At 58.3% G+C, this 57,671-nt stretch carries 48 protein-coding genes and 1 pseudogene (2 of these 49 running past the window's edge); 21 read left to right on the top strand and 28 right to left on the bottom strand.

What is annotated here, in order from left to right:
* Nucleotides 1-3,387: pseudogene (gene putA / locus VOM14_RS18795) on the top strand (trifunctional transcriptional regulator/proline dehydrogenase/L-glutamate gamma-semialdehyde dehydrogenase); its annotated part reaches 324 nt to the left of the window's first position; the annotation flags it as partial.
* A gap of 267 nt (nt 3,388-3,654) precedes the next feature.
* On the opposite strand, the gene VOM14_RS18790 reads toward putA, so the two are convergent.
* Genes VOM14_RS18790 through VOM14_RS18775 form a run of 4 tightly spaced genes read right to left on the bottom strand, consistent with a single transcriptional unit; the run spans nt 3,655 to nt 7,895 of the window.
* Nucleotides 3,655-4,788, bottom strand: a complete 1,134-nt coding sequence (locus VOM14_RS18790) for a mandelate racemase/muconate lactonizing enzyme family protein (protein WP_327630233.1) — start codon at nt 4,786-4,788, stop codon at nt 3,655-3,657.
* 49 nt (nt 4,789-4,837) lie between these two features.
* Complete coding sequence (locus VOM14_RS18785; RefSeq protein ID WP_327630232.1) at nt 4,838-5,566, bottom strand: amino acid ABC transporter ATP-binding protein; 729 nt, start codon at nt 5,564-5,566, stop codon at nt 4,838-4,840.
* A 16-nt stretch (nt 5,567-5,582) separates the two neighbouring features.
* Nucleotides 5,583-6,323 carry an amino acid ABC transporter permease gene (locus VOM14_RS18780; protein ID WP_327630231.1) on the bottom strand — a complete coding sequence of 247 codons (741 nt, stop codon included), beginning with the start codon at nt 6,321-6,323 and terminating at the stop codon, nt 5,583-5,585.
* Between the two features lie 3 nt (nt 6,324-6,326).
* Nucleotides 6,327-7,895 (bottom strand): ABC transporter substrate-binding protein/permease, encoded by a 1,569-nt coding sequence (locus VOM14_RS18775; protein ID WP_327630230.1) that lies wholly within the window; start codon nt 7,893-7,895, stop codon nt 6,327-6,329.
* 355 nt (nt 7,896-8,250) lie between these two features.
* On the opposite strand from VOM14_RS18775, the gene VOM14_RS18770 reads away from it, so the two are divergent.
* Together VOM14_RS18770 and lhpH are read left to right on the top strand one after the other, a co-directional pair.
* Entirely contained in the window at nt 8,251-9,372 is a 1,122-nt protein-coding gene (locus VOM14_RS18770; RefSeq protein ID WP_327630229.1) for a branched-chain amino acid ABC transporter substrate-binding protein, read from the top strand.
* Between the two features lie 27 nt (nt 9,373-9,399).
* Nucleotides 9,400-10,407 (top strand): trans-3-hydroxy-L-proline dehydratase, encoded by a 1,008-nt coding sequence (gene lhpH, locus VOM14_RS18765; protein WP_327630228.1) that lies wholly within the window; start codon nt 9,400-9,402, stop codon nt 10,405-10,407.
* Nucleotides 10,408-10,508: 101 nt separating this feature from the next.
* Here lhpH and VOM14_RS18760 read toward each other — a convergent pair whose 3' ends face one another.
* On the bottom strand, nt 10,509-11,414 hold the full coding sequence (locus VOM14_RS18760) for a LysR family transcriptional regulator (protein WP_327630227.1): 906 nt from the start codon (nt 11,412-11,414) through the stop codon (nt 10,509-10,511).
* A gap of 112 nt (nt 11,415-11,526) precedes the next feature.
* On the opposite strand from VOM14_RS18760, the gene VOM14_RS18755 reads away from it, so the two are divergent.
* From VOM14_RS18755 to VOM14_RS18735, 5 genes are all read left to right on the top strand, one after another.
* The gene (locus tag VOM14_RS18755) at nt 11,527-12,333 is read left to right on the top strand and encodes a substrate-binding periplasmic protein (RefSeq protein WP_327630226.1); all 807 of its coding nucleotides are present in this window, start codon (nt 11,527-11,529) and stop codon (nt 12,331-12,333) included.
* A 10-nt stretch (nt 12,334-12,343) separates the two neighbouring features.
* Entirely contained in the window at nt 12,344-13,168 is an 825-nt protein-coding gene (locus VOM14_RS18750; RefSeq protein WP_327630225.1) for an amino acid ABC transporter ATP-binding protein, read from the top strand.
* Nucleotides 13,169-13,170: 2 nt separating this feature from the next.
* Nucleotides 13,171-13,848 carry an amino acid ABC transporter permease gene (locus VOM14_RS18745; protein WP_327630224.1) on the top strand — a complete coding sequence of 226 codons (678 nt, stop codon included), beginning with the start codon at nt 13,171-13,173 and terminating at the stop codon, nt 13,846-13,848.
* 57 nt (nt 13,849-13,905) lie between these two features.
* Nucleotides 13,906-15,351, top strand: a complete 1,446-nt coding sequence (locus VOM14_RS18740) for an MmgE/PrpD family protein (RefSeq protein ID WP_327630223.1) — start codon at nt 13,906-13,908, stop codon at nt 15,349-15,351.
* A 102-nt stretch (nt 15,352-15,453) separates the two neighbouring features.
* Entirely contained in the window at nt 15,454-15,831 is a 378-nt protein-coding gene (locus VOM14_RS18735) for a RidA family protein (RefSeq protein ID WP_327630222.1), read from the top strand.
* A gap of 52 nt (nt 15,832-15,883) precedes the next feature.
* Here VOM14_RS18735 and VOM14_RS18730 read toward each other — a convergent pair whose 3' ends face one another.
* Complete coding sequence (locus VOM14_RS18730; RefSeq protein WP_327630308.1) at nt 15,884-16,174, bottom strand: 3'-5' exonuclease; 291 nt, start codon at nt 16,172-16,174, stop codon at nt 15,884-15,886.
* Between the two features lie 413 nt (nt 16,175-16,587).
* Here VOM14_RS18730 and VOM14_RS18725 point away from each other — a divergent pair, with 413 nt between their 5' ends.
* A complete protein-coding gene (locus tag VOM14_RS18725) occupies nt 16,588-18,033 on the top strand; it encodes a CHASE2 domain-containing protein (protein WP_327630221.1) in 1,446 nt (481 codons plus the stop codon).
* Between the two features lie 1,754 nt (nt 18,034-19,787).
* Nucleotides 19,788-20,579 carry an 8-oxoguanine DNA glycosylase gene (locus VOM14_RS18720; RefSeq protein WP_327630220.1) on the top strand — a complete coding sequence of 264 codons (792 nt, stop codon included), beginning with the start codon at nt 19,788-19,790 and terminating at the stop codon, nt 20,577-20,579.
* Nucleotides 20,580-20,589: 10 nt separating this feature from the next.
* Here the strand turns inward: VOM14_RS18720 and VOM14_RS18715 are convergent, their stop codons facing one another.
* From VOM14_RS18715 to VOM14_RS18705, 3 genes are read right to left on the bottom strand one after another with little or no spacing between them, the layout of a single operon-like run.
* Complete coding sequence (locus tag VOM14_RS18715) at nt 20,590-21,201, bottom strand: hypothetical protein (protein ID WP_327630219.1); 612 nt, start codon at nt 21,199-21,201, stop codon at nt 20,590-20,592.
* A gap of 40 nt (nt 21,202-21,241) precedes the next feature.
* Nucleotides 21,242-21,838: a 7-cyano-7-deazaguanine synthase gene (locus VOM14_RS18710; RefSeq protein WP_327630218.1), complete on the bottom strand. Its 597-nt coding sequence runs from the start codon at nt 21,836-21,838 to the stop codon at nt 21,242-21,244.
* Entirely contained in the window at nt 21,835-23,028 is a 1,194-nt protein-coding gene (locus VOM14_RS18705) for a PfkB family carbohydrate kinase (RefSeq protein WP_327630217.1), read from the bottom strand. Before VOM14_RS18705 ends, VOM14_RS18710 begins: the two co-directional genes overlap by 4 nt.
* Before the next feature lie 947 nt (nt 23,029-23,975).
* On the opposite strand from VOM14_RS18705, the gene VOM14_RS18700 reads away from it, so the two are divergent.
* On the top strand, nt 23,976-24,629 hold the full coding sequence (locus tag VOM14_RS18700) for a hypothetical protein (RefSeq protein ID WP_327630216.1): 654 nt from the start codon (nt 23,976-23,978) through the stop codon (nt 24,627-24,629).
* 599 nt (nt 24,630-25,228) lie between these two features.
* Here the strand turns inward: VOM14_RS18700 and VOM14_RS18695 are convergent.
* From VOM14_RS18695 to VOM14_RS18675, 5 genes are all read right to left on the bottom strand, one after another.
* Nucleotides 25,229-25,831, bottom strand: a complete 603-nt coding sequence (locus tag VOM14_RS18695) for a hypothetical protein (protein WP_327630215.1) — start codon at nt 25,829-25,831, stop codon at nt 25,229-25,231.
* Between the two features lie 106 nt (nt 25,832-25,937).
* Complete coding sequence (locus VOM14_RS18690) at nt 25,938-27,548, bottom strand: hypothetical protein (RefSeq protein ID WP_327630214.1); 1,611 nt, start codon at nt 27,546-27,548, stop codon at nt 25,938-25,940.
* Between the two features lie 301 nt (nt 27,549-27,849).
* Nucleotides 27,850-28,077, bottom strand: a complete 228-nt coding sequence (locus VOM14_RS18685) for a hypothetical protein (RefSeq protein WP_327630213.1) — start codon at nt 28,075-28,077, stop codon at nt 27,850-27,852.
* A 71-nt stretch (nt 28,078-28,148) separates the two neighbouring features.
* Nucleotides 28,149-28,448, bottom strand: coding sequence for a cyclic-phosphate processing receiver domain-containing protein (locus VOM14_RS18680; protein WP_327630212.1), 300 nt, complete (start codon nt 28,446-28,448; stop codon nt 28,149-28,151).
* Entirely contained in the window at nt 28,445-28,906 is a 462-nt protein-coding gene (locus VOM14_RS18675) for a hypothetical protein (RefSeq protein ID WP_327630211.1), read from the bottom strand. Before VOM14_RS18675 ends, VOM14_RS18680 begins: the two co-directional genes overlap by 4 nt.
* 140 nt (nt 28,907-29,046) lie before the next feature.
* Between VOM14_RS18675 and VOM14_RS18670 the strand changes: the two genes are divergently transcribed.
* Entirely contained in the window at nt 29,047-29,292 is a 246-nt protein-coding gene (locus VOM14_RS18670) for a hypothetical protein (RefSeq protein ID WP_327630210.1), read from the top strand.
* Nucleotides 29,293-29,360: 68 nt separating this feature from the next.
* Nucleotides 29,361-30,101 carry a hypothetical protein gene (locus VOM14_RS18665; RefSeq protein ID WP_327630209.1) on the top strand — a complete coding sequence of 247 codons (741 nt, stop codon included), beginning with the start codon at nt 29,361-29,363 and terminating at the stop codon, nt 30,099-30,101.
* A gap of 364 nt (nt 30,102-30,465) precedes the next feature.
* On the opposite strand, the gene VOM14_RS18660 is transcribed toward VOM14_RS18665, so the two are convergent.
* A complete protein-coding gene (locus tag VOM14_RS18660) occupies nt 30,466-32,250 on the bottom strand; it encodes a tetratricopeptide repeat protein (protein WP_327630208.1) in 1,785 nt (594 codons plus the stop codon).
* Nucleotides 32,250-32,918, bottom strand: a complete 669-nt coding sequence (locus tag VOM14_RS18655; protein WP_327630207.1) for a hypothetical protein — start codon at nt 32,916-32,918, stop codon at nt 32,250-32,252. Before VOM14_RS18655 ends, VOM14_RS18660 begins: the two co-directional genes overlap by 1 nt.
* Before the next feature lie 671 nt (nt 32,919-33,589).
* Between VOM14_RS18655 and VOM14_RS18650 the strand changes: the two genes are divergently transcribed.
* Nucleotides 33,590-34,459, top strand: a complete 870-nt coding sequence (locus tag VOM14_RS18650) for a hypothetical protein (RefSeq protein ID WP_327630206.1) — start codon at nt 33,590-33,592, stop codon at nt 34,457-34,459.
* Nucleotides 34,460-34,597: 138 nt separating this feature from the next.
* Here the strand turns inward: VOM14_RS18650 and VOM14_RS18645 are convergent, their stop codons facing one another.
* From VOM14_RS18645 to VOM14_RS18635, 3 genes are read right to left on the bottom strand one after another with little or no spacing between them, the layout of a single operon-like run.
* The gene (locus tag VOM14_RS18645; RefSeq protein WP_327630205.1) at nt 34,598-35,542 is read right to left on the bottom strand and encodes an SIR2 family protein; all 945 of its coding nucleotides are present in this window, start codon (nt 35,540-35,542) and stop codon (nt 34,598-34,600) included.
* Between the two features lies 1 nt (nt 35,543).
* Nucleotides 35,544-36,227: a hypothetical protein gene (locus VOM14_RS18640; RefSeq protein ID WP_327630204.1), complete on the bottom strand. Its 684-nt coding sequence runs from the start codon at nt 36,225-36,227 to the stop codon at nt 35,544-35,546.
* Complete coding sequence (locus tag VOM14_RS18635) at nt 36,224-38,110, bottom strand: hypothetical protein (protein ID WP_327630203.1); 1,887 nt, start codon at nt 38,108-38,110, stop codon at nt 36,224-36,226. The genes VOM14_RS18640 and VOM14_RS18635 overlap by 4 nt, the downstream gene beginning before the upstream one ends.
* Before the next feature lie 1,124 nt (nt 38,111-39,234).
* On the opposite strand from VOM14_RS18635, the gene VOM14_RS18630 reads away from it, so the two are divergent.
* The 5 genes from VOM14_RS18630 (at nt 39,235) to VOM14_RS18610 (ending at nt 45,868) form a co-directional block, all read left to right on the top strand.
* Nucleotides 39,235-40,878, top strand: coding sequence for an AAA family ATPase (locus VOM14_RS18630; RefSeq protein ID WP_327630202.1), 1,644 nt, complete (start codon nt 39,235-39,237; stop codon nt 40,876-40,878).
* 5 nt (nt 40,879-40,883) lie between these two features.
* A complete protein-coding gene (locus tag VOM14_RS18625; RefSeq protein ID WP_327630201.1) occupies nt 40,884-41,741 on the top strand; it encodes an HNH endonuclease signature motif containing protein in 858 nt (285 codons plus the stop codon).
* Nucleotides 41,742-41,927: 186 nt separating this feature from the next.
* A complete protein-coding gene (locus tag VOM14_RS18620) occupies nt 41,928-43,544 on the top strand; it encodes a hypothetical protein (protein WP_327630200.1) in 1,617 nt (538 codons plus the stop codon).
* Between the two features lie 214 nt (nt 43,545-43,758).
* Complete coding sequence (locus VOM14_RS18615) at nt 43,759-44,937, top strand: GIY-YIG nuclease family protein (protein ID WP_327630199.1); 1,179 nt, start codon at nt 43,759-43,761, stop codon at nt 44,935-44,937.
* 451 nt (nt 44,938-45,388) lie between these two features.
* Complete coding sequence (locus VOM14_RS18610) at nt 45,389-45,868, top strand: hypothetical protein (protein ID WP_327630198.1); 480 nt, start codon at nt 45,389-45,391, stop codon at nt 45,866-45,868.
* A 269-nt stretch (nt 45,869-46,137) separates the two neighbouring features.
* On the opposite strand, the gene glmS is transcribed toward VOM14_RS18610, so the two are convergent.
* The 5 genes from glmS to VOM14_RS18585 all read right to left on the bottom strand — a co-directional run bounded on the left by glmS (nt 46,138) and on the right by VOM14_RS18585 (nt 51,750).
* Nucleotides 46,138-47,955: a glutamine--fructose-6-phosphate transaminase (isomerizing) gene (glmS, locus tag VOM14_RS18605; RefSeq protein ID WP_327630197.1), complete on the bottom strand. Its 1,818-nt coding sequence runs from the start codon at nt 47,953-47,955 to the stop codon at nt 46,138-46,140.
* Between the two features lie 59 nt (nt 47,956-48,014).
* Complete coding sequence (gene glmU / locus VOM14_RS18600) at nt 48,015-49,376, bottom strand: bifunctional UDP-N-acetylglucosamine diphosphorylase/glucosamine-1-phosphate N-acetyltransferase GlmU (protein ID WP_327630196.1); 1,362 nt, start codon at nt 49,374-49,376, stop codon at nt 48,015-48,017.
* A gap of 128 nt (nt 49,377-49,504) precedes the next feature.
* On the bottom strand, nt 49,505-50,482 hold the full coding sequence (gene ttcA, locus VOM14_RS18595) for a tRNA 2-thiocytidine(32) synthetase TtcA (RefSeq protein ID WP_327630195.1): 978 nt from the start codon (nt 50,480-50,482) through the stop codon (nt 49,505-49,507).
* 2 nt (nt 50,483-50,484) lie between these two features.
* Nucleotides 50,485-50,880 (bottom strand): dihydroneopterin aldolase, encoded by a 396-nt coding sequence (locus VOM14_RS18590; protein ID WP_327630194.1) that lies wholly within the window; start codon nt 50,878-50,880, stop codon nt 50,485-50,487.
* A 54-nt stretch (nt 50,881-50,934) separates the two neighbouring features.
* Nucleotides 50,935-51,750, bottom strand: coding sequence for an SDR family oxidoreductase (locus VOM14_RS18585; protein WP_327630193.1), 816 nt, complete (start codon nt 51,748-51,750; stop codon nt 50,935-50,937).
* Between the two features lie 13 nt (nt 51,751-51,763).
* Between VOM14_RS18585 and VOM14_RS18580 the strand changes: the two genes are divergently transcribed.
* On the top strand, nt 51,764-52,957 hold the full coding sequence (locus VOM14_RS18580; RefSeq protein ID WP_327630192.1) for a class I SAM-dependent methyltransferase: 1,194 nt from the start codon (nt 51,764-51,766) through the stop codon (nt 52,955-52,957).
* A gap of 16 nt (nt 52,958-52,973) precedes the next feature.
* A complete protein-coding gene (locus tag VOM14_RS18575) occupies nt 52,974-53,168 on the top strand; it encodes a DUF2905 domain-containing protein (RefSeq protein WP_327630191.1) in 195 nt (64 codons plus the stop codon).
* 80 nt (nt 53,169-53,248) lie between these two features.
* Here VOM14_RS18575 and VOM14_RS18570 read toward each other — a convergent pair whose 3' ends face one another.
* From VOM14_RS18570 to VOM14_RS18555, 4 genes are all read right to left on the bottom strand, one after another.
* Entirely contained in the window at nt 53,249-54,481 is a 1,233-nt protein-coding gene (locus VOM14_RS18570) for a multifunctional CCA addition/repair protein (RefSeq protein WP_327630190.1), read from the bottom strand.
* Entirely contained in the window at nt 54,478-55,131 is a 654-nt protein-coding gene (locus VOM14_RS18565) for a glutathione S-transferase family protein (protein ID WP_327630189.1), read from the bottom strand. The genes VOM14_RS18570 and VOM14_RS18565 overlap by 4 nt, the downstream gene beginning before the upstream one ends.
* 33 nt (nt 55,132-55,164) lie before the next feature.
* Nucleotides 55,165-56,118, bottom strand: a complete 954-nt coding sequence (locus tag VOM14_RS18560; protein WP_327630188.1) for a complex I NDUFA9 subunit family protein — start codon at nt 56,116-56,118, stop codon at nt 55,165-55,167.
* Nucleotides 56,119-56,199: 81 nt separating this feature from the next.
* Nucleotides 56,200-57,671, bottom strand: the 3' portion of a protein-coding gene (locus VOM14_RS18555; RefSeq protein ID WP_327630187.1) for a lytic transglycosylase domain-containing protein. 496 nt of this gene lie beyond the right edge of the window; only the last 1,472 of its 1,968 coding nucleotides appear in the window; its start codon lies beyond the right edge, outside the window — the gene reads right to left on this strand; its stop codon occupies nt 56,200-56,202.

The raw sequence follows: 57,671 nt of genomic DNA, 5'->3' as shown, positions 1-57,671 counted from the left end.
GCCACGCGCGACGCGCTCATCCGCGACAAGATTAGCCGCGGCAATTGGCGCGCTCACCTTGGTCAAGCGCCCTCAATTTTCGTGAACGCGGCCACTTGGGGCCTGCTCATCACGGGCAAGCTGGTCGGCACCAACAGTGAGGCGACGCTGGCGTCGTCGCTGACGCGCATCATTGGTCGCGGCGGCGAGCCATTGATTCGCAAGGGCGTAGATATGGCGATGCGCCTCATGGGCGAACAGTTCGTCACTGGTGAAACTATAGAAAAGGCACTCGCGAACAGTCGGAAGTTGGAAGCACAGGGCTTCCGTTATTCCTACGACATGCTTGGAGAGGCTGCGACTACCGCCGAAGACGCGAAGCGCTATTACGATTCGTATGAGAGTGCAATTCACGCCATCGGGAAAGCGTCAGATGGACGCGGTATCTACGAAGGTCCTGGCATCTCTATCAAGCTTTCGGCGTTGCACCCCCGGTATTCGCGTGCCCAGCACCGTCGCATGGTGGAAGAGCTATTGCCACGTGTTCGCTCATTGGCACTGCTCGCGCGACGGTATGACATCGGGCTGAACATCGACGCGGAGGAAGCCGACCGGCTCGAAATCTCCCTCGACCTTCTCGAGGCGCTATGTTTCGACAAAGATTTACAGGGCTGGAACGGCATCGGATTCGTCATTCAGGCGTATCAGAAACGCTGTCCATTCGTTATCGACTTCGTTCTCGACCTGGCGCGCCGCAGCGGTCATCGAATCATGGTCCGCCTCGTCAAAGGCGCTTACTGGGATACCGAAATTAAGCGCGCGCAGCTAGATGGCCTCGACGGCTACCCGGTCTACACGCGCAAAATCTATACGGACATCTCCTATCTCGCCTGTGCGAAGAAACTGCTTGGAGCGGCCGATGCTGTCTATCCCCAGTTTGCTACGCACAACGCCTACACGCTGGCGGCAATTTACAACCTCGCGGGACCGAACTATTACCCGGGGCAATACGAGTTCCAGTGCCTCCACGGGATGGGCGAACCTCTATATCAAGAGGTCGTTGGCCGCGGTCAACTGAATAGACCGTGCCGCATCTACGCCCCGGTCGGTACGCACGAAACTCTGCTTGCGTACCTGGTGCGCCGACTTCTTGAGAACGGCGCGAACACTTCGTTTGTGAACCGCATTGCTGACAAGAGCGTCGCCGTCGCTGAATTGATTGCTGACCCTATTCGCGAAGCCGAACAGTTGTCGCCGCTTGGCGCTCCACACGCAAAAATCCCGCTGCCGCGAGACCTCTACGGAACGGAACGCCCGAACTCCGAAGGCATTGACCTCTCGAACGAACGCATCTTGCAAGCACTCGGAGAATCGCTGACATCCAGCGTACTGAGAACGTGGACGGCAACCCCGATGCTCGGAACTGAAACGGCGGTGCAGCGCACCGCAGCGCCGGTTTGTAACCCCGCACAACACGACGACATCGTCGGCATGGTTGCGGATGCGACGCCTGACGACGTGGAGCTTGCTCTTTCCAGCGCAACGAGCGCCTATCGCAACTGGGCCGAAACAAGCGTCGCGCGTCGCGCGGAGTGTCTGAATCGAGCCGCTGACCAGCTCGAGGCGGAAATGCCGACCCTTATGGGACTGGTCATCCGCGAGGCGGGTAAGTCGCTTCCCAATGCTATCTCGGAAATCCGCGAGGCCGTCGACTTCCTTCGTTACTACGCGGCCCGCATTGCTGAATTCGACGAGCAGTCTCAAGAGCCGCTGGGTCCCGTGGTGTGCATCAGCCCTTGGAACTTCCCATTGGCGATTTTCATGGGACAAGTGGTCGCGGCACTGGCTGCCGGCAACACCGTCATCGCAAAACCGGCTGAACAAACCCCGCTAATCGCCGCTCAAGCGGTCCGCATCCTCCGCGAGGCGGGCGTGCCGGCAGGCGTAGTGCAACTGCTCCCCGGCGACGGCGCGAAAGTTGGCGCCAAGCTGGTCGCCGATTCGCGTGTGCGCGCGGTCATGTTCACAGGCTCGACCGAAGTTGCCCACATCATCAATCAGACTCTTGCAGCACGCCTGGATGCGGCGGGTCGCCCCATCCCGCTGATTGCAGAAACTGGCGGTCAGAACGCGATGATTGTCGATTCTTCGGCGCTTGCAGAACAAGTTGTGGTGGATGTTCTCCAGTCGGCTTTCGATTCTGCCGGCCAGCGCTGTTCGGCTTTGCGAGTGCTATGCATCCAGGAAGAAGTCGCCGACCGCACGCTTGAGATGTTGCTCGGCGCAATGCACGAGCTCGTCGTCGGAAACCCTGACCGACTGTCGGTCGATGTTGGACCAGTGATTGACACCGAGGCACAGCAGGGGTTGGACGCGCATATTGCGTCGATGCGTGCGTCGGGCCACCGCGTTACTCAGCTGCCGCTTCCGGAAAGCTGCAAACAGGGTACGTTCGTTCCGCCGACGCTCATTGAAATCAACTCTCTCGACGAGCTCAAGCGCGAAGTGTTCGGACCCGTGTTGCACGTCCTGCGCTTTAAGCGCACCGAACTGCAAAAGCTGATGGGTGAAATCAAGAACACGGGCTACGGACTCACACTGGGCGTACACACTCGAATCGACGAGACCATCGGACTCGTCCTCGAGCACGCCCACGTCGGAAACGTGTACGTGAACCGCAACATCGTTGGCGCGGTAGTTGGGGTGCAGCCGTTTGGAGGCGAAGGCTTGTCTGGCACGGGGCCTAAGGCTGGCGGGGCGCTGTATCTGCGCCGCCTTTTGGGGAAGCGCCCGGCGAGTCTGCCGAAGTCGTTGACCTTCATGCCTACAGCAGCGGCTACCGCCGCCACGAATCCAACTAATGTTCTCGAGCAACTGCGGCAACACTTCAAGAGCGTGGGCGACGAGCATTCGGCACGGCGTTGCACGCAGTACATCCAGAATCCTGTCTTCGGCGTAACCGCCGCCTTGCCCGGACCAACCGGCGAGCGAAACACCTACTCGCTGGCACCGCGCGGGACCGTGCTGTGCGTCGCCAACTCGGTTGAAGGCGCGCACGCGCAACTTCTCGCAGCACTCGCCACGGGTAATTCCGTTGACCTTGCTGGCACGGTTGCAGAACAAGTCTATCAAGAGCTGCCGCAGACACTTCGACAACGCGTCGCCTTGGTTGACGCGGCGTCATCTCATCCCGACGCCGTGCTCTACGATGGTGATGAAGCAGGTCTGTTGACGCTAACGAAGTTGTTATCACAGCGCCGCGGCGCCATCGCTACGGTGCAAGCTCGTCCAAGTCAAGGGCGCACGGACGGGTTTGAGTACGCCGTCGACCAACTTCTTGTTGAACGGACCGTCAGTGTCAACACAACCGCCGCCGGCGGAAACGCTAACCTGATGACTCTCGTGTGACATCGCCTTCAGACGCGTGGTCAGATGGTTGACTCCGCCTCTGTACGACGTCACCAGCATGAAAAATGCGCAGGCTTGGATGGGCCTGCGCATTTTGCATTGATGCCTACATAGGAAACTATGTTTTTGCGGCGACCGAGCTTTCCGTGGCAGACCGCCGGCTTAAGACACTAATCAAACACGACCATGCGGTCAGAAAAAAAAAGCGCAGGCTCAGCTGAGCCTGCGCATATGTCTTTCGCCCGTCGCCCGAGAAACGGTTAGCCGTTATCGCAACTCGCGAACTGTGGAGATTCTGCTACCGTCCTGTTGGAGGCCGACTCTCGGCAGTTCGACTCCGAGACCGGGACCCCTTCCGGCGCATGCCATGCCGTTTCCGATGACGCCTGTGTCATTCCGATACAAGAAAGCCAGATGGTCATGAAAGCAGTGATATTCGGCTGAGGCGACGTTCGCGCGTGCGGCCGCAAAGTGCAGCGTTGCAGCTTGAGCAATCGCCGTCGAGAAGCACTGAGGCGTGGATGGCACGCCTGCGCGGGACGCCATCTCTTCGAGCGCAAGGGCGCCGCTAACGCCTCCACAAAGCGGTAGGCAAAATTGCATGTGCGAGATAGCCTTGGCATTCACGAGCCGCTGAAACTCGTCATGCCGATACTCAGCCTCGGCGGCTATCACGGGTAGGAACTCGCGATTGATGCGCTGCATTAGCTCGACGTCATCGAAAGCGACCGGAGACTGAATCGCCTCGGGCGTGAACTTCGCCAATTCGCTGAACCATTGTGCGCAGGAGACAGCCGTTAGCTGATTGACGGCGTCGACCCAGAGTCGGGCGCCACTGCCGATGGATGCGCGGACAGCGGCCACTCGTTCCATGTCTTCCGAGAGCGGTATCCCGGCGATTTTCATCTTGAACGAGGTGAATCCGCTGTCCACGTACCGCTGGAACTCAGACATGAGGGCCTGCGCGTCCTGCCCGTCGCGGTACAAGCCGCCGCTCGCATACACCGGCGCTGACGCATCGGCGCCCCCAAGCAACTTCCATAGCGGAAGATTGCCTCGCTTGGCGGCAGCATCCCACATGGCGATGTCCACGGCACTGATTGCAGCGGACATCGCCCACGCAGGCTGCGACGCTGGCGACATGCGCAAGAAATTGTACGCGCCACTCGGCGATTGAAAGGTCCGCCCAATGAGCGCTGGCCCGACTTCATCTGCGAGCAGGCTGAGGACCGACTGACAGTCTGTGTATTTTGACCATCCCTCGCCAATACCGACCACGCCGTCAGCAAACTCGATAGAAACGAGCGGCGCACGCCTCTCGCGCCACCGGAAGGCGGGGTTCCACACCGTCCCATCCAGTTCTCGGCTGAACTCGAGAACAGATACTTTCGTGATTTTCATTGCAGTTCAGCCGGTGCGTCGACTTTCGTTGTGAGCCTCGAACGTTGCGTCAAACGGTGGCAATCTCAGAGAGGAACGACTGCGCACGCGGGTGCTTTGGCGAGTTGAAGAATTCGTCAGGGGCGCCCGTTTCAAGGAGGGTGCCCTTATCCATGAACCAGATGGTGTCCGAGACATCCCGAGCGAACTTCATTTCGTGCGTGACGCACACCATCGTCATGCCCTCTTTCGCCAAAGACTTCATGACGGAAAGAACTTCACCAACCATCTCTGGGTCGAGCGCGCTCGTCGGCTCATCGAACAACATTACGGGTGGCTTCATGGCAAGGGCGCGAGCAATGGCCACGCGCTGCTGTTGTCCGCCGGACAGCTGGCCTGGGTAAGCCGTCGCCTTATGGCTGAGTCCAACCTTATTCAGTAGCTCGTGGGCAAGTAAGACGGCCTCGTCCTTCGGGAGTTTCGCGACCCGCGTCGGCGCTGCAATGATGTTATCGAGCACCGACAGGTGCGGAAAGAGGTTGAACTGCTGAAATACAAAACCCACGCGACTGCGGAACGCGTTGATGTCCAGGCCTTTCGCGTGAATATCCTGGCCGTCGACCTCGATGGCTCCGCCATTGATTTCCTCAAGTCGATTCACAGTTCGAATGAGCGTCGACTTACCGGAGCCGGACGGGCCGCAGACGACCACGACCTCACCCCGCTTGACGGTGGCGTTGACATCTTGGAGAGCGTGATAGCTTCCGTACCACTTCTCAACGTTCTTGAAAGTAATCATCTCACGGCTCCCGCGATTAAGAGGACACGACAGGCGTTACGCCTTCTGCTTCGAGCACGGCGTCTGTACGTGCCGCAGTACGTTTCTTCGACACTCGCGCCTCGAGGTGTCGCGCAAGCTGAGTGAATGTGAAGCAGATGACGAAGTACACAAGCGACAGCAGGAAAAACACCTCGAACGGCTTGGTGAGCGTGTTGTTGTTCACTTGGTTGGCGGCGTACGTCAGTTCCTGCACACCGATAACGTAGCCGAGCGACGTGTCTTTGATTGCCGTCACGAATTGCCCAACCATGCTCGGCAGCATGTTGTAGAGAGCCTGCGGAAGAATCACAACACGAACGCGCATCCAATAGCTCATGCCGAGTGCAGCTGCCGCTTCAGCCTGCCCCTTCGGCAATGCCTCGACTCCAGCTCTCACGATTTCTGCGAGATAGACCGCTTCGAAGATGACGAGCGTCCAGACCATCGTGGTGAAGCCCGTGACCTGGTGCCCGACCAACACCGGAATCACGAAGTAAGCACCGAAGATGAGCATCACCAGCGGAATGCTGCGAACGAGGTACTTTATGGCAATAGCGGGACGACGAATCCAGTCGAAGGGACTCAGCTGAGCGAGGGCGAGCAACAAGCTCAACGGAAAGGCGAGACCGATGCCGATTACCGACAAAATCAGCGTTGCCGCCACGCCACCTAAGGGGCCACTCGGATAAGAGCCAATGAGAATCAACAGCCAGTTGTCGCGAATAATGTCAAACATGGCTTACCTCGAAGGGATATGGAATCGGCGCGCAAGTGCGGCTCCCGCCCACATCAACGCCAAGGCAATACCGACATAAATAGCGGTGCTCAGCCCGTAGATGTCGAATGCTTTGAAAGTGCTGTTCGCAATTTCTTTGGTCGCGTATGTGAGCTCGACAGCTCCTACGACCATTGCGAGGCTCGTTGTTTTCATCAAAAGGACACTTCCACTCACCATCGGTGGGATAGCGTTTCTGAGAGCTTGCGGCATGATGATGTAACGCATCGCGCTCAGGTAGTTGAAGCCAACCGCGCGAGCCGCTTCATGCTGGCCGTATGAGACGCTGCGAAGACCACTTCGAATGTCCTCTGACACGTAAGCCGCGTAGTAGAGACCGATGGCTAGCGCTGCGAAATACATCTCCCCATGATGCGCGTTTGCTATTTGTTGCAAGCTGACGGGAAGCAGATTCGAGACGCCGAAGTACCACAGGAAGATGTGCACCAGCGGTGGCACGCATCGTTGATATTCAACGAATGCGACGACGAGCCATTCCAGAATACGGATTCTTGTCATCCGAACGACGGCAAGGAACGTTCCGAAGATGAAGGCAAGGAGCCAACTGCCAACGGAGAGAATGACCGTCGCAGCGATACCGCTCGCCAGCAGCTTGATGTTCTGCGGAGTAAGGATTGAGAGATGGCCCTTCCATCCGGCCGGCGGTGCAGCTTTTTGAGCAGCCTTGTTCGGGGTGACATTCGCAGTCCTTGGAATTGGCGAAATCTTGAACTCGCGCGTCATCTTGTAGAGCGTATTCGGCCCAAGCCATTTATCGAATATCTGCTGCGCCTCGCCCGAGCTCTCGATGTCCTGGAGCGCGCTGTTGACCGCCTTCAAAAACGGCTCCTCTCCCTTCCTGACGCCGAAGCCCCATATTTCGCTGCCGATAGGTGGCTCCAGAATCTTGAATTGCGCGGCTGCGGGACCGAGTTTGTTCACAAGCCGGCTCGCGACTTCCTCTGAAACGCTGATGGCATCGCTCTTTCCCTGCGCCATAGAAGTGAACGCCGTCGGTGTGTCTTCAAGACCCACCAAGATGGCGCCCGGCACCTCTTTCTTGACGTAATTTTCCGCGATGCCGCCTTTCGTGAAGGCAATTCGTCTGCCGTTGAGGTCGGACACCTTGTTGATGCCATGGTCGACGCGCACGGCGAGGATGTGCGGACTCACGTAGTAGCCGTCCGAGAAATCAACCTGCGTTGCACGCTGTGCCGTGTAGGCAAGGCCCGCTGCCATGATGTCAATACGGCCTGCCTGGAGCTCGGGAATTCGCGCCTCAATTGCCATCGGGCGGACTTCGGCCGTGACTCCGAGCCGTTTCGCAAGCGCGTTGCACATGTCGACGTCATAGCCCTGCAGCTCACGGCTCCTGCCGACATAGCCAAACGGCTCAAAGGAGCCAAGGACGCCGCAACTCATCGTGCCCTTCGCTTTGATGTCCGCGAGTTCGTCCGCGCTCGCGGACGTCGGGACAATGCTCGAAAGACCGAGGGCGACGACAGCGACGGCCAGTAAGTGTTTTCTCATCATGTCCTCGGGAAAACAGACGCGGAGACATTGAGCGCGCTCCACAGTGGCTGGTGGTGGACTATCGACCAATAGTCACGGTAGCACCCCGGTTGCACCCAGAATGTGGAACGAATCCTAGGCCAGAAAATATTTGGTTTCAAGCCATCAGTCTTTATTTGGTTATGGAAAGACCAGTTTTCGGGGAAAACCACTAGAGCGGCGCCCCTGCCCTGCCCTTGCACGAGGAATGGCGTCAGGAAACGCTTTATTGGTTTAGTCGGAACCAGATGCCGGTTTTTGCTTTTTGAAATAGGTTGAATTCGAACCAAAATGCGGTTAAGGTGGTAACTCATCGGTCCAATTCCTTGGAGTTTTCATGCGCCGCCTCGTAAGAACAATGACCGCCTTAACGGTCGCCGGCCTCTCGATTTCCGCCAATGCGCAAACCGTCGTCACCATTGGCCACTCGGCGCCCCTAACGGGCCCGCAAGCACCTAATGGCAAAGACAACGAGAATGGTGCGCGCCTTGCCATCGACGAACTAAACAAGGCTGGTCTTTCGGTTGGTGGTCAGAAGGTTACTTTTAAGCTGGACTCGGAAGACGACCAGGCGGACCCCAAAATCGGCGTGCAAGTCGCTCAAAAGATGGTCGATAGCGGCGTTGTCGCCGTGATGGGCCCGTACAACTCCGGCGTCGCGATTCCGGCATCGAAGGTGTACAACTCGGCCGGCATCCCGATGCTGCCGGTCGCGTCGAATCCGGCGCTGACGAAGCAAGGCTTCAAGACCATCTTCCGTATCGGCGCGAGCGACGAGCAGTTGGGTGGCACGATGGGCCAGTTTGCAGCCAAGACGCTGAAGGCCAAGACCGCTGCCGTTATCGATGACCGCACGGCTTACGGTCAGGGCGTGGCCGAGCAATTCGTGAAGGAAGCGAAGGCGAACGGCATTCAAATCGTCGACCAACAGTTCACAAACTCGTCGGCGACCGACTTCCTCGGCATTCTGACGAGCATCAAGTCGAAGAACCCGGACGTCATCTTCTTTGGTGGCTACGCGTCTCAGGGCGCACCGATGGCCAAGCAAATGAAGGGACGCGGCCTGCGCGCGAAGCTGCTCGGCGGCGACGGCATCTGCTCGGCAGACATGGGTAAGGTCGCAGGGGAAGCGGCGTCCATCGTCTACTGTGCGCAAGGTGGTGTCTCGCTGGAGAAGACCCCGGCTGGACGCGAGTTCCTTCAGAAGTACAAGGCTGCGTACAACACCGACACGCAGGTGTACGCGGTCAGCTACTACGACGGCGTGAAGCTTCTGGCCGACGCGATGGTCAAGGCCGGCACGGTCACCGACAAGGCGAAGATTACCGCGCAACTGGCGAAGACTGATTACAAGGGCGTTGCAGGAACGTACTCCTTCGATGCAGATGGCGACCTGAAGGGTGCGCCGACGACCGTCTATGTCATCAAGAATGGCCTGCCGGTTCCTTACGGTCAGTGAAGTCTTTAGCGTAACCACGAAGCACACATGAAAATCACTCGCACCATTTCGACTGTCGAGGTTCATACCGGCGGAGAAGCATTCCGAATCGTCACGAGCGGACTGCCTCGCCTGCCGGGTGACACTATCGTCAAGCGTCGCGCATGGCTGAAAGAAAACGCCGACGATATTCGTACGGCGCTGATGTTCGAGCCGCGCGGTCACGCAGATATGTATGGTGGCTACCTGACCGAACCGGTAAGCCCCAATGCGGACTTTGGAATCATCTTCCTCCACAACGAGGGCTACAGCGACCACTGCGGTCATGGCGTCATTGCACTGTCGACCGCGGCAGTGGAGCTGGGTTGGGTGCAGCGGCAGATTCCAGAAACGCGCGTGGGCATTGACGCGCCGTGCGGCTTTATCGAAGCGTTTGTGCAGTGGGATGGTGAGAATGCAGGCAATGTCCGCTTTGTGAACGTGCCCTCGTTCATCTGGAAGCGTGACGTTACCGTCGAGACGCCGTCGTTCGGTACGGTGAAGGGCGACATTGCGTTCGGTGGTGCCTTCTATTTCTACACGGACGGCGCACCGCATGACCTCGAAGTACGAGAATCTTCAGTCGAAGACCTCATCCGCTTCGGTGCCGAAGTGAAGCAGGCGGCAAACAAGGCGTTCCCGGTTGAACATCCGGATATCCCGGAAATCAACCATATCTACGGAACCATCATTGCCAATAAGCCACGACACGAAGGCTCCACTCAGGCTAATTGCTGCGTGTTTGCCGACCGGGAGGTTGACCGGTCTCCTACAGGCTCCGGCACGGGTGGTCGCGTCGCTCAACTCTACCTGCGCGGCGAGTTAGGGAAAGGCGAAACGCTGGTAAACGAGTCCATTATCGGCACCGTTTTCAAGGGCCGTGTGCTCAGTGAGACCAATGTGGGCGACTTCAAGGCAGTCATTCCGGAAGTTGAAGGCAATGCCTTCATCTGCGGGTTTGGACAATGGATTGTGGACGAGCGTGACCCGCTGACACACGGGTTCCTCGTTCGATAACCGGCTCCTAGTAGCACCAGTTGGCGCGGAAAGCTGAGACCCAGCATTCCGCGTTTTTTTTGCTCTTTTGAAATTGAAGCGGCAAGCCCGTTCTACGACCGCTAAGTCTGTGGTATCCGGGGACGCGATTCGCTTACGACTTCTTTAATAGTCTCAACAAACTTCATCGCCGCGCGCGTTCGAGAGTGTCGCTTGCCAACGACGGCGACCAGCGAAATCTTTATGGACGGCCTGAAGCGCCTGATTTCGATGCTTTCGAGTGGATGACCAATCAGCGCGAACTCGTCCACGAGTGTGAAGCCCAAGCCCTGACCAACCAGATTGACGGCCACCGTATAGCGGTTACTTTCGATGGATGACGACACTCGATTTCCAAAGCCCGGAATGCCGCCTGTCATCAAGTCAACGATGCGCCGGTCGGTCGTGATATGGATGAGTTGAAGCGACCTCACATCGTTCCATTGCACGATATCTGATTGTCCCAGCGGGTGATTGATAGGCAAAACGCAGATGAACTCGCCTCGGCTGACAATATGCATGTCTTCGGTCTCGTCGGCGGTAGGAATCACCAAGAGGCCGACATCGTATTCCTCATGCTCAACGCTTTGCGGAATTTCGTGGTTCAGCTGCATATCAAGCACGAGCCCGTAGTCTGGAAAGTTCGCCCGGAACCGCTTCGCGACCATCGGCAGCATCGCGATGGCGAGCGCGGGCGTAGCAGCGACCCGCACCTGACCCGCTCTGAAATCTCGAACGCTGCCGAGGAATCGCTCAAATCGCGCAACGTTCTCGTGCAATCGAAGCGCCTCGTCGAAGACCAACGAAGCCTCGGGAGTGGGCTCGAGCCTACCCTTGACTCGCTCGAACAGGGCAAACCCAAGTCTCCGCTCTGAAAGCGCGATGGTCTTGCTGACAGAAGGCTGGGATATCGAAAGAGCTTCCGCCGCTGCCGTCACGGACCCCAGCCTCATCACCGCGATGAAGATATCAATCTGGCGCTGGTCCACCATATTCTCCCAAGGCATGGACTTCGAAAAAATGAGCATTTGACGGAATAATATGGCGTTAATAACCTGAAGTCACGCTAACGCCACATTGACACGCGACGGAGGAGAGCAAGTGAAGAACGTTTTGAGGAAATTCGGATGTATGGCTGTTGTTGCGGGGCTGTTGCAACTTCAATCCATCGCGCCGGCATACGCGCAGGCGAAGACGGACCTCCAGAGCATCTTGGACTCCAAGACGGTTCGTGTCGGGGCTGTGGAAGCTACGCCCTGGTATTCGAAAGACCTGCTCACAAACAAGTGGGTAGGCATCGTCCCCGACATTATGGAGGCGATGTTCGAGAAGAAAGGCATCAAGGTCGAGTATGTCGACACGCAATGGGGAACGGCCGTGGCCGGCCTGCAGTCCGGACGATTCGACTTGCTCGGGGCGTACAACGAAACGCCTGAGCGCGCGAAGGCGATTGATTTTTCGAAGCCAATCGGCGCACTCCACATGGCCGTCCTCACTTTTGGCGACCCGAAGAACTATGCGACTTGGGACCAGGTGAACAACCCTTCGGTCAAACTTGGGGCAATCGACGGTGCCGGTGCCACCCGCCTGCTGCAACCAATCCTCACCAAAACGACCTGGGTCGTCAATTCGACGAGCGATGCGATGTTTCTCGGATTGGAAAGCAACCGAGCTGATGCAATCGTCACCAGCGACATCCAAATCTCGCAGTTCATTCAGAAACGTCACAAGGGAACGATGGTCATCCCTACGCCGCTCTACTCACAACCGACCAATATCGGCTTGCGCAAGAGCAGCGATGCTGCGCTAAAGCAATGGCTGGATAACTCCCTTGACCAGATGCGCAAGGATGGCAGTCTCGACCGTATTTGGTCGAAGTACGTGGTCGGCGCCGCTGGCAGCAAATAGGAGGAGACAAGTGAAGCAAAAATCAGGAGGTAAAGTGACCAATCTGCCCGGTGCGGAATCGCCACTTCTGGTCATTGACGAAGTTCGGAAGTCCTTCGGCAATCACGAAGTACTCAAGGGGATTTCATTTTCTGTGAAGCGGTCCCAGGTAATCGGACTGCTTGGCCGCAGCGGCTCGGGCAAGTCGACGCTGCTGAGATGCATGAATATGCTTGAGCGTCCGGACTCCGGAAAAATCGTCCTTGATGGAGAAGAAATCGGCTTCGAGGGACCCAACAGACGGCCCCGCTCTGCTCGCGAACTCGCTAGACAGCGTCGAGCGATGACGATGGTCTTTCAGCATTTTAATCTCTGGCCTCATCGCACGGTTCTTCAAAACGTCATCGAAGGACCAACGGTGGTGTTGGGTGAGCCGCGCGACGTTGTCGTCGAGCGCGCAATGGAATTGCTGAATCGTGTTGGACTGAAGGACAAGGCGGATGCGTATCCGATTCGCTTGTCTGGGGGCCAACAGCAACGTGTCTCTATCGCACGCGCTCTTGCGATGCAACCGAAGGTCATCCTGTTCGACGAGCCGACCTCAGCCCTTGACCCTGAGCTCGTAGGAGAAGTCCTCGGGGTCATGCTCGACCTGGCGCAAAGCGGTGCCACGATGATTGTCGTGACGCACGAGATGAATTTCGCTCGCGAGGCATGCGACGAAGTGATTCTCCTTGCCAACGGTGAAATCGTGGACCACGGCCCGCCTGATGAGGTGATGTCTCGCCCTGACCGTGGAGACACCCATAGGTTGTTCGAGTCCGCTCAAAGTCCGCTCATTCGTCGACAGGTCTAATCATGCAACAGTATCAATGGGATTTCTCAATTCTCTGGCAATACCGTTCGCTGCTTGAGAGCGCCGTGCTGATGACGGGCAAGATTCTCGCGTTGTCCGTTACGTTCGGGATTATTGTTGGGCTCATCCTCGCACCGCTGAGGATGTCGGATAAGAAAATACTCAGCCTGCCGGCCGCGGCAATCATCAACCTTATTCGTTCGATTCCGCCGTTGGTTCTCGTTGTGTGGGCGTACTACTGCCTCCCGATTCTTGCGGGCATTGCGCTCACATCGTATTGGACCTGTGTTATCGCCCTCGCCCTCTACACGGGAGTTTTTTACGCAGAAATCTTTCGTGCTGGCTTGCAGTCGGTTGACCATGGACTTATCGAAGCAGGACGCTCCGTGGGCATGACGCCGGGAGCCATTCTTCGTCGCATTACGGGTCCGTTGGCATTTCTTCGTATCCTCCCGCCGTTCACGAGCCAATGCATCATGGCCGTGAAGAACTCCGTGCTGGGTAGCTATGTGGCGGTCGGCGAAATCCTTTACGAGGGCCAACGCCTGAGTACCGCTACGTTTCGTCCTCTTGAAATTCTTACGTGCGTAGCGTTGCTCTTCGTTGTAACCATCATGCCGCTGACCTTCGCCACTGGATTGCTTGAGCGAAAAGTGCTCAATCGCTACTTCCGGCGATAACCAAAGAAATCATTTCAGCTGCTGCCAGCCGGCAGAGCAAAGCTCACGGAGAAAACAATGATTGTCGTCGGCAACTGCGACAGGGGCGAACTCGCGCCCTCGATTCGCTCGCTTACCGATACGGTTGCAGAATTCGCGGCAAATTTGCGCTATGAAGAAATTCCGGCAGAGGTCGTGAAGAAAGTAAAGCTGCACCTGCTCGACACCATCGCATGCGCTGTCGGCGGAGCCAATACCGACATCGCAGAAATCTCGCGAGTCGCGGGGCACGGGATGAGCGGTGACGGAACGTGCGCCGTTTATGGTAGCGACGCCTTGCTCACACCCGCGGTCGCCGCCTTCACTAACTCGAATATCGCGAACGCCCTCGATTTCGATGATGGGACAGAGATGAATGGTAAGGGCTTGGGACACCCTGGCGCGAGTCTTGTTCCAGCCGCGCTCGCTGGCCTTGCTGAGAACAGAATCGAAGGAAAACGCCTCGTCACCGCATTGGCGGCCGGATATGAAGTGAATAATCGGCTAATTGTGGCCGTCCAGCCAAGTGCCGAACGGTTCGAAGAAGTTTATGGCGTTGGTCAGCACCAATCCATCGGCGCCGCGGTAGCGTACGGCATACTACTCAAATTAAGCGGCGACGCCATGCACAACGCGATTGGCCTCGCAGGCACTTTGACGAGCGTGCCAAGTCTGCACAAGTACAACTGGAATGAACGACCAATTGTTTCGTTTAAGGACGGTGTTGCTCCAGCCGCAATGGCGGGTGTCAATGCAGGAAATCTGACGCTGGCCGGGTTCATCGGTTCGAAGAATCTCTTCGATGGAAATCAAGGCTTCTGGCGCATGTTGGGCTCTGACCGTTTTGACGGTGAGCGGCTAACAAGCGACCTCGGTCGAGACTGGGCAACGATGAACAGCAGCTTTAAAGTATATCCGGCATGTCGATGGTTAGCGCCAGCTTTGGAGGCTTTCGAGGCGCTCTTGAGCGAGGCGGCAATCCGACCATCTGATATTGCATCGATTGAGGTTCACACGTTCAGCAAGATTGAGGCAGACCTGATGGAGCGGCGTCCTAAGAACGCTATTGATGGGCAATTTTCACTTCCTTATCTTCTCGCCGTCCTTGCGCATCGAAAGCAGAAGGGAGCACCTTGGTTCGACACTCAGGTCTTTGGCGACCCCGAAATTCATCGAATTGCGGACAAGGTCGTCGCCCGGGTGGACGCAGGTATGGACGCCGCGATGCGCGGAGAAAACCGGCGGCCGAGCGCGACCGTTTTGGTGACTACACAAAACGGAAAGCAATTCAAACGTCATATCAATGCGCCACTAGGCAGTCGCATACGCCCAGTGGGTGATGACGTCGTGATAGCGAAGGCGCAGTCCAATCTGGAAATTGGCGGTATTGATGCCGAGCGCATGATTGCCTACATTGAGAGCTTGGGCAGCAACGAAGAGCGTGTGAGCCAGGACGCCCTCGTCCGCGGCGTCTTCCCCGGCTAAACACTGCCGGAAGTCGTCGAAGGTGGCGACCCTCCCGTAAACCTTGATGGTGTTCACTACCATGGCATGCACAGGTGGACGCCTTTCCCCTATGAGGACAGGATGAAGAGAATTGAGACCGCGCAGGCACCGGCAGCAATTGGCCCGTATTCACAAGCCATCGAGAAGAATGGATTTCTTTTCGTCTCTGGACAGATTCCATTAGACCCGGCGACCGGTGAGATTGTGGGCACCAATGCAGCCCAGCAGATTGAACGATGCTTGAAAAGTTTGGCTGCCGTCGCCGAGGCAGCCGGAACTTCCCTTAGTAAGACCGTGAAAACCACGCTATTGCTGACCGACCTTGCTGAATTTGCGACCGTAAACGACGTGTACACGCAGTTCTTCTCAGAGCCGTACCCCGCTCGCGCGTGCTACCAGGTCGTGGCGCTGCCGAAAGGAGTTCGCGTCGAGCTGGAAGCGATTATCGCCATGGACTGACCTGCTCATTTCTGCGCAATGGCCCCACGTTCGAGTAGGGGGCATCTCCGTCTTACGCAGACCATTGGAGAACCCCGCGTTTTTCAAGTTCTTTGACCACCTTCTTCGGCGTTGTATTCGGCACGCCGACAATGAGAAGGTCTTCTGCTCGCGTGGCTGCCACGTAACCGATGCGCCCGTCTTCTGTGTGCATGCCACCTAGCAGTTTATTGAGGTCTGCTGTCCGCGCTGCGAATAATACGGCTGGAATGCCTTCGCCCTTGGCTTGGTGCACGGTATCCACTCGTATCTTGGTGCCATCGCCCTGCGCGAGGTCTGTCTTCCAAAGCGGTTCGTCGCTCAGCTTCGCAACCGTGAGATTGTTGACCTAGGTGGCGGACCTTCGATAGGCCGTGCGAACCTCAATTTCAGCGAGCAGCGACGCAAGGCTATTCTTCAAAAGGGGCTGGCAGTTCCTCTTGCCGGACAATTGCGTGTCGGGAAGGCCGTTTATGAGGCTACGCACGAAGCCCCAGAGTAAGCGGCGAAAAATCTTTACTTCTCCTGCCGCGGACGCGTGAATGATGTCATGAAACAGATTGCTTTGCGGAGCATTGATTAGCCTGACAAGTCCGGATGCTGCATGCTCGAATGATGTTGCGATGTACCAGCTGGACGCGTCTCAGCCTTCGAATGCGCAATAGCAGGTTAAGATTTTGAGCGCGGTTACCGAAACGGCCGGATTGGTGTGCGATGGCCCTGCCCAGTGAGGTCCCAATGACCGACGAAGTTCAGCTGCCTTCGAACCAGCAGTCCCCTGCGTCGACCGGCGGCCCGCCGACTCCTCCACAACCGTCTCCTTTTCGTGACGGACACGCCGCTGAACCCGAGAAGAAACCCGGACAGTCCGTTGCGGTCAATCTCGCCTACGCCGTCGTCATTACGGCGCTCATCCTCTGCGCGAAGACATTTTTCGAATCGACGGCGCCCGGCCGTCTAGCTGAAATCGGAGCATTCGAATTTCTCGAACAGCGAATCTCCAACTTCACGGGTGCTCGCTTGCCCGTGGTCGTCCTTGATATTTCGAAACTCGCCGGAGGAGGCACCGACGCCGCCAACCCTGTACCAACGTCTCGTCCAGCCCTGCGGGAGATAATATCGGCTCTGGTCGACGCGCATGCCGCAGTGGTTGGTGTTGATATCGACTTTGCGCCAGGCCCCGCCGGATGGATAAGCCGCGCCGAAGACCCCGGGTTCTTCGACTATTGCCTGTCTGTGAATCAGACCACCCGCACCAAAATCAGGTTGGGGATATTTAGAACCAGACAAGCTAGTCCCGACGGCTGGCTTGGTCTGCCAAAGTATCAAACGCTCGCGGCCGACCTCGCCGGCACGCACCCGGAGGCGTTGAACAGCATGTATCGAGCAGTTCAGTGGGTGGTAAATCAGGAAGGGCACAACAAACTGCCCTCGTTGGGTTACGCCATGGCCGCGGACTATTTGCAGAATTCCGCGGTTCCAGACGCACCAAGGTGGCTCAGACCATGGTTGATTCAACAGGAGGCACCCAATGAGTCACGGTCGGAACCCTCGCCCGAGTCGCAGACCCAATCGAAATCAGAACACGACGAGGACGAGCCTCACGGACGACTCGTCAATTACAGCAAGCTTCAGCAGTTGCAAACCGAACGGCTGCGCACCCTCCACCGGGTCAGCGTGGTAGATGCGCAAGATGACTTCACGGGCAAGATTGTTATTCTGGGAGACGCGACGCAGCGTAACGGCGCAGACGTGTTCATTCCGCCCGGCGGGGATTTGACGCCCGGTGTGTTCTATCACGCGAGTGCAGCTTATACGTTCGCGTTTGAACCCCTTTACGAGTTTACTCCGTTCACTCGAAATCTGCTCGATATTGCGTTAGGTCTACCTTTTTTCGCCATAGCCGTTTTCAAGGGAAAGCAAACAAAACACGCCGGGGATGAGCATGCCGAAAAGCGATGGGAACGCATTGAGAAAGTCACCATTTACGCGTCGGCAGTGGCCGTAATCTTACTAGGATTGGCTTTCATGTTGCGCTGGCGCATTATGTGGCTCGACTTTATTCTGGTTATTGCGGCGCTGGCCGCGCACCCGTGGTTGTCCGGAAAGGCAGAGGCACTCGGGGACTATCTGGTCAAACGCAGAGCTAAAGCACGCAGCGTCGCTGAGGTCAGCCAGTCCTAATGCAGAGTGGCTTGGCTTACGCAAAGGGCGCACTGTATTTCGGGCTAATTCCCAAACTGCTCTCGTGGGAGGTAGAGAATGCGTTCTCTCATCAGTGGCTCGCGGCTGTGGCTAATGCTCGCGCTGGCAGTCCTCAACGGCTCAGCGCAAGCATCACCAGTTGCAGTGGTAGTCGATGCCGCGGGCGGGCATTGCAGCGTTAAAGAATCACCGCAGAAAGCCCCTCACGTACTGTCCGCCCACGAACAACTGGATGCCGAGAGTGAGGTGCGCTGCGAAAGCGGATATTCGGGAACTGCGAGGTACACGGCGACCGACGCGTCGTTCGTCATAGCTGGGGACTGGGCAATAGTTGGGAACCCTGCTCCTCCCGCGGCGGGTATGCAAGGAGCAAGCGGTCTTGTCCCGTTGGGCAGGCAAGCGACTTTGGAAGCTCCTGCATCGGCTCCAACCATGTTTGCCCGTGCGGCGGACCCCAAGAGTCAAAAGCCGCTCAAGCTGTATGTTGAGCCTTCATCCAAGTCCCAGATTTACGCGACTATTCCAGCCGCTCATGCTCCACTTCCCGTGACTGAAAGTAAGCATGGATTCTACGGTGTTGAGATTGACGGTCGGTTCGCATGGGTGGACGCGTTTGATGTCACCATAAATCGGCCAAGCCAAGCCGCCTGTTCCGGCACAGCGGGGATGAGCAGCGCTGGCGCGCTCGGAGCAGCCACCAACCGATGCGGGGCTTCTGGAGCAGCTGCGGCTGGAACCCGAAATTAGGCCGAAAAAGCACCCGACCATTGTTGGGTCGCCCATTCATCAGCCTCTCTATCGCGGCCTCGTCTAGGGCACTCTCTACAAATTTCGACTGGCAGCCGCCTCGACGGAATTTTATTCTGTGCTTTAAGGAATACGGGACGCTCCCCGCAGCACGGCATTTCCGTGCATATTTTCGCGAGGTCAGTATGTGCTTACTGTCATTAAACCGATTCTTGCTGCCAATTACCGTGTTCCTGCTCACCTGCCCGCCTGCTTTCGCAGAAAATGTCGCAGTGATTGTTGAGGCAAACTCCGAACACTGTGTTTGGCGTGCGAATGTGTGGGACGCGCCTCACGCTTTGCATACCGGGGACGGACTCAATGCGACAGACGAAGTGCGTTGTGATGAAGGCTTTCGGGGAGCAGGGCGGTACCTTGCAAACAACGCGATATTTGAATTGACCATCAACTGGGCACCAGTCGGTGTTCCCTTGCAATGGCAGAATCCTGGCGCGAATCCCGTTTCAATGATGGGACGTCAGGCAGCGCTTGAATCAGCATCGGGCGTGGATTCCTCTATCCCCGGTGCAGCAGCTATAGCCCCAGCTCGCTCCGGTTCGGTACTGGACAGCCTAAAGAGCAATTTGATGAGAAGGTGGTAGGTTATTCGCCGCTGCCCTCAGCATACACGGACAGTTCCCGCCCGCTGGGCGGCGAATCTCTGCTCGCCCAAATCATCTGACGTTAAAAGCAAATCAAGTCTGGTTGGGAAACCGGTGGACGGCTTCGCATGCGAGTGCGCCGCTCAGAGAGGTCGCAGTTGTCACTTGAAATCAGATAACCCGCGCGGTGAGCAAAGCCTGACGAGCAACTTTTTGACTGTGTCTATAATCCATTGCAGTTCGAGGGCGCTTTCCCCGAGTCGCCTGCCGGACTGATGTATCATGCGACGCCTCGCAGACTTACCAATCCGCGCACGCCACATTCACCAGACGAGCACCGGACCGATGCAGACCATGTACGCCCACATCGCGGGAGAACTCCGCGAGTTAACTCTGCCACCTGTAACCCAAGAGGTTCTTCCTGGAATCCAGTGGGGTGCGTTCGATGAGTTAATGACCCCGGCATACTGGCGTGGCCAGGCGTGGCAGCATACGGAGTCTGGCACGTTCTGCGACTTCCGCCTCGGCCGCTCCCTTGTCGAAGAGGTTGCTGCGTGCCTGCTCGGAGGATGGGGAATGCCCGCCGAGCTGGCCTTGGCTGCTTATTCTCGTGTCCGCGAAAGCGACCTCTTGCGTGCAGGCGTATCGGCAGACGAGCTTGAGGAAGTTTTAAGCGAGCCGTTTATGGTCCGGGGCCGCTCTCGTAAATACCGGTTTGTTCGACAGAAGTCGCGGTACCTGAGTGGCTGCCTCCAACGGCTAGCTGGGTTCACGCCTCCTGAGGACGACGTTGCGTTTCGAGACCTGCTGAATGAGCTTCCCGGCATTGGCCTCAAGACCGCCTCATGGATTGTCCGCAATATGCGACCGAAGAGTGAGGTAGCGATTCTGGATATCCACATCCTACGTGTCGGTCGACACCTCGGGTTGTTCCCAGAGAGCTGGCAGCCTGAAACGCATTACAGACAGCTTGAGGCGAGCTTCATTCAGTTCGCTCGGGCGATAGAGGTGTCTGCAGCAACTCTGGACGGTCTCATGTGGGACCATATGCGTCAGCTTTCCTCCATCTTGCGCAAGACACGTCCGAAGGCGGAACAGCTCGACCTTTTCTCAAGCGACGCGGTGAGCGTCCACTGAGGCTCGCGCCTCAATTGCCCCGTATCGGCAGCCCGACGGCCGCACCACCAACTGCGAGCAGTTGCTCACTTGCCGGCAACGCGGCAACGACCTCGTTCCCGAGAATCCCGAGCGGGCTAAATCCAAGACCGAACCATTCTGCCGCAAGCGCAAGCGTCTGCAGCATTGCGCCGGCATCGCGCAAGATGAGCGATTCGCAGTTCGCATAGGCGGCCTTCGGCCGGCCCAAGTCCGCGATAAGCGCCATGAAGGCCCCGTTGGCTTTTGGAAGGAGGATTCGGCATCTGCCAAGCCACGTCGCATAGGCTTCCGCTGAAAATGCCAGCTTATCCAGTGTGCAGGCCTCGACGTTCACGCGATAGACGGCCGAGTCAACGAGAATCACCACCGAAATGGGATGGAGCGCGCCAGCTGAAAGAGCCGGACGACGGCTGCGCTGCATCCCATCACCTTGTTGCCAATAACGAGGCGTAAGCGCAAAGTGAAACATGCCGACCAGCGCATCAACCGGCGTTGGTGCCAGAGCGCGTGTCGACCGTCGTCTCTCGAACACGTCGGCAAACGACACGTTGGCCGGAGCGATAAATGTCCCGAACGGCGTCCTGCTTTCGACCGGCCACACGTAGTCAGAATATGGACCGTCACGAAGCGGCCGCGGGTCTTTAATAGGGCGCAACGCCGAGTTCCTCGAGAGTCTCGTAGTGCTTTCGGCAACCACGGCACATTCCACAAGCCTCATTGGCAACGTGACACGAATGCGCCCATGCCAGCAAATCAGGCGGGACCCTGGAGGTCTTGATAAGCTCAGCACCCGTCAGGGCGATGGCTGGCGCCTCAAGCGCAATCTTGCCTTCCTGGCAGCCAAGCAGTGTGTTCATCGCTGCGATGAACTCCGGCTTCCCGTCCGCATGCAACCCGTCTGTGCGCAGCGTGCCGATGAGTAGCTTGTTCACGTCAACGCTGACGGCTCTCATTGCCGCCAGCGTGACGAGCATCTGGTTGCGAAATGGCCACCACTCGGATACGGGCGCGAGAGTCGCTGGAGCGCACCCGGCCATGTCCCCACTACCAAGCGCACTCAGGTCCGCCTCAATCACATGGTGCTCGATGTTGAGCACGTCGCACACCTCGGCGGCAGCGCGCACCTCGGCTTGAGCCGCGCGCTGGCCGTAGGCGACCGTGATGCCGACTTCGGGGCGCGTCCAATATGCGATTGCGACCGAGTCCATGCCGCCGGACAGTAAAAGAGCCGTTCTCATGTCTTCCACGCAGTGTGGTGCAGAGCCGTCACAAAATCGAAGAAAACCTTGCTCTCCGAGCCGATGACCATCTTGAGATTCTCCTCGCTGACGGCCTGGGCGAGCGCGTAGACGGGCGTCCCCTCAGCGCGTGCGTAGCCAACCTCGAAAACCGTCCCCGCGTCGAGGCCGTCGAGAATCGCGAACACGCGGTCGCACTCCTTGAGCGCCTTGATATCGGCCGGGCCTACTTCGTGGGCAGGACCAGGGCCAACATCATGGACTGGGGAGAACACCTCGAGACCAAGCTCGGTCAGGCAGCGTCGCGCCTCATCAACGAGCCAACGCTGACCGAGATTAAAAAACGGGCTCGCGAGATAGACCTTTCCGGGAACAGTGGTCGCGGGAACACGTTGAGCCTTCTGCAGTTCGGGCATCGGCTCAGGCGGAAGAGCCATGGTCTCAGCGTAGCTCGCTACCGCCCGCGAGGCGAGTTCTGCCGCGACGTCCGGCGCGTCGTGATGGACCGCCCAGCGACCCGCAAAAATCGCTGCGAAAACGTCACCAGAGCCAACCGTCCAGACCTGATTGCTTTGATACGCGGGGATGTGAGTCTTCGTGCCGACCGACGTATGGACGAATGCGCCCGCAGGGCCCGACTTGACCACGACAACTTCAGCGCCGCGAGCCAATAAGTTAGCGGCCGCGACGTCCGGGTTTGCATCTTGGCCCATGGCGACAATCTCGCTGCGGTTCGCCACAATCGCGAGATGCTCGGCCGTACTTCCATTGTCGCCGAACGGCTCGGGATGAAACGCCGACTGAGGGTCGTAAACGCACCACTTCGCATTCACCCTAGCTGAGCCTTCCAGCATTCCGAACCGCAACACCGCTTCGGCGCCGACGTCAATAGGAGCAAGCGGTGGGATACGAGCGAGCGCCGGTCGAACGACTGGCGTGGACATGCAATGCACGTATTCAAACGAGATTCCGGTCGCTGAGGGGTGCGCGACAAGCTCGAATTCGAAGAATTCGGCGGTCTTATCGAACTCTCGCGCCACGTCGTCCCGTGCATACGTGTGCAGAGTAACCTTGTCGACATGCCCCGAAAGTGCCGTCGCAGCACGCCCGCCGGAGCCGAAAATTTGGTCCCAGACCGGCCAGATACACTGCTCGTGGTAGACGCCGCCGACTACAAGAATCTCACTCATTTGAGCTTCACCCGGACCGTGCATGTCCCACCTTGGATGCTCAGCACTTCGGCGACGTACTGGCGACCATTCTGAATGCAAGCGATGAACTGCAGCATGGAGCGAGAGGTAATGGACCCGACAGTGTTCCCGTTGAGGTCTTTTGCAACCAGCCGCGGTGGCGGTCCAATCACGTCGACCTCCAGCAAGTCACCCTGCCGGATGCTACGCAAAACGCCGGGGTTGACGGAGTTGAGTGTCGTCACTTCTTCGATGACACACGGGTCGGCGTCTCCTCCGCCGGGGCCTCCCCCGCCTCCCGTCGTATTCGGCGTCGTTACAGGAGCCTTCGGTTCAGGCCTCCAATCGCCACCGCCACCACCGCCACCAGACATACGGCCTCCCTGAATTTCTTGACGTTTGTTGGTCCATCTGGCTCAGCTGGAAAACTAGGGCATTCATCAGATGGGTTCGGAACAGTCATTTTTTCTTAAGCGAATACAGTACGTCAATGATAGTTTCGCTCCTAGCCGCGAAGACCGCGCGAGACTTAGCGCCGCCGCCCATCGGACAGCGAAGTCGCTCAGCGGCGCGCATGCTAAGGAAGAGATATCCCTCGAATCCTCTGGTAGAGGGTGACAGCGCACGAATCGGTAATGCCGGAGACGTAGTCCGTTGCAAGCACCGCCCGCTCGTAGTGTGAGGCGGCTGCCACCATAGTCGGGTCGAAAGAAGTGAGCCGAAGAAGCGTCTTTGAGCGGACAGAAGCCGCTGTTTTCCGTTCGGCCAGGTCGTCCATCGCTCCGATGAAGGCAAAGAGCAAGCCCCCGATGACTTCAAAGCCGCAAGCCTCAACCTCAACGACTGGACGGCTGTTGTAGACCTAGGCTCTACCGATTTGCTTGAACTTCTTGAACCCAGTAGCCGTGTCGATGTGTGCGGACAGTTCGTCGTCGAAAGAGCCTGTCATGATGCCGTCAATCCTTTTGGTAAAGACAGCAACGAACGCATGGGAGAATACTCGGGCCCAAACTGACCTCTCCTGCCCAGCTTCGATGTCCAATCAGCTTCTCATCACTGAAATGACCCCCGACGGTTGGTCATGGACGCTCGCAACGCGTTGTAGCGATATCCTGCACAAGCTAGAACTCGAGTATGGGCCGCGTGACCGCGCGTACACGTTCGTCGGAGTCGATTTTCATGGCGAGCGGCCCCACATCTGGTATCCGGGGAACCGACAACACGTGGCCATCCGGCTCTCAATGTCAGCTTTGGACGACATTCCACGTGCTTTCTACCAACTTGCGCACGAATGCGTTCACTTGCTTTCGCCAAGTGTTGAGCATCATGCTTCAGTTCTTGAAGAAGGACTCGCGACGCTTTTCGCGGAAACCTACGCCTTACGCGCCTACAACCAGCATTTCAGTCCATCAATCAACGGATATGCTCGCGCGGCTTCCGACGTTCGTGAACTGCTGGGCTTCCACCCTGACGCTATATCTGCGCTGCGTCGCGTCGAGCCGGCGTTCTACAAGATGGACGCAGGCACGTTCGCCCAGGCAGGGCTGGTAAGGGCGCCAATCGAGTTGCGTGAGCGCCTTCTGACCCGTTTCATCGATTAGCCTCGCCCGCCTGCTCCGCTGGTTCGCATTACCACCTGCATCATCGCGGTGGCCGACCTATGCAGATTGCGACGATTGCAACGACGACCAGTGCTACGCAGCAGACGAACATGACACCGCCCATCTGATGAGCATCAAGCTGCTCAACAAGCGCGCTGCATGCGTCAATCAAGCTGGTTGCTTTTCTTTGCATCTCATCTCTCACGAAGGTTAAGGCGAAAAAAAAGCCCGCTGGGAGGCCCAGTAGGCTTTGAGTTCATAACAACGTAAACGCAAAAACCCGCATGCTTAGCGCTATGCGGGTTCGTCGGGCGAGCGTATCCCTTGCTTAGGAGCGAGCCGCTTTCCCGGGGCTCAATTAGAACAATTTGCCGCAATACTCTGCCGGTGCTCCGAAAACTCCAAAAGAGGAGCTGAAGCAAGCGCGTCAAGCGCATTCGGCATTCTGACCTTCAAACCGTAGACGCAACTTGGCCCACGACTAAAAATTAGCTCAGACCTGTAGTTTTGTACAGTACATTGAGTTTGGTTCGCATAAAAACAACAAGAGCACCCTTGATGTGCTCCTAGATTCCAAATGGTGACGTCGTTCAAGCAGATTACTCACCTGCTTTTGCGCACAAAGTGCGCTGCTTCCGATATACAACCGTCACGCTTGTCTCAAGCGGTGCCGTGCGCGCCGGGGTATCACCGAGAAAGTCCGCTGCTCCTTCTCGGTCCTTCAAACGCGAGGGCTCGACGCGATTACCTGTGTTCCGAAGGGAAGTCGATTCGGTTTCGAAGACGGCTGAAGTCCTGTCAGCGCCAGAGCGAGTTTGCGGCTTGGTTCCTTTGGGTATCGGGAGCCGGTCGGTGAAGTTTGCCTCATCGAGAATTGCGACTGCCGCAGCTTCAGTGACGCCCAGGTTGTCCACGATGGCAGCAACCTGATTGCTTCTTCTGCTGTTGGCCTGTGGTTGGGAAAGTTCTCTATCCCAGACGGTCAAGGGGCTTTCACCGGAGGCCATCAGTTTATAAAGTTCGTGTGCGTCTTTATAATCAAAGACTTTGGCCAGTAACTCTTGGGCATGTGCGCTGGATATCACGTCTTTCCCGACCAACACTCTCATCCGTTTTGCTTGCTTGAGAAACCAGTCCCAAGACATTGGGACGAAGGCTCTGATACGGTTGGACGAACGTCGTCCGGATTCTGCGTTCGACATAAGTTCTCTCATATTTTTTGATGCTTTCCTCGCGGTCAACTTTCGTCGTGAAGCCACGTGGCGCGGACCACCGCGAGAACAAAGCGTTGAATTGATGAGGCAGCGGTCAAAGACCAAGTTGGCGGTAGCTCTCGAGAAAACCCGGTGGTCGATGCTCTAGCTGGATATTCAGCATGTTGAGCTGGGTGTATTTCCAGGGTTCTGCCAGAGGGTCTATTCCGCAACCGAAGTCCACGTCATGCGCGAGAAACATCAAGTAACCCGCGGCGGCGAGTTCTTCAATCAAAGTTCCCGCCAGGGCACGCAGCGATTCCACGCTCGCCTGTAGCTGCGACGAGACTTGATGGGCCGACGACAGTGCCTTCGCGATGCTCTTCGCTGCGTCATGTACGCGGGCAGCTAACTCCGCCATGGGGCCGTCGCTTCCATGACGGGACCGGTCGGGCAACTGCACGTCCACGTGCTGAGCGCCGCGTACAAGTTCGACAAACATACCGGCACTCGCTACCGGCAGCTCGAACGAAGGAGTGTCTTCGTACAACAGCAAGCGGCTCGGGTCTTCCACCTGAAGAGCTTGGGCGACAGCCATAAGCAACGCTGGAGACACGTGCTTCCTATGGTCCATCGTTCGCACATCGCGGTAGCTGACCCTAGCTTTCTTCGCGAGTTGACGGTGGTCGAGTCTCTGCTCCTTCATCGCCGATGAAAGAGCCCGGTAGTCGACCTTTGCGAACCATAACCCTCCCGAATACCCTTGCACGTCACGAACGACATCTCCGACGTCCTGCCTTACCGCGGCGCGATACTGGAGGTAGCGGGCCCAGAGAGTTGCGCTAACAGCTTTTAGCTCACGGTCGGTTGAAGTGACCGTGGAGTCAAGCCATTCAGGCTCCAGGTACAAACGAGTACTCCGGCCTTCAACCGCAATGCGGCAACCGACTGGTTCCATCCCACTGCACACCTCGTCTTCGAAAAGCTGAAAGAGAGTTGCTTCGGCGGCGGCTTCGCATTCGGCAAGAATCGGCACCTCAGCGACAATGCGAAACGTGGCTCGCGCGATTGGAGCCATGCCTCGGGGTAACAGGCCGCCTGAGACCAGCATGGTTGGCCTAAGCTGGCTGAGTGTCTCGACTACTTGGAAGCAAGTCTTGCGAAGGACGGTGTCGCTCATCGCACAAGGAGTAGCCGGAGCATCGCGATTTTCTTGGGAGATGTGACGGAGCGTCACTTCAAACCAAGGAGAGGTTTTTGGCCTGATATCCAAGCCAAAGCCCGAGCGAGACCGCTTCATGTCGCATAAGGCCGGTTCGTTGTTACCTTGAGCGTGTCCCACGATTTCGTAGAGTGCCCTGACAGCGTCTCCGATATGTCGAAACCGCAAAATATTGGCCGTGTCTTCTTCAACAGAGATTACGAGCTCAAAAGCATTGACCGCGGCACCGGCGCCTTGTAGCCATTGCTGATGATTGCTGTTGCCAGCCAAACGTGCGAGTAGGTCCAGTATCTTTGTGTGCTTTAAATCAAGCCCGAATCGGCGCAATCCCTGTGCGAACTGCCTGGCGACAGCGGTCCGATTGTCGCTGTCCGCAATACCTAGTGTTGAATTAAGGGAACTCGCTTGCTCGAGCGAGACTTCGAAGCCGCAGTCGGCCAAGAAGGATTTAATGATGCTCTCTGGATTAAGAGCCGCCGCGCTTGAAGAGGCGAATGTAGCCACGACACAACTCCGTTTGGTTGTGCCCACATCAGGTAATCGAGAGGCGTCGCGCGTTGCCGTTGGCCTGAGGCGGGCAAACGGGGTTGAAACTTATCGAACGTTTGGAAAAGAAACCTACCGGATTTGCCGTACCAGCGATGTGGTTGCGCGACTGCAGGCTCCGGGTATGCCGGCCGTTATCAGACCATATTCACGACTTGAACGCAATATCGAGATTATTCGGAAGCGTGGATGCATGGCCACGGGCGCCGGACGCGAAGCTTCTTACCTCGACCGGCCACAGTTGTGGTCCCTCTATTCGTCAGTGAAATGACTTGCGTGCGAGCAGTGCGTCCAACGCATCGCGCGCTGCCTGAAGTTCGGTGATAGCGGCTGTCAGACGGGCGAGCAGCAACGTTCGGTCAGATTGGTTCAATCCCGTGTTGAATTTTTCTTCAATAGCTTGAGACGCGAGTTGCACTTCTCGAGCAGCATTGGCGACGCGCGCGACCGCAGCCGCTTCTTCGCTGTTTTGTTCCGGTTTTCCCATCAGGTTTCTTCAGTTATTTGGACTCGCTTGCAGCGGTCAAAGGCGCCCTGCTTCACGCGGCCTGCGCGCGCTTACCTGTGCTTAAGCGCGAGACGTTCGATTGCGAGCACCCCTGCCTCCATCTTAGCTCGCGCGGAGCTGTTGGCAGAATGCACAACAATCTTGGGCGGCCGGAAGCCGCGAAGAGCAACAGCCTCTTCTATCCAGAGCACAACGTCGTAGCCGGTTCCGCGCGTGTCATCGCCCAAGTCGTGGTCAAGGCTAATTTCGACGACCGTGCCAGTCTCGAGTAAGCGGATTGCCTCCAAAGGCCAATATACGCGCGTCCACCCTTGCGGGGTAGCGCGCTCATCATCCAGAAAGACTTTCATATGCGGGCGAAAGCCACCGACGTTGAGTCATCACGCTGCGGTTCGGCATGACGTGCGCGATGTGGTTGAGCGCAGTTCACGCAATACACCGCGAGCTCGCGTTCGTCGCGCACGTTAGCTGTGACGAGCCACGGCTTAGACGCGTCCTCGAGCTTGGCCATGCAGACCGAGACATGAGGCTGACGCCGGTCGACAGGCCGGAGACACAACGAGCATGGGACGGTCTTTCCGTCACCCGACGGGTACGGCGTGGTCAGCGTCGACGTGATGGCGACCTCAGCGTAGTCGCTGCATTCAATCCCACAGAAGTCTGTGACCAGTTCATCCTCAGACACCATCACTACGTTTCCAGAAGGCGTGGCTGTTACGGTCTGGCTCCGTTTCGACAAACTGAAGTAATCTTCGCGAAGCTCGCATTCACATACGCCGCAACGGAGGCCTTCAAAAGAGGTGCGCATGCTCGTTCATCTCCTCGATGTCGCGGCGACCGGACGTGTCGCCGAACGAGCACCACTGTAGCGAGGCATTGGGACAAGACGAGTCTCGGTTGGAGTGCACACTATCTGTTGGCGGCCAAAATTTGACAAGGAGCAGACGCGTGAAGGATGAGGCACTCGGAGATATCCCCGCATCGGAACTGGTGACGCTGATGGATTACTGCGTATGGGAAGTCAACCACAACGGTCGCGCTACTGTGCAGGCTTGGCGCGACGAACTCTCCACGCGAGCAGACGCGGCAGACACGGAGGTTGTGCGAGCAATCGCCATCTGCGATGAATATCTGGCTCCAGAGGGTTCAGCGGAGGCGTTGGCAGCACAAGCGATAGCGTGGCCCAGCGATTAACGCAACAGCGCTACACCTAAAGAAAATGCGGCGAAGGTCGATAAACATAGGCCCCGAAACTCGTTTTCATGAAGCGGTTCAGAACAAACGAGTTTCAGCAGGGGCTCCTACTATCAAAAAAGACCACCGAGGATACCGTGAAGCATCTCCGCCTTATTTCGTTGACGTCTGTCGTTTTGGCATTGACCGGATGTGTGTCAGGCGCGTCGCACTACTCAGCACCTACTGCCTACAAAACCAATGAGAACACCGTCGTTGTCGCCCGGTCTCGTGATGCGGCATGGCAAGCAGCTATTCCCAAGCTGAGCAAGGAGTTTTTTGTCATCAATACCATCGACAAGAGCTCTGGCATTGTTAACATCAGCTACGCTGGCGACCCGTCGAAATATATCGACTGCGGCCGAGTTCACTCAGAAGTGAAGAACGTTCAAGGCGAGCGAGTGTACGACATTGCTGCTGCATCACCCATTCAGCAATTTGAGGGTACCGGCTGGGTTGGAGCTTTTCATTCGCCGCGCCTCACTAACATCGACCGTCGCGTGTCGCTCGATGGCCGAATGAACATCGTCTTCGAAGACGTTGATGCGACCCACACCCGCATTACGGTAAGCTCTCGGTATATCGTTAAGCGTGATACGACCATGACGATTGTGCCCGAGGGTATTACTCAGCGGTCAAGCGACTCCGTTTCGTTCAACACCGCAGGTTCGGCGTCGTTCCCAATGCCCGCCAACTCCACCGGCACGGCAACCACGTGTACCGCGAATAATCAGTTCGAGGCTCAAATCCTCGACTTGGTCAAGTCTTAACGGTGACGGGCCGGTGGGAATCGGCCTTGCGACACATCGACTTTGAAACTTGCATGCGCGGCCAGAAGCGCCGCGCTGTCATTTGATTTTGCGTGTCAGACTGACTTAGGAGCAGTAGCCGCCATTGTGATGCGAGCCGGTTCCTCCATGAGGATGCTCGCCCTTCGGACACGCGTGAGCAACATTGGCAACGCAAAGCAGAGCGACGATGACAGCAACGAATTTTTTCATAGAGTCTCCCGATTGTCGTTCATCGGCGAATCAACCGCCGACGGTCACAATGTGACTCTCAAGTTATCGGCAAGGTGCCACATCCCTTGAGAGCATATTCGGCGCAGCTTCGCGCTTCTCCGAAAAGCTGTGACTAAAGCCCTTCGGGTCGCTTATTCTCGGAGAACCACGCAATGCTCTCGTTGTACATCTGCAGGACTGCGGGGTCGGTCTCAATTTTCAGTCTGTCATTCAGAAAACCGAGCGTCTTCTGCTTGTCAGCCGAGAATTGGTACGCGAGCCACATGGCGTCCAGCGCATGCGGTCTGTCATGCATCCTCGCGAACGTCGCTGCCAACGGCGCCCAGACACTCGTGCGCCTCGGATTTATCGTGAGCGCAACACCGGCAACGTTTATTGATTGCGCATAATTGCCTGCGACCGAGTAAGCGTACGACAGGTTGCTTTGAACCTCCTCATCGCTGGGGTCCGCAGCCACGGCAGACGACAGAAGCCCGACTGCTTCGCTCGCATTGTTTGCGTTTAGTGCAGCCAAACCTGCCACATTTAGCTTTCGCGCAGCAGCACGGTCCCCACGCACAGGTTTAGGCAGTGCCCCCAAAGATGCAGCTGCAGCCATTGCCGCCGCCAGGTTTTCCGCTCGCGCCGCAGTCATCATCTGGACTGCACAAGCACTAGCTGATGTGCAGGTCGCGGAGAAGGCAGTCGTGTTCACAGGTTGCGGCGCCGTAGGCGCAGCATCGGTGCTTGCAGTTGAAGAGTTACCTTGGCGCGAAAAACTCGGTGGGTCGTCTTTCTTCACCAAGACGTATTTGTTGTTCTTCGCAAACTGGTAGACATGGTCCGCAACGTACGTCTTCTGGTCAGGAATCGAGTACGAGTAGACGACTTTGACGTCGTAATGATGCGGGTCCTTCCCTTTCAAGAACGTTGTTTCCGCTTCTACTGACTCGGTGTCTGACGCGCCGGTATCGTAGTCAGAAATCACACTCTCAAATTTTTTATCAGAGCCCTTCCGCATGAAGATGTCAGTCGACGCCGTCTGGTAGCCCTGATGCATGTCATGCCCTTTTACAACCAGAGCGAAACTGTCGTCACCAGCAGGGACCCACTTAAAGCTGTCACCCACACTACCCATTGCCCCCATGGAGGCGACGAATGGGTCGGTGGACTCTACTTTCCAGTCGGAGCCATTTCGGACGAACACAGCCAAACCGAGGAGGCCGGTACACGCATGGCAACCGCCGTCCGGCGGTACGGCGTTCGTCACAAAAAGCTTCTTCTGTTGGCCGCCCTCCGTAAAGTCGAAGGTCGCCATCGTGGTGACATTCATGGACCCGTCTGCCGACAAGTTCAGATTCTGCGCCCAAGGTAGATTCTTCGGGACTGATACATCAGTCCACACGGCCGCCTTCTTCTGCTCGTCGTAGGAGCCGTAGAGTAATTCGAGCGCTGCTGGAGCGTTGAATTCGCCGTGAATCGCGCGAGAAGCCAACGCGATGGTGCAAGCAGCAGTCATCAACTCGCTCATCCCAGGCTCTGACTTGGCAGCGACGCTCGTCTCGTTGCCCGGATATTCTTTGAGCGCAGTGCCATCATCGCGGTACTGAGTGCCAACAAGGCGACGCGTGGTGTCGCGGCAGTTGGTCAGCGAATCAAACCGTGCGTATCCGCCTGCAAAGGTCTTCAGCGTATGGACTAGGTAGCCGCCATTGGCGCGCTTGATGTCATTGCCGTTGAACCACAACTGCGCGGCGTCTCCCGTCTGCGAGACCTGCGTGTAGCCTGGAAATTGTTGTGCCGCTGGCGCGGCGGCCGGCGTGGACGAATCCTTTCCGCAACCGGCGATGACCGCGCACGAAAATAGAGTCGCGAGCAGCGCCGGCTTGCGACCAAAACTGAGCACTTGGGTCGCCATCACACTGGCTCCAAGTGGCTTTCTTCTTCTGTGCGCGCTGAAGCACTTACTCGAATCGAGTTGCGCGTGTTCCGCTCGATAGCGAGCAGGACCAGGACCAAGCTGAACAATGCAATCAAGAGCAGTCCAGCGCCGAATCCAGCTGCCGCGAACTTGAGCGTCTCCCATTTTCGCATGCGAGCAACAGTCGCTTCATCGTAGCGTTCAGCTTTGAGTTTCATGTACGCGTTGATTGCGTCCACCGGGTCGAGCTTATTGGATTCAGCGGCCGACACGACCGTGCCCAACTCGTCGATGTATGCTTGGCGTTCATCTCTCGGCACCTTGTCCAAGTGATTTCTGATGACCTGTGCGTTGCTACCGGAAACGTATTTCTGGAGCGAAAACGGAATGCGATAACCGTAAAGCGGGCTGTCCTGAGGCTCTTGATTGGCTGGCGGCTGAGCACCTTGAGGTAGGCGCGGGGCATCAACCACCGGCTCTGGCGGCTTTATCTGATTGATGATTTCCGAAGGTGTTACCTTTGTCTGTACCTCATCATTCCACACGGACGCGCCGTAGATTGCTATACCGATGATGGCAAGCAAAAACACGCTGACGCATACCAGCGCGACGGCGCGGGTGATGTTGAATAGAGCTTTACGCTCAAAACCTTCGATTACGCTCATACCGGCCCCTTTTATTAACGACGCGCGCCGTGACCATACGGCGGCTTATCCACCGGGATATCGACCGTCGCGAAAGGACCTTTAGGGGTGATTTACTGAATAAAATGGGGGTGAGCAAAGCGAGAAAGGAGCAAGCGTCGACACGCAGGCTTTGGCACGCGGCACTCCGGGCAGAAGGATTTAGTATGGAGAAGACGTTATCGTTCGCAATATCCTGCAGTCGGACCATCGTGTAGTCCTGCTCGCGTCTGAAGACGAAACTCCGCGGGCGTCTTGGTTTCAGTTCTAGCCATGTCCTTTCCGTTAATTTTGCTCTATTCGCCGAACCGTTGAGGTTCCGAGCGTGCTGGTTGGCGACGTATCCCATGGCAGCAGCAACGCCGAGCACTTTCTCTAGCGTTTACGGTGCGACGCCCTTGCCGCCAGAGTTCAGCACGCGCGAAGCGGTAAAGACCGAGACATTCGCCCCGGCGCTGACATCGTGCAAGGTTGGACGAGCCTTCTGCTCCATGACATACCCAAAAATCAAAACGTTTGGGTAGCTCAAAGCCGATTATGCGGCTTGTTCCATTTGGGTTATCCCCAGTCGACCTGTCACCAGTGGAAAAAGCGCAAGTTCGCTGGCCCTTGACCGTTAACTCGCCAAATAGAAACAAAAGGAACTCGGTGCCGTGAATCATCTGAAGCAAATTGATGCTGCCAAATTCGTTAGCGCTCTAAAGCGCAAGCTGCACAAGGAGACAGATGGCGACCTTGCCGCTCATCTCGGAATAAGCCTCGGTACTCTGAGGAGATGGCTTACTTATGGAGTTACTGAAGAGCGTCTCGCTGGAGCATTCGCGTCAGCAATAACTGCCAGCCGAGGAGCCGAAAGCAAGAAAATCGCAAATGACGCGGTCGACCGCCTGCGCGAGAAGTTGGGCGAATCCGCGTCCAATCACCTCGCACTAAAGCTCGGCATCTCTGTGGGGACACTGGGAAATTGGACAACACGGGGCGTGACCGGACGGAAGTTGGCCGACGGGCTCGTAAAGGCTCGAAATTGCGCCGTGGCCTCAGCGCATGCAGATGCCATCGCACCTATCGTCGAGTACTACCCGCTCGCGGCGGAGCGCAAAACTCCGAATAGCAAAGCGAGATTGTTTCCAACGGGACAGGAGTCGGCGAAAGTGTACAAGGGCTTGAAGGAAGAGCTCGAAAGCGCGCATGGAATTTACATCTTCTATGATTCTCGTGGGCGAGCGCTCTACTTGGGCAAAGCTCAACGACTTACCCTGTGGACGGAAATGCACTCCGCATTTAATCGTACGAGAGACACTCAGAGCGTATTTCGAGTCCAACATCCTCAAATAGGCCAATTCAAGACATCGACAGAAAAGCGGCGCCAAGTACAACGGACGAAGCGGCGCTTGTGGCACATGGCTGAGTACTTCTCCGCCTATCGTGTCGATAATGGCCTAATCAACGAGCTCGAGGCGCTACTGGTGCGTAGTTTTGCCAATGACCTACTGAACGTCAAGATGGAAAAATTCGGCAAATAGTCTTCGACCTTAATTGGCTGGTCGTGACACCTGCTCGACTTGGAGCACAGCAGCAGGTGCAGGAAGTTTTTGCTTGGCGAAGGTGACCCTCACCAAACGGTTTCTCGCTGCAACGAGCCAGAAGGCCACCTAAGTCGCTCAAACCCGGCCCTCGCCAGCGAAGAGCTTGGCTTGAACCAGCATTTCGGCAGAAGCGTGACACACCTTCATAAGGTAGTCGGGTATCTCGTTGTAGTGCGCGAAGGTCTCACACCAAACACCACGGTGTTTCCAAGTATCGATGTTTGGGTCCCCTTCAACGCAAAGGCGAATACCCCAGTAGCGACGCCCTGTCGCCTTAGAAACGTGAGTACCTCGTGCTTTCGTGATGAGGTTCGAGAGGTTCTTGTCGGTCCCGGAAAGCCCAACAAACAGCGGAATAGCTGATTGAAATAAGGATAGCAAACGAACGTGCCAAGGATTCGTTACGTCGCCGATAATGTTGTCAAAATCGAGAGCGGTGAGCGCGATGCTTTCACTCGATGGGAACATCGGTCGGCGGCTGAGAAATCCGTGCGGATGAAGAACGGACACATCTTCGTTGTGAAACCAATCCGGCTGATTCGAGTAGGGGTAAGCGAAGATTCCTCGACGCATCAGATACGTCTCAGCTAAGTCGTCGAAATTGAAAGTCACGAGCGTCCCATGCCCGCGTCTGCACGAAAGCATCACGACGGTACATATCGCTTCGAGCAGTTCGCTGCGTAAAGCACTTTGCTCGACGAATGGCTTCAATGCACCTGTGACCGGCTCGCGCGTGGAGTACAGCGCGTCCTTGATGACCTGCAAGAACCTGCCGGGCGTGTCTTGCATCGTGTGAGCCAAAGCTTCGATTGCAGCATTGTCGTCAACCTTTGCCGCGCGTGGTACCCGTGCAAGCTCGTGTGCGTTCTGGACTAGGTCGCCCCAACTCGGGAGCCCACAGCCCATTGACGCCCCCGCACCCAACACGAGCACGAGTTGGTTATCGACGATGCTGCGTGCAAGCAGGCTCAGCACCTTCGCAGGGTCATCCCACGCATCGTCGTGGCTGTACTCGTCCATACTAAGGTTTGACTCGCCAGTGGATGAAGTTTCCGCGACGCACGTGCGATAGCGCCTTATCTACAGCCTCCAACGAAGTCGCACCACGATAGTAGAAACTTATCTCGCCTTGCGTGCTGAGGCTCAAGACTTCCTGCTCGCTGCGGACTTCGCGCAAGGTGACACGGTAGGGATTCAGGTGCTTCAGGATGTCGCGGACTAGGCCCGCGCTTCCAAGGTCATCTCCAAACAGGGATAGCGTTCGCACGGACCGGCCGTACCCGTCTACTGAGGCATAAAGGGACCCCATACGATATGTTGTGGTTGCGACGGATGGGTCACCGTCTGGAAAGACCGAGTCCTTAACGAGTCCGGCTACATCGATTAACGGGCGTTCGACGTTTTTGGTCAGACGCATGCGCCCGAGAAACTGCTGAACAATATCGGAATGTATCGACGCCAAGAGAAAGCGTTCTTCGACATCGCGCAGGAGAAGCGGGTAGATGAAGCGGCCATCGTCCGCTTGGTCGCGATGCTCGACGCCCGCGTCGAAATCGGTCGTCCAGTTGAACAGATGCCATCCATGCGACGCGATTGCACCGTGATATTCAACGTCAGGCAGCCGGCTCGCGACCGCGGGAAATGCCTCCTCGGTCTTCAACCGGAGTAGAAGTCCAGAGTAATTCGCCCGCTGTGCGCTCGTCATGGCTTCTCCGAAAAAGCGAGCTTATGAAGCATCCACAATGCTTTACGCGGCTTCGGTGCCCGGTCTCGTGCGAACGTGACCAGGAAGTCCAGCGGATTCGTAACCTGCCATTCGTCCAAGCGATTCTCTTTCAAAGGCTTCGCACGCCGCTTCGAGGTCGGGATTTCGCGGGCGATGGCACTGCGCGTCTCCGGGTCGTAGAAGAAGCCCAACACAAGCTTCACAATCGGAACCCGCCAATACATCTTGCGCTTAAAAAATTCTTTGTGGTCACGCAGCCTTTCGTACGCGAACTTCAGGTACTGACTGTCTGCAGAATTACTGTTCAGCGAGGCGAGCTGCGCAAGCACTACATCGTACGTGACATCCAAAAAGTCGATGCCTCGCTGATGGCTCGACAAGACAGCCACCAAGCTACGCACGAGATACTCGTCAATGCGACTCTGGATGTTGGGAATCACGTCCCAGCTCTCCCAGATGGACGTCATATAAAGCTCTACGTTCCGGCCATAGAAGTATTGGAAGTCCAGCAAGTGTGTGATGAGTTCCACCATCTCACCGTGATAGCGCTCAACGAGCTCAAGCACTTTGGTGCTATCAATCGTCGCCCCGTGTCGCGCCTTATCGTCACGTTCGAACTCCAGCCACATATAAGCGGTGATTAGCTGCTTTTGGGCTTGGTCGAGCGCCGTCCTTGGAGCAAAATTCTTGGCCGGAGTTACAAGTGCTGCCAGCCGTTTGGCCCCCTCGTCGGTGTTGACACCCTCGAGCAGCGGGCGAAGCAAAGTCGACGTGAGCGTATGCGAAAGTTCATGCGTTAGCGTCAGCGGTGTCCATGCGTACATGTTGCAACTGGAAATAAGCTCGAGCGGCGCGCTCAACGTGAACGATGTGCTTCGGTAACCGTCCCGACCACTAAAGTACGCAATCAGCTTCGAATACTTTTGCGGCGCCGCGCGTGGCGCAAGGACTACTTTTTCGAGCCAATGCACCTTACATTTGTCGCTAGCGAAGCCCGCCGTCGTAAGAGTGGTGTCGTCGCATGACACGGATGCGAGGCGGTCGATTTTCTCTGCTAATCGCGAAGCGTCGAGAGCGAAGTCGTACTGTCTGCGGATATTGACGAGCGCCTGCGTGGCAGTGCCGATACCTAGAAGCGAATGGGTCCAAAAGTGACATTCGGTTTCGAGAATCGGCGATGTGCCAGCGAAAGTCTGTGATGAGAAGCGTGAGAGAGCCGCGTTGACGTTCGCGAGCCACGCGAGCTTGGCGACAGAGTGGCTTTGTGTAGCGTCGAGCACGCGCTGGAAAGCCTCATCAAAACTGGCAATGTCAGCTTCCATCTCTGGAAGATAGCGTGCACACTTGGCGCGTGTCACAGCGATAAGCGTTCGATATTCTTCTGACGCGCTGCGCAGTTGGCTAGCCACGGGGAGCTTGGGTACAACGATGCCCAGCGGTTGCTTCGAGATTTGCGCCGGGCTGAACTCCACATGGCCAATTCGCGAGCCAATGACTTGCCAGCCTTCCCAAGGAATGCCTGAGGCTTTCGCGTGGTCTAGTAGTCGTGCGAGGGCAGAATCGGCCGGATTGTCCGAAACGGCGATTAGATTGTGGATGCCATAGCTCAGGAAGCAAGTCAGGCCATCAAGATTCAGAGTGCCCGGGTCAACAGGGCCAATGAACACGATGAACCAAGACTTGCCTTCTTCAACGACCGGAAAACGCGCACCTTCTAACGGAAAAATGGGACTTGACCGTGTGGTCCAGTCCCATTGCTCGAGCGCGTCGTCATACGTCGAAACTACCCTAACTTCATGGCCGCGAAGGTCTGAAGACCTATTCAGAAGCAGGAAAACCTGCTCCCCGGCAAGTTCTACCACCCATCCCTCGTTTTAATAGTTCGACAGATACTCGCCTGTCGAAGGGTCTCTCTTCACCGCGACGCCGTCCTTTGCGAGCGTCAAGAGACTACCCACCGCGTGCTGTTGAGCGCGAGGTCCGGTAATATTTGCCGCATCATGGTCAAAGTGGCCGTAATAGCGCCCGCCAAGGGTGCATTCCAGGTCCAACACTTTGAGAAGGTCGTCAGGACGGAACATTTTTGGTCGTTTTTGTAGTGGAGTGATAGTTTTCACTGCACGGCCGAACACTCTAAAGCACGCTTTTCTCCCGCGCAAGTCAGAAATGTACGCAAGGGCGCGGTCAATTTAGGCGAAAGGCCTTGTGGTCATGGATGGTGCGCTGTAGCAAGCAGACTAATTCAGGTCTGGGACGTTTTGCGACTGTGACGCAACGGCGCACGACCATTGCAGATAAGCAAAACGCGTCGAACCCCATATCGTTCGACAAAATAATCATGACGCATGCATAGAACACCCTCTTAATCTAAGAGACGCGCAGCAATGTTCCACGCTTGCTCCTTTCGACGATGAGCAGTTTGCCCCCAACGTTGAAAGCACTGGGAAGTTCAGCCGCTGCGTCCATCTCGGTGCCACAAATTTACCCTCTCCTTGATAACGGAAAACTCGATTGCCATGCGAGGGCTCGCTGCGCCACCCCTCACGCGCCTATTGCTGAAGCGACGTTCGAGAGGCGACGTCGTTCGATATTGTCGCCACATAGTTCGGGCTCGGCCATCGGCCTTCCGCATGGTCCCGGTCCTCACTATCGCGGTCCAACTACCGGCAACCTTTCGCCCGGCGGCTCGCGTCGCTTGTCCGGCTAGTAACCCGTACACCGTATTAGGAGTCTCGGGTCGTCCTTGCGCATGGCGCTGAGAACATGTGCACCGTATCCCCGTGTCAAAGCACATTGCGAGGCAGGGCACCTGCGGGTCATTGAATGCGTGAACTTGGCTAGAAGGGCGTCGAAATTGATACGATTCGAGTTCGGATGCCGCAGCACCGCGACCCTTTGGCAAATTCGGAAGAGCCCGCCGCCGGCATCGGCGTCGCGGAATGATTTCGAGTGTCGCAGAACGGCACGAACACAAGGACCTGCCTAGATGGAATCGCCGCGAATCATAGTCACCGGCCCCCGGTTAAACGCTGCTCAGCCCAGCGAGCCAGGGATGTTTCGATTGGCTCAAAACCGATGGGATGACTACGGTTACAAAACCTCGTATGACCTCGGCTATGTGAACGAAAGCGGTCAGCTCCGTTCAATCGGAATGGTGAAGATTCTTCGTCGCGGGCAGCAGCCTAGCGATACGCAACTACTTCAACAATCGTTCGATTCACTGCCTGACGACTTCGTGTCTCTGGGAATGTCGCTCGACTATTACCAGCGGATGGCGGACATGCCTCGAAAGGACAGAGACTTCATTCTTGAGGCGTTGCACGACGTGCTGCACAACAATTCGAGGATGAGCGGCATCGATGAAGAGGAGGGTTGGCGGAAATCCGTCCTACGGGACATCGACCCCAACTCAAACTTCATGTCCATGGCACGCATCGTTCTCACGCAGGACTACAGTGCGCTTCCAAGCGTCGATGCGAGCTTTAGCTTTGCTATGCCTGGCTGGGGTTCTTCCCTTGAGTTTTCATTTGACGCTCCTTTCGTCGAGGACGTACGGCCATATCAGGAGCGAGATGGAAAAGCAGAGCTGCCGCGTCGGGTCTCAGTAGTCATCGGCAGAAACGGGTCTGGAAAGAGCACGCTTCTATCAAGACTTGCGCGCGTTGCCCACGCATCAAGGCGCGACCGCAACCGCAGCCGGATGTCCCACATCGGAACTCTTAACCCAATCGGGCTTGGTTTTTCCCGAGTAATTACTGTTTCGTACAGTGCCTTCGACAACTTCCAGGTTCCGGGTATGACCGCTGAGGACCGTCGAACCATTGCGCAAGAGATATCGAAGGGCACCGGTCGTTTTGTGTTCTGCGGTCTGCGCGACATCGGAGCGGAGCTCGAAGCGGAACTCGCGAGCCCCTCGGCAGAGGGTGACATCAAATCGCCGGTCGGGGACCGCCAAGACGTTACGGTCCTCAAATCTGCGAACGCGCTTGCCGCAGAGTTCTCGCGGATTATTACGCGTATCGAGGAAACGAAGAGGTTCTCGTTGCTGCGACGCGCGCTCAAGCCGGTGTTGGACGACCCGTCATTTAACGATGTCCGCGATACGCTGCTTCAAACAATCATGAGCGCCGATTGTGGGAACGCGTTTATAAACTGGAGCACTGGGCACAAGATTGTTCTGCATGTCGTGTGCAGTCTCGTCGCCTACGTTGAAAAGCAAGCGCTGGTTCTCTTTGACGAACCGGAGACCCATCTTCATCCACCGCTATTGGCCGCACTGATGCACTCGCTGCGGCGCGTTCTTTCGGAGCAGGAAGCCTACGCAGTCGTTGCGACTCATTCCCCTGTTGTCCTGCAGGAGACGATGGCGGCACACGTCCACGTCATCTCTCGCGAAGGAGGAGAAACCGTAGTTCAGCGACCGGTCGGCGAGACGTTTGGCGAGAATATCGGTCTGCTCACCTCGAATGTCTTCAGCCTCACATCCCAGGTCACAGACTTCAACGACACTCTGTCCAAGCTTGCCCTGCAGACGCGTGACCTCCAAAAGATTGAGGCGCTCTTCGCAGAAGGTGGGCTGAGCGTCCAAGCGCGCGCATACGTAATGGCTGTCCTGGCTCGGCAAGGCTAACGCAGATGTGGAAGCTCCCCTTGCCGGACAGTACCGATGCTATAGAAGAACTCGTTACGGCCCTGTCTCCGGTAGGCGGCGTTGTCGTACCGCTGTCTGAGGACGACCGCGCTGCCTTCGCCGCGCTGTATGAAGCCTATGACCGAGGTTTCGGAAATCCGTCACCAGAATTGTTGCCAGCCAACATTTCTCCCGCGTTGGCGCAAGCGGTGCATGACGGGTATGACTCGACGCAAAAAAACGGGCGTCTCAAACGCCTGAGAGAGAGGCTTCAAGCGAATATCTCGAGGTGCCCATTCTGCGGCTTTGCTGCTGTGACCTCGCTCGACCATCACCTCCCTCGCTCTGACTACAAAGCGCTAGCCGTGTACTGTAGGAACCTCATTCCCGCATGCGGAGCTTGCAATCAGAAGAAGGGAGTTGGCGTTCAGGGTCCGGGCGGCGATGACGAAAGGTTCCTCAACGCGTACTTTTACGAAATCCCGCCCGAGAGATTCTTCCGCGCCGACTGCTCGATGCAGAATAACGCGCTGGTCTGTAACTTCGACGTGGTACAGACAGAAGGGCTTGCGAATAACGTCTATGAGCGGCTGCGGTATCAATTCCGAAAACTCGAACTGAATCGGCGATTGCAACCAGAGGTCACGGACCTCCTTCTAACGCTCAAGCCCACAGTCGAAATGCTTACACAGCAAGGCCTTGGTGCAGACGGCGTCGAGGTGTACCTGCGGTCATCAGCGGAGTCGTATGTGGAAATCTTTGGCGCGAACCACTGGAAGACGGCGATGTTTTACGGACTCGCCGAGTGCGCTGAGTTCTGCGAACAGGGATACCTCCTAGGTACGCGGCAATTCGGCGCCTAATAGCTGAGTTGCAGGGAAACGGTCGCGGCGTGAGCGGCCGACGTATGCCAGAGGAAGTCACTCATCGCTCTAAAGACGCCAACGCTCTGCACAGGGGGCTTCAAATAAAGTTCGTAAGCGCCTAAAGAATAACTTTGCCGCTGTCGTAATCTTCGATGCCAACAATAAGATAGACATCGGGGAATCATGGGCTTATTCGGGAGCAAGATTGGTGCGTTGGGCAGCGGACTCAAGGATTCGCTGGCCGAAGCCAAGGCAAAAGCAGCTGCGTTAGCTGAACGAGTGGAAGTGCCTGCCGCGCTGAACGACATCACCCAAGCCGCGTCGAACAAAGCTAGAGACTACGCGGCTACAGGGCGCGAACATGCGGGCAAGATTGTTGACAAGGTGAGCGAACGCCTCGGCGATGTCGACTACGATGCGCTCGGCCGGCGCGAAACCTACGTCACTAAGTTTCGCGAGTACGCAGAAGTCGGCAGCGAAAAAGTTTCGACCTACTTCAAAGCGACGTTTGAGGTCGACAAGACCACTGCGCAGATGGTTGATGACGTCCGTCGTCGCTTGCCAGTTCCCGTATCGAGCGTCGACGACATCTTCACGCAGTGCAAACGGGAGGCTCTTCAGCGAACTGCCGCGGCGTTCTTTTTCGGGCAGGGTATGACCGAACTAGACGAGGAGCTTGCGGCACGATATGCAAATCTCTCGATGAGCTTCAAAGAGTTCAAAGAAGAGAATCAGGACATGAAGAACTCGCCGAACTTCGCGGCGATGCAGAATGCCCGAGCAGATGCCCGCCCTACAGTCACGCATCTCGAAAACGGCTACAACAGCGCGCAGCCGCTGGACCCGTACGAAGCCGACATCGAGCATATAGTCCCCAAAGCGCAGTTATACAACGACTGGATTTTCCGTCTGGGGACAAACGACGGTGAGATTATCGACCTCGTCAATGTGAACGAGAACCTCATCTTCGCTGACTCAAGCCTAAATCGGTCGAAAAACTCGACCGACCTGCTCGCGTATATGGAAGCTAACGGCTCGCCTGACCCCATTGACCCTGATGTACTGCATTTCTCCGTCGGCGGGCAGGACGTCACGGTGAGCAAGTCGGAGGCGGTCGAAAAGTACGAGAAGGCGCAAGAGAGAATCGCCAATGAGCGACTTGAGTCGGCGAAGACTATCGGCTTCAGTTTGGCGGAGTCCGGCGCTCGCATGGCAGCTCAGCAGGTCGTCGGTCTCATTCTCATGGAGACCATCGACATCTTCGTCGACGAAATCAGAGACATTGCGGTCAACGGGAAGTTTTTCGACGAGAACGGCCTACTGGCCAACATCAACACGCGCCGAGAACGCATCTCGAGCCAGTTGAAGACTCGTTTCGAGGAACGCCGCATCTGGGCACGGGCAAGGGCCGCCGGTATCGAAGGCGGTGTCGCCGGCGTCCTGAGTGCCATCCCTCAAATTCTGATTTCATTGCTCGTCCAGATGCCTGGATACGTGCTTTCAATAATCCGTGAATGCACGTTATCGACGGTACGTTGTGTCCGCGTCCTGATGAGCGATGACGCCGACAAGCTCGCCAGCATTAAGGTCATTATGACGGGCGCTGCCGCTGGCGTGATGAGTGCCTACGTTTCCAACGTGATATCAAAGGGTGTCGCGACTGTACCGCTGCTCAACATGTTCAATGGCAAAGTCACAACGGTACTGACAGGCGTCGTTGTCACCGCAGTGCCGTTGGGCGCAATCTATGTTTTCGAAAAGAACAAAGCAAAGTTCGTATTCAAAGCCCTGAGTACGTGAAAGCGCGGGCAGACGCCTGCACACTCGCGAGACTCAGAGCGCATGCGGCCTGAATGCACGACAGTGAATGGCTCGCGGTGAAGAGCCATGGTGCGATGACCTAAAAGTCCTGTATGCAGACGGCTGTTACCACACGGTAGCCGTCGTCGTCCTGCTGTAAGCTATCAGACCCAATCAAGCATTTAAAAGTACAAGAGTTATCGGGGGGGCGAACGTGGAAGGCTACGTCTACGTGATTTCTAATAAGGGAATGCCGGACTATGTGAAGGTCGGCCACACTACTCGCTCTCCAGAGGAGCGAGCCCTTGAGTTGAGCGGAACGGCAACTCCGTTTCCTGCGGTCGTCGAGTATTCCGTTTTCGTCGAAAACGCGCGGGCGGTCGAACTTGAAGTGCATTGCCGATTGGCGAAGGTTCGTGCGAGCAAGACTCGCGAGTGGTTCAAATGCTCGCGTACGAAAGCGATTGAAACAATAAAGGCTTCGATTGGACCAGCCACGCAGCGAGAGCACGACCGCGTGGTAGCCGAAGAGGAAGCGCGACTACGAGTTGTCGAGTCAAAAAGGCAGGCAGAGCAGAAACGGCAAGACGATGAGACAGAGAACGTTTTCGAGGAAGCCCGGAAGGTCGCGCGGGCGGCGGTATATGTCAAATACAATCCCAGACGCGAAGCGCTTGCAAGGCCGCCCCATTTTGTGCTTTTCTGGATTCCAAGCTCCCTAGCGGTCATGTTCGTACTCGCGATGCTCGGGGTCACGGATAAGCCAAATGAGCTTCTGCCAGTTTCGCTCTTTTTGGGTGCGATACTGGGCAGCATCTGGCAAATGCGCGCGCAAGGTCGAAGGGAAAACTCGTCGCGATATCTCGCGCTTATCGCTACCCGTGATTCGGAGTTGGCGGCCATCGCGAATCGCCGGGACGGTCATGCAATGATGGCTAGTGCATCAGCAACTGCCTCAAAGAACCCACTGATACAACCTCAATCGAAGTCGATTTCAATGCCGGCGAGCCAACAAGCGGGAGTGGCGGCCACTGCATCTGAACAGCCTAGGACCGAAGTCGGGCCTACTGCTGCAGCGTTGAGCCAACCTAGTTGGTTGTCCGCCGCAAGTGCACCACGTACTGCAGGGCAACCGCGTGGCTGGATTTCCGGGCGCGGAAACGTGCAAACATCTTCGCATACGGAACCGACAGTAATACACCCAGAGCAAGTAAACCGTATCGAACAGTCGAAGGGGAGCATAAGTGACGGCCGGCCGAGTTGGTTGGTTGCCGCGTCGAAGCCGACTCTTGCCGAAGCCCGCAGTCCGGGGTTTGATGTCGCGGGCTTGAATGAACTGGTAGAGCCGCCGCCCTTCGGTGGAAGCATCTTGAGGCGACACCAGCGAGACTAAGCCGTCAAACGGTCTCGTCGCTATCGTGATGGACAGTGATTCTGGCGACCGATAGCTTTCGGATGTCGCCAAGCCCTCACTTCTTCGCACATGAGAGAGCGGGGTCCCCGACACGCGGCACCCACACAACGCAAATCATGTTCTCAGTTTGAAACTCACGCGAGCGGCTCCCGGGATGAGACATGACGTAGCTCCACGACCCGTCGTCATCGCCAGGCTTGCACGCACTCAGAACCAGCAGCAACAGTATTGCTGACATCAATCTCATTTTTAGGTCTCCGTTGGTCGGCGAAGCTCGAGGTCGTATCGACGCTTCTCGTCCGCCGCTCAGAAACTTATCTGGTCATTGGGACGCAGAGCGTCTCGATGACCAGTTCAAATGGACGAAGTCTGCCGATTGTCTGATGGCTGACCGGGCACGGCCATATAAGCCGTCGTCGCTATCGGCTGGATGGACGACTCGATTGAAATCGAAGAAACGAAAAAACGCGCGACGACCGCCGAGCTGGCGTCGACGCTGGTTGAGTTGGTGGAAATTCTGCTGACAGATGTGGCGACTGATGTCGAAGTGGTCGCACGAGAGCTTGGGCTCAGGGACGAGAAGCGGGAACGGCTTCGACGGGCATTGGACCGGGTTGGGTGTGCGCGGGGAGTGCTGGAGGCGACGAGGCAGATTGGACTAGGGCAGCCGAAGCAGTTGGAGCAGCCGAAGGAGTCCGGGCGGGTGACGGAGGTGGTGTCGGCAGAGGGAGGGACGTGTGGCGGCAGGGATGTTGACAGCAGTGATGGCCACGAGAGAGACGATTCGCTAGACGTAGTGGAACGCGTTGGGGGTGCGGTGCTAGTGCTCGCGGGGGATTGGCCGCAGGACTACCCGTCGGGGGCAGTCGAGTGGCTCATTTTGGATGCAATGGAGCGGCCGGCGGGGTAGAAGTCGGGCTTTTCTGACCCCAGACGCCCCAAAATCACCCCCCGCTAATAGCGTCCCTCAAGGGCGCCGGGGGCGGTTTTTTCTGGAATCAGAGGGGGGTTAAACAGGGGTATTTTCTTCAGCGTGCACCGCGCCGAATGATAGTGTCCCCAGCCTTGTCCCGTAAGGGTTTGCGGGAAATTTCACCCCCCTCGAGGGACACTTCTAGCAAAGGGGTGAGGGACGCTTTCATTCTTTGCGGGCACGCTTTTCGCTCCACAACCCTTCCCTCACTCCACCGTGACCGACTTCGCCAGGTTCCGCGGCTTATCCACATCCGTGCCTCGCGCGCACGCCGTGTGATACGCGAGCAATTGCAGCGGCACCACGTGCAGGATCGGCGACAACAAACCGTAATGCTCGGGCATGCGAATGACGTGCAGGCCTTCGTCGTTGACGATCTTCGTGTCCGCATCGGCGAAAACATACAACTCGCCGCCGCGCGCGCGCACTTCCTGAATATTCGACTTCAGCTTTTCCAGCAGCGCGTCGTTCGGCGCGACCGTGACCACCGGCATGGCTTCCGTCACGAGCGCGAGCGGCCCGTGCTTCAACTCGCCAGCCGGATAAGCCTCTGCATGAATGTAGGAAATTTCCTTCAGCTTCAACGCGCCTTCGAGCGCGATCGGATAGTGCATGCCGCGCCCGAGGAAAAGCGCGTGTTCCTTGCGCGAAAATTCCTCCGACCACGCGATGATCTGCGGTTCCAGCGCCAGCACACTGTTCAGCGCCGCCGGCAAATGACGCAGCCGCTTCAGGTATTCCGCTTCCTGTTCCGGCGTCACGCGCCCGCGCAGCTTTGCGAGGGTGACGGCCAGCACGAATAGCGCGACGAGTTGCGTGGTGAACGCCTTCGTGGATGCCACGCCGATCTCGCGGCCCGCGTGCGTGAGAAACGCCAGTTCGGTCTGCCGCACCATCGCGCTCGTGCTGACATTGCAGACGGCGAGCGTATGACGATGCCCAAGCTCCTGCGCATGCTTGAGCGCCGCGAGCGTGTCCGCCGTTTCGCCCGATTGCGAAATCACGACCACCAGCGACTTCGGATTCGGCACCGACTCCCGATAGCGATACTCGCTCGCAATCTCCACCTGCGTGGGAATTTTCGCGATCGATTCGAGCCAGTACTTCGCCGTGAGCCCCGAGTAGTAGCTCGTGCCGCAAGCGAGGATCAACAGATTGTCGATCTCCGCGAAAGCCTTGTCCGCGCCTTCGCCGAACAGCGAGGCCTCGAACGAATCGGCTTGAGGAATCGTGTCGGAAATTGCGCGCGGCTGCTCGAAAATTTCCTTCTGCATGAAGTGACGATACGGCCCGAGTTCGACCGCGCCGCCGTATGCCGCGACCTGACGCACCTCGCGCTGCGCCGCGTTGCCTTCACGGTCGACGATCCGCACGCTTTCCAGCGACAGCTCGCACACATCCCCTTCTTCGAGGAAGATGAAGCGCTCGGTGCTGCCCGCCAGCGCCAGCGCGTCGGACGCGAGGAAGTTCTCGCCTTCGCCGAGGCCCACGACGAGCGGCGAACCCTGCCGCGCGCCGACCACGGTGTGCGGCTGATCCTTATGCAAGACCGCGATCGCGTACGCACCATGCAATTGCGCGACCGCTTCGCGCACAGCGGCAAACAGATCGCCGCGATACAGGCTGTGAATCAGATGCGCGATAACCTCTGTGTCGGTTTGCGAGACGAAGGTGTAACCCTTGCCGCGCAGCATTTCCCGCAGAGATTCGTAGTTTTCGATAATGCCGTTGTGTACCAACGCCAGCGCATCTTTGGAGAAGATCGGATGCGCGTTGTCGGTGACCGGCGCGCCGTGCGTGGCCCAGCGCGTGTGAGCGATACCCGTGATGCCGCCAAGATGGCCTTCGCGAATCTGCTCGTCGAGATCGGCGACGCGCGCCACGCTCCGCGCGCGCGCGGGACCGTTGTCGCCAAGCACGGCGACGCCGCATGAATCGTAGCCGCGGTATTCGAGGCGACGCAGTCCTTCGACCAGGACGGGGACGATATTACGTTGCGCTGCCGCGCCAACAATGCCACACATGGCTCATTCCTTTTAAGTGCTGGATTTCGCCGGACGCGCCGCGCGCCCGCGCCGTTCCATCAACTCTTTTTCTTGACCGGGCGTACATAGCCCGTCTTGCTCGTTTGCGTCTTGTCGTTCAGGACCAGCGCGTCGGCTTCCACGTCCTTCCAGACCGTCGTGCCCGCCGCGATCGTCGCGCCCCGCTTCACGCGCACCGGCGCGACCAGTTGCGTGTCCGAACCGACGAACACGTCGTCTTCGATGATCGTGCGGAATTTGTTCGCGCCGTCGTAATTGCACGTGATGGTGCCCGCGCCGATATTCACGCGCGCGCCGACGTCCGAGTCGCCGATATACGTGAGGTGATTCGCCTTCGAACCGCGGCCGAGCACCGCGTTCTTCACCTCGACGAAATTGCCGACGTGCGATTCGTCGTGCAGCGACGTGCCGGGCCGCAGCCGCGCATAAGGTCCGAGCACGACGCTCGCGCCGACTTCGGCGCCTTCGATATGCGTGAACGCCTCGATGCGCGTGCCCGCACCGACGGCTGCGTTGCGGATCACGCAGTTCGGCCCGATCGTCACGTTATCGGCCAGCGTGACGCGGCCTTCGAAAACGCAGTTCACGTCGATGGCGACATCGCGGCCGCATTCGAGCGTGCCGCGCACGTCCAGACGCGCCGGGTCGGCCAGCGTCACGCCGCCGGCGAGCAACGCGTCCGCCACATTGCGCTGATGAATCCGCTCCAGCTCGGCAAGCTGCTGCTTGCTGTTCACCCCGAGCGTTTCCCATTCGTCTTGCGGCTGCGTGGTGACGACTTCGAGGCCGTCTTCGATGGCCATTTCGACCGCGTCGGTCAGATAAAACTCGCCCTGCGCGTTGTCGTTCTTCAACGCGGCGAGCCAGCCCGACAGGCGGCCGGTGGGCGCCACGATGATGCCTGTGTTGATTTCGGCAATCTGAAGCTGCTCGGCATTCGCGTCTTTCTGTTCGACGATGCGCGACACCTTGCCCGCCTGATCGCGCACGATGCGGCCGTAGCCGGTTGGATCGGCGAGCGTCACGGTCAGCACGCCATAACCGCCGTCGCCCGCACCCTCGACGAGCGCGCGCAGCGTGCTCGCGCGCGTGAGTGGCACATCGCCGTACAGCACCAGCGTGGGCACGGACGGATCGAGGAGCGGCAAAGCCTGCTGTACCGCGTGGCCCGTGCCGAGTTGTTGTTCCTGCACGGCGAATTGCAGATCGGGCGCGGCGACGGTTTCGCGCACAGCTTCCGCGCCGTGACCGATCACCACGACGAGGCGCGTGGGCGCGAGCGTGCGGGCAGTGTCGATGACATGAGCGAGGAGCGGCCGGCCGGCCAGGGGATGGAGCACCTTGGGAAGCGCGGAGCGCATCCGCTTACCGGTGCCTGCCGCCAAAATCACGATGTTCATGGCGTCGGCAAATAGACGAGTTCGGAGGCGACGATTCTATCACGCACCCCCTTGCTAAAATGGCCGCGAAAGCGGCCATAATGCGAGCCAAACCCGACACGAAAACGCCGTTTTTGCGGGATTTTCCGTCAAAGATCGTCGAATTGAACGATGGAGATCGGGCGCGCCGCGTTAAGCGAAAGGCCCGCGTTTGCATCGCTCGAACACGGTTCTTCGTCGAAGGCGATATCGCCTTGCGGATCGGCCTCGCCGGTCGCGCGCAGGTCCGCGAACGGGAACAGCTTGTGGTCCATGAGATGCGACGGCACCACGTTCGACAACGCGTTGAACATGTTCTCGATACGCCCCGGAAAACGCTTCTCCCAATCGCGGATCAGCGCCTTCATTTCCGCGCGCTTCAGGTTGGGCTGGCTCCCGCACAGATTGCACGGAATGATCGGGAACTCGCGCAACTCCGCGTACTTTTCCAGATCGGTTTCCTTCACGTACGCGAGCGGGCGGATCACGATGTTCTTGCCGTCGTCCGATTGCAGCTTGGGCGGCATGCCCTTCAGCTTGCCGCCGTAAAACAGGTTCAGCAGCAGCGTTTGCAGAATGTCGTCGCGATGATGGCCCAGCGCGATCTTGGTCGCGCCGAGTTCGCCCGCCACGCGGTACAGAATGCCGCGCCGCAGCCGCGAGCACAGCGAGCAGGTGGTTTTGCCTTCCGGCACCAGCCGCTTGACGATGCTGTACGTGTCCTGATTCTCGATGTGAAACGGAATGTCCAGCTGCTTCAGATATTCGGGCAGCACGTGTTCGGGAAAGCCGGGCTGCTTCTGGTCGAGATTCACCGCGACGATGTCGAAGTCGATCGGTGCGCGCTCGCGCAGCCGCATCAGCACGTCGAGCATCGCGTAACTGTCTTTGCCGCCCGACAGGCAGACCATCACCTTGTCGCCGTCCTCGATCATGTTGAAGTCGCCGATCGCCTGACCCACCTGGCGCGCAAGCCGCTTGAAGAGCTTGTTGTTCTCGTACGCTTCCTTCTGCTCGCGGCGCGTGAGCGGTGCCTTCTGAGGGGCAGCGGGCGCGGCGGTGTCGTTCAGGATTTCCGGAGCGTTCATGGTCAATCCTCTTTGATACGGAAAACTTCGACGCCCACCGCATCGCAGTCGGGATAGACATCCGGCTTTTCAGTCGACACGCGCGCCCCGCGCACGTGAGGATGTTCGAGCATGGTCTTCACGAGGTCGTCGCAGAGCGTTTCCTGCAAGTGAATGTGGCCTTGCTCGACGCGGCGCGAAATGGTGGAGCGCATGAAGTCGTAGTCGACGACTTCGGTCAGTTTGTCTTCCACCGGCGTGGAAAGCGCGAGCGGCACGAACAGTTCGACGTTGATCACCACGCGCTGTTCGCCGCGCTTTTCGAAGTCGTGCACGCCGATGTTGATGTGCACTTCGTAATTGCGCAGAAAGAGCCGGCGGCAATCGGCGAGCCGAGGATGCGAAAGAGCGGCAAACATGTTCGTTCCAGTCAAAAAAAGCGTGCGGGGCACGCAAAGTGGCGCAAGGTTGCTTCAGGCGCCGGTCAAAAACATCACGTCGCGCGGCAGCGGCACGAGATGCTGCCCGCCGTCGACGACCAGCGTCGTTCCGGTGACGCCGTTTGCCTCCGCGAGATACAGCGCGGCGGCGACAATGTCCTCCGGCCGCGACGCGCGGCCCAAAGGCGTAACACGGTGGGCGGCCGCGAAATTTTCCGCTGTCTGATCGCCGGATTGCATCGTGAGGCCGGGCGCAAGCCCGACCACGCGCACTTTCGGCGCCAACGCCTGCGCGAGCGCGACCGTGGCGGTCTGCAACGCCGCTTTCGAAAGCGTATACGACAGGTAATCCGGATTCATGTTGTACAGCTTTTGATCCAGCACGTTGATCACCACGCCGCGCTGCGTCTCGTCGGTCTGCGCGGCCGGCGGCGTCGCGTCGAACAGCATGCGCGCCAGCACGAGCGGCGCGCCGAGATTCGTCGCGGTGAGCTTGAGCAGAAGATCGTAGCCGACGTTGCGCGGCGTATCTTCCTCGAAACGCGACGCATTGTTGACAATGCACGCCGGCCGGCCCAGCGCCGCGACGCAGGCCGGCAGCAAGGCCGCGACCTGTGCCTCGTCGCTCAATTCCGCGTGCAACGCGACCGCGCGGCGGCCCATGCCGGTAATTTCCGCGACCACCTGTTCCGCTTCCGCGCGCGAGGCGCCGTAGTGAACCGCCACGTCCCAGCCGCGCGCGGCAAAGCCGAGCGCGAGCGCGCGTCCGATGCGGCGCGCGGCGCCGGTGATCAGCACGACACGCGGCGTGTGAGGCGCGCGGGCGGCGGTGTCGAGAGAAGCGGTCATTTACAATACGGGGATGAATCCGAAAGCTCACCAACCCGATAGTTTACCTGCTCCCGGCCCGAGCGCGCTCGCGCAGTCCGAAGCGCTCGTCGCGCTGATCTGCGCGGAGCTGGACGCCGCCGGCGGCTGGTTGCCGTTCGACCGTTATATGGAGCGCGCACTGTACGCGCCGGGGCTCGGCTATTACAGCGGCGGCGCCCGCAAATTCGGCCTGCGCGCCGACGACGGCAGCGACTTCGTCACCGCGCCGGAACTGTCGCCGCTGTTCGCGGCCACGCTGGCGCGTCCCATCGCCGAGGCCTTGAGGGAAAGCGGCACGCGCGACGTGATGGAGTTCGGCGCCGGCACCGGCAAACTCGCGGCGGGTCTGCTCAACGCGCTCGCGGCGCTCGGCGCCGAGTTCGACAGCTATTCGATCGTCGATCTGTCGGGCGAATTGCGCGCGCGTCAGCGCGAAACCATCGAAGCCGCCGCGCCCGCGCTCGCCGGCAAGGTGCGCTGGCTCGACGCATTGCCCGAGCGCTTCGAAGGCGCGGTGATCGGCAACGAGGTGCTCGACGCCATGCCCGTGCGCCTTTTCGCCTCCGCCGACGGCGCCTGGCGCGAGCGCGGCGTCGCGTGGCGCGACGGCGGGTTCGCCTTCGAAGACCGTCCGGTCGCCGCATCCGCCGATCTGGCGTCGCTCGCTGAAATCGACCTGGCCGACGGCGGCGCCTACGTCGCCGAAACGCACGACGCCGCGCGCGCCTTCGCGCGCACCATCTGCACGATGCTCACGCGCGGCGCGGCGTTCTTTATCGACTACGGCTTTCCGCGCCACGAGTACTACCACGCGCAGCGCGCTCAGGGCACGCTGATGTGTCATTACCGGCATCGCGCGCACGGCGATCCGTTCGTCTATCCGGGCTTGCAGGACATTACCGCGCACGTGGAATTCACCGGCATCGCCGAAGCCGGCGTCGAGACGGGCGCGGATCTGCTCGGCTTCACGTCGCAAGCCCGCTTCCTGCTCAATGCAGGCATGACCGATGCGTTATCCGAAATCGATCCCGCCGACACCGCGCGCTTTCTGCCCGCGGCGAATGCGGTGCAGAAGCTGTTGTCGGAGGCCGAAATGGGCGAGCTGTTCAAGGTGATCGCGTTTTCGCGCGGTCTGGAAGACACGCTGCAGGCGTTTTCCAGCGGCGACAGGTCGCACACGCTGTAATGCCGGGATACTGGCGATGATCCGTTGGCTCCTCACAACCTTCGTTGCATTGACGGTGCTGTCGGCTTGCTGGCCGTGGCTTCGCAAGCTCGGGATCGGCCGGATGCCGGGCGACGTGACCTTGCGCATCTTTGGGCGCGAATACCCGTTCCCGTTCATGTCGACGCTGGTGCTGTCGATGCTGCTGTCGTTGATCGCCCGGCTTTTATAAACGCCGGATCGCGTTGGATCGCGTTGGATGGCGTTGGATGGCGCCGGCAACGAGGCCGGCGCCTTCGCTTCCGCTTTCTCTCACTGAAGCGCCGCTTCCACCGCGCGCACGCGCTCTTCGTGCACGGCGTCCTTGATGCCGGCCGGCGCATCGGCGAACCGTTTTGCGACGGCGCCGGCATCCACGCCGCGCGCGGCGACTAGCGCGACGCGCAAGCGCTCGGCCTGCGGATACTCGCGCGCTTCGAAACCGAGCCGGCCGCGCGCGTCCGCCTCGCAAGCCTGCAACGCCTCGGCGAAACGCGAGGGCTTGCGAATCGCGTCGCTCCGTTCGAACAGCCGCACGAGCGCCGCCGCGCCCATTTCCATGACACGATGAATGTTGCCGTGCTCGCGCGCCACGAGCAGCGCCAGGTCGCGGCAGTCGTTCGGCACGCGCAAGCGCTCGCACAACGGCTTCAGCAGATCCACGCTGCGCCCTTCGTGGCCGAGATGCCGCGGCAGGATGTCTTCCGGCGTGGTGGCTTTGCCGAGATCGTGCGTCAGCGCGGCAAACCGCACCGGCAACGCGTAGCCTTGCTGCGCGGCGTGATCGAGCACCATCATTACGTGCACGCCGGTATCGACCTCCGGGTGATAGTCGGCGCGCTGCGGCACGCCGAACAGCGCGTCGATCTCCGGCAGAATTCGCACGAGCGCGCCGCATTCGCGCAGCGCGTCGAACATACGCGACGGCTTCTTCTCCATCAAACCGCGCGACACTTCCTGCCACACACGCTCGGCGACGAGTGCATCCACTTCGCCCTCGGCGACCATTTTGCGCATCAGGTCGAGCGTCTCGGGCGCGACCGTGAAGTCCGCGAAACGCGCGGCGAAACGCGCGATCCGCAAGATGCGCACCGGGTCTTCGAGAAACGCGTCGCTCACATGGCGAAAGAGTTTCGCCTGCAAGTCGCGCTGCCCGCCGAATGGATCGATGACGGGCCCGGTCAATTCGCCATCGGGACGCACCTCGCGCGCCATCGCGTTGATGGTCAGATCGCGGCGCGCGAGGTCTTCCTCCAGCGTCACGTCGGGCGCGTAGAAAAACTGGAAGCCGTGATAGCCCGCCGCGGTTTTTCGTTCGGTGCGCGCGAGCGCGTATTCCTCATGGGTCTGCGGATGCAGGAACACGGGAAAGTCCTTGCCGACCGGACGATAGCCTTGCGCGACCATCTGCTCGGGCGTCGCGCCGACCACCACGTAATCGCGATCCTGCACCGGCACACCGAGCAACTCGTCGCGAATCGCGCCGCCTACGGCATAGATATTCATGGGCATGCGTCGAGATACGGCACGGCGTAGGTTTCGCTCAGTGCGCCGTCGATCCAGGCCTGGACGGCGGGCAATGCCGCGATGCGGCCGACATACGCCGAGGCGCTTTCGGACAACGCCGGCTGCCACGTCTTGAAGCGCATGACGACCGGCGCGTACATCGCGTCGGCAATGCTGAACTCGCCGAACAGGAAAGGACCACCGCAGGTTTCCAGACAGTGACGCCAGATTGCCTCGATACGCGCGATGTCGGTCAGCACGCCTGGCTTCGCATTCTTGCCGGGAAACGACGCGCGAATGTTCATCCACATATTCGAGCGCAATTCGCCGAAGCCCGAATGCATCTCGGCGCTCACGCTGCGAGCATGCGCGCGCGCGGCCGCGTCGCGCGGCCACAATGCGTGTTGCGGAAAGCGCTCGGCAAGCGTCTCGGCGATCGCCAGCGAATCCCAGATGGCGAGGCCGCTATCGTCGATGAGGCAGGGAATCTTGCCTGGGCCGTTCGGCGCGTGGGCGAGCACGGCGGCGTTGGTGCCGGGCTGGTTCAGATGGATCAGCAGTTCGTCGAATGGAATGCCGAAGTGCTTGAGCAGCACCCACGGACGCATCGACCACGAAGAATAATTCTTGTCACCAATAAGCAGCTTCATGCCGGTTTGTATGAGGAGAGGAGAAGGAGAAGTTCAGCGTCCCGCGCTCGCGCGGAACGCATCGAAACGCGAGCGCGCCGAGCCGCCGGTCAGATACACCGGCGCGATCGTTTCGATGCTGGCCGGTTCCAGCCCCAGCTCGGGCGCAAGCGGGCGGCTCAGCACGTTATCGACTTTCATCGAATCCAGATTGTCGCGCGTGATCACGGGTTCGCCCGGCGCAAGCTCGAACGTCATGGCCTGCATACGCGCGAGCGCTTCGGGTAGGCGAATGATGCTCGCGTGCCGGCCGATCACGTCGCCGCAATATTTGACGAGATCTTCAAGCGTATAGACGCTCGGGCCGCCCAGTTCGTAAGTCTGGCCGTTGGCCGCGTCGAGATCGAGCACGTTCACGATCGCCTTGGCCACGTCGCCGACAAACACCGGCTGGAATTTCGCGTCCGGCATGGCGAGCGGAATGACCGGAAAGATGCGCTGCAAGAACGCGAACTTGTTGAGGAACTCGTCTTCAGGACCGAACACCACCGAGGGCCGGAAAACCGTCCACGCGAGATTCGCCGCGTGCACGGCTTTCTCGCCGTCGCCCTTCGAGCGCGCGTACATGCTCGGACCGTTCGAGTCCGCGCCGAGCGCACTGACGTGAATCAGCCGATGCACGCCCTTGCCTTCGCAAGCCGCCGCAATTCGGGTCGGCAATTCGACGTGCGCGCGCGCGAATTCCGGACCGTACGGCGTGCGCCGCTTGCCATGCAGCGTGCCGACGAGATTGATCACGCAATCCGTGCCTTCGACAAAGCGCGCGAGCTGAACGGGATCGAACACGTCGGTTTCGATCACGTCGATGGGCAACAGCGTGAGATGGCGCGCGTTATAGCGTCGCCGCGTGGCGATGCGGACGTCTTTGCCCATTTCGATAAGGGCGTTGACGAGATGGCTGCCGATAAAACCGGAACCGCCAACGATCGCAATGGCTTTGTGTCGCATTTTCGACTCCCTGGTGGAAGCCGCGGCAACGGCTGGCGTGGCGCACCGCCGCCTCGAAACGAGGCAGCGGCGGCACGGCGCTTACGGTGCGATGTAACCCAGACGCGCCTTCAGCGATTGCGGACGGCCTTCGAACAATGCCGCGTAGTAGACCGTGTTGGACAACACATTCTTGACGTAGTCACGCGTTTCCTGGAAGGGAATCGCCTCGGCGAAGACCGCGCCTTCAACAGGACGCTGCAACGACTGCCGCCAGTTGCGCGGACGGCCCGGCCCGGCGTTGTAACCCGCGGTGGCCAGCACGGCGGAACCATCGAACTGATTGTAGATCATCGACAAATAGTTCGTGCCGAGCAGAATGTTGGTGTTGATGTCGTTCATCTGCTCGCGCGAAATCGGACCGAGGCCGATCTTTTTCGCGACGAGTTGCGCGGTGCCCGGCATCAACTGCATCAGACCGCCCGCGCCGACGTCGGAACGCGCGTTGATGATAAAGCGCGATTCCTGGCGAATCAGCCCATACGCCCATTCCACGTCGAGCCCGTTCGACTGCGAATCGCGCTCGACGATGTCACGGAACGGCGACAGATAGCGCAGCGAGAAATCGTGTTCGGTTCTCGTGCGATCAGCCGTGTTGACGGTGCGGTCGTACAGTTGAATACGGCGCGCGTATTCCGCGGCGGCGAGCAATTGGCGGTCGCTCATGTTGCGCAGCGGCCAGTTCCATTCGCGATTGCCTTCGAGCCGCAGATTCAGCGCATAGAAACGCTGCGCGAGATCGAAACCCGGCGTGTTGCCGGCTTGCTGCACCTCGGCGTCGGTCACGGACGTTTTAGGCGGCACCACGATCTTCTGCCCGAGTTCTTCGGCGGCCAGCTGGCCGTAGAAGTTGAAGCCCTGCGAGATCGAGTCGAATTCCTGGTTGGCCGTGGCCGTGTCGCCGGCCTGCTTCAGCGCGCGAGCATGCCAGTAAATCCACGAAGGCTGATTGCGCAGCGCCGCCGGCATCTGCTCGATCGACCAGCGCACCATGTTCCAGTCGCCGGCCAGAAGCGCCGTGCGCGTGCGCCATTCGTACGCGGGATTCGACAGCGGCGCGTTCGCCGACAACCTGAACCAGTCGACCGCGCCCGGCATTTGCTTGAGCGCTGCCTGATACGCAATCGTGCCCCAGCCGATGGCGCGTTCCGGCGAATTCAGTGACGGCGCGACCGACGCAAACGTGGCCGCGGCCATGGCTGGATCGTTGCGGGCCATACGCGTGATGGCGAGCAACGCGAGTTGATGCGATTGCGCATCGGCGCCGACGCCGCGCGCGAGCAACAGCGGCGGCGTGCTCGTAGCCTGGCCGAACAGCACGGGATCGGGCGCCGGATTGCCGAGCGCATCGACGAGCTTGCTGCCCGTGTTCGTGTTGTTCTGTTCGTACGCGAGACGGATTTGCTGCCAGATGTCGTCGGTGCTGAACTGTTTGTCGACACCGAGCACCGTGATCAGATCGACGCAGCCGTCGCCATACCATTTCGGATCGACCAGCAGCGCGCGTGCCGCGT

The organism is Paraburkholderia sp. MPAMCS5, assembly GCF_036016995.1.
Taxonomy (GTDB): Bacteria; Pseudomonadota; Gammaproteobacteria; order Burkholderiales; family Burkholderiaceae; genus Paraburkholderia.
The sequence above is the reverse complement of the archived record's forward strand: the minus strand, read 5'-3'. Positions and strand labels throughout refer to the sequence as shown.

Bases quoted from the DNA above. Each gene is read 5' to 3' on its own strand.
- VOM14_RS18790 (WP_327630233.1), bottom strand. From the start codon at position 4,788: ATGAAAATCACGAAAGTATCTGTTCTCGAGTTCAGCCGAGAACTGGAT.
- VOM14_RS18785 (WP_327630232.1), bottom strand. From the start codon at position 5,566: ATGATTACTTTCAAGAACGTTGAGAAGTGGTACGGAAGCTATCACGCT.
- VOM14_RS18780 (WP_327630231.1), bottom strand. From the start codon at position 6,323: ATGTTTGACATTATTCGCGACAACTGGCTGTTGATTCTCATTGGCTCT.
- VOM14_RS18775 (WP_327630230.1), bottom strand. From the start codon at position 7,895: ATGATGAGAAAACACTTACTGGCCGTCGCTGTCGTCGCCCTCGGTCTT.
- VOM14_RS18770 (WP_327630229.1), top strand. From the start codon at position 8,251: ATGCGCCGCCTCGTAAGAACAATGACCGCCTTAACGGTCGCCGGCCTC.
- lhpH (WP_327630228.1), top strand. From the start codon at position 9,400: ATGAAAATCACTCGCACCATTTCGACTGTCGAGGTTCATACCGGCGGA.
- VOM14_RS18745 (WP_327630224.1), top strand. From the start codon at position 13,171: ATGCAACAGTATCAATGGGATTTCTCAATTCTCTGGCAATACCGTTCG.
- VOM14_RS18740 (WP_327630223.1), top strand. From the start codon at position 13,906: ATGATTGTCGTCGGCAACTGCGACAGGGGCGAACTCGCGCCCTCGATT.
- VOM14_RS18735 (WP_327630222.1), top strand. From the start codon at position 15,454: ATGAAGAGAATTGAGACCGCGCAGGCACCGGCAGCAATTGGCCCGTAT.
- VOM14_RS18725 (WP_327630221.1), top strand. From the start codon at position 16,588: ATGACCGACGAAGTTCAGCTGCCTTCGAACCAGCAGTCCCCTGCGTCG.
- VOM14_RS18720 (WP_327630220.1), top strand. From the start codon at position 19,788: ATGCAGACCATGTACGCCCACATCGCGGGAGAACTCCGCGAGTTAACT.
- VOM14_RS18710 (WP_327630218.1), bottom strand. From the start codon at position 21,838: ATGAGAACGGCTCTTTTACTGTCCGGCGGCATGGACTCGGTCGCAATC.
- VOM14_RS18705 (WP_327630217.1), bottom strand. From the start codon at position 23,028: ATGAGTGAGATTCTTGTAGTCGGCGGCGTCTACCACGAGCAGTGTATC.
- VOM14_RS18700 (WP_327630216.1), top strand. From the start codon at position 23,976: ATGATGCCGTCAATCCTTTTGGTAAAGACAGCAACGAACGCATGGGAG.
- VOM14_RS18695 (WP_327630215.1), bottom strand. From the start codon at position 25,831: ATGTCGAACGCAGAATCCGGACGACGTTCGTCCAACCGTATCAGAGCC.
- VOM14_RS18685 (WP_327630213.1), bottom strand. From the start codon at position 28,077: ATGGGAAAACCGGAACAAAACAGCGAAGAAGCGGCTGCGGTCGCGCGC.
- VOM14_RS18680 (WP_327630212.1), bottom strand. From the start codon at position 28,448: ATGAAAGTCTTTCTGGATGATGAGCGCGCTACCCCGCAAGGGTGGACG.
- VOM14_RS18675 (WP_327630211.1), bottom strand. From the start codon at position 28,906: ATGCGCACCTCTTTTGAAGGCCTCCGTTGCGGCGTATGTGAATGCGAG.
- VOM14_RS18665 (WP_327630209.1), top strand. From the start codon at position 29,361: ATGAAGCGGTTCAGAACAAACGAGTTTCAGCAGGGGCTCCTACTATCA.
- VOM14_RS18660 (WP_327630208.1), bottom strand. From the start codon at position 32,250: ATGGCGACCCAAGTGCTCAGTTTTGGTCGCAAGCCGGCGCTGCTCGCG.
- VOM14_RS18655 (WP_327630207.1), bottom strand. From the start codon at position 32,918: ATGAGCGTAATCGAAGGTTTTGAGCGTAAAGCTCTATTCAACATCACC.
- VOM14_RS18645 (WP_327630205.1), bottom strand. From the start codon at position 35,542: ATGGACGAGTACAGCCACGACGATGCGTGGGATGACCCTGCGAAGGTG.
- VOM14_RS18640 (WP_327630204.1), bottom strand. From the start codon at position 36,227: ATGACGAGCGCACAGCGGGCGAATTACTCTGGACTTCTACTCCGGTTG.
- VOM14_RS18630 (WP_327630202.1), top strand. From the start codon at position 39,235: ATGGAATCGCCGCGAATCATAGTCACCGGCCCCCGGTTAAACGCTGCT.
- VOM14_RS18625 (WP_327630201.1), top strand. From the start codon at position 40,884: ATGTGGAAGCTCCCCTTGCCGGACAGTACCGATGCTATAGAAGAACTC.
- VOM14_RS18620 (WP_327630200.1), top strand. From the start codon at position 41,928: ATGGGCTTATTCGGGAGCAAGATTGGTGCGTTGGGCAGCGGACTCAAG.
- VOM14_RS18610 (WP_327630198.1), top strand. From the start codon at position 45,389: ATGGACGACTCGATTGAAATCGAAGAAACGAAAAAACGCGCGACGACC.
- glmS (WP_327630197.1), bottom strand. From the start codon at position 47,955: ATGTGTGGCATTGTTGGCGCGGCAGCGCAACGTAATATCGTCCCCGTC.
- glmU (WP_327630196.1), bottom strand. From the start codon at position 49,376: ATGAACATCGTGATTTTGGCGGCAGGCACCGGTAAGCGGATGCGCTCC.
- ttcA (WP_327630195.1), bottom strand. From the start codon at position 50,482: ATGAACGCTCCGGAAATCCTGAACGACACCGCCGCGCCCGCTGCCCCT.
- VOM14_RS18590 (WP_327630194.1), bottom strand. From the start codon at position 50,880: ATGTTTGCCGCTCTTTCGCATCCTCGGCTCGCCGATTGCCGCCGGCTC.
- VOM14_RS18585 (WP_327630193.1), bottom strand. From the start codon at position 51,750: ATGACCGCTTCTCTCGACACCGCCGCCCGCGCGCCTCACACGCCGCGT.
- VOM14_RS18580 (WP_327630192.1), top strand. From the start codon at position 51,764: ATGAATCCGAAAGCTCACCAACCCGATAGTTTACCTGCTCCCGGCCCG.
- VOM14_RS18575 (WP_327630191.1), top strand. From the start codon at position 52,974: ATGATCCGTTGGCTCCTCACAACCTTCGTTGCATTGACGGTGCTGTCG.
- VOM14_RS18570 (WP_327630190.1), bottom strand. From the start codon at position 54,481: ATGAATATCTATGCCGTAGGCGGCGCGATTCGCGACGAGTTGCTCGGT.
- VOM14_RS18565 (WP_327630189.1), bottom strand. From the start codon at position 55,131: ATGAAGCTGCTTATTGGTGACAAGAATTATTCTTCGTGGTCGATGCGT.
- VOM14_RS18560 (WP_327630188.1), bottom strand. From the start codon at position 56,118: ATGCGACACAAAGCCATTGCGATCGTTGGCGGTTCCGGTTTTATCGGC.